Below are 54926 nucleotides of genomic sequence, written 5' to 3'. Positions count from 1 at the left end.
CGCGACGCCGCGCCACAGCACGCGGTCGATTCGGCCTTGATCACCGAACCCGTGGACCAGGCAGCGGATGCCGAATTCCGCATCAGCCCCCGCATCGAAGACTGGATCGGCATCGTCGTGATGATGCTGCTGGTGGTCATCACCTTCGCCAACGTCGTCGTGCGCTATCTGACCGACGAATCGTTCGCCTGGACCGAGGAGTTCTCGGTGTTCCTGATGATCGTGCTGGCGCTGGTCGGCGGCAGCGCCGCGGTCGCGCGGGACCGGCACATCCGCATCGAATTCTTCTTCGAGCGCGGCAGCGTGGCGCGGCAGCATCGGCTGGCCGTGGTGTCGGCACTGGCGGTGGCGATCATGTTCGTCGCGCTGGCGGTGCTCGGCGCGCGTATCACCTGGGATGAATACACGTACGGCGAGACCTCGCCCGGCATCGGCGTGCCCAGCTGGTGGTACTCGGTCTGGCTGCCGCTGCTGTCGGCCTGCATCGCGCTGCGTGCGCTGGCGCTGGCCGGCCGCAACCTGCGCGCATTGAAGGCGCTGCACGCGCAGCGCCGGCAGGACGGCGGGGAGCGCCAGCCATGACGCTGATCGCCATCGTGCTGTTTGCCGTCTTCATCGTGCTGATGCTGCTCGGCGTGCCGATCGGCGTCGCGCTGGGCCTGGGCGGCCTCGCGGCGATCGGGCTGTCCAATCTGGACACGCAGATGTTCGGCCTGCTGGCGGTGCCGCAGAACTTCTACGCGGGCCTGGCCAAGTATCCGCTGCTGGCGATTCCGATGTTCGTGCTGGTCGGCTCGATCTTCGACCGCTCCGGCGTCGCGCAGCGGCTGGTCACGCTGGCGATCGCGGTGGTCGGGCGCGGCCCTGGCATGCTGCCGCTGGTGGCGATCCTGGTGGCGATGTTCCTCGGCGGTATTTCGGGCTCGGGTCCGGCCAACGCCGCGGCGGTGGGCGGCGTGATGATCGCCGCGATGTCGCGTGCCGGCTATCCGGGCTCGTTCAGCGCCGCCGTGGTCGGCGCGGCCGCCGCCACCGACATCCTGATTCCGCCGTCGGTCGCCTTCATCGTCTACAGCGTGCTGGTGCCCGGCGCGTCGGTGCCGGCGCTGTTCGCCGCGGGCATGATTCCCGGCGTGCTGGCCGGCATCGCGCTGATCGTGCCGGCGGTCTGGCTGGCCCGCAAGCACCGGATGGGCGCGGCCGAGGCCTCGCTGCCGCGGCCGCCGTTCTGGCGCAGCCTGCGCGAGGCGGCCTGGGGCCTGTTCGCCCCGGTGCTGATCCTCGGCGGCATGCGCGCGGGCTGGTTCACGCCGACCGAGGCCGCGGTGGTGGCGGTGGTCTACGGCCTGTTCGTCGGCATGGTGGTCTACCGCTCGATCGGCCTGCGCGACCTGTACGTGATCTTCCGCGAGGCCGCCGAGACGTCGTCGGTGATCCTGCTGGTGGTGGCGCTGGCCGGCATCTTCGCCTATGCGCTGTCGACGCTGGGCGTGATCGACCCGCTCGCGCAGGCGATCGCCAATTCGGGCGTTGGTGAATACGGCGTGCTGGCGCTGATCGTGCTGCTGCTGATCACGGTCGGCATGTTCCTCGACGGCATCTCGATCTTCCTGATCTTCGTGCCGCTGCTGCTGCCGATCGCCAATGCGTTCAACTGGGACCCGGTGTGGTTCGGCGTGGTGCTGACGCTGAAGGTGGCGCTGGGCCAGTTCACGCCGCCGCTCGCGGTGAACCTGATGGTATCTTGCCGGATCGCCCGCGTGCGGATGGAGGAGACCGTGCCCTGGGTGGTGTGGATGCTGCTGGCGATGTTCGGCGCGATGCTGCTGGTGCTGGCGTTCCCGCCGCTGGCGACCTGGCTGCCGGCGCGACTCGGCTATTGAGGTCCGGGGTGCGTGTCCCCCGGCCCCGTATTTCTGCTTGATCTACAGTCCAAATAACGATTCCCGAGAGGAGAACTGACTCATGAAACGCCGTGTCCTGATGCTGTCGATGGCCGCCACTATCGCCGCCGCCGCGCTCGCGCCCGCCGGTGCGATGGCGCAGACCTACAAGTCCGAATACAAGATGTCGCTGGTGCTTGGCCCGGCCTTCCCGTGGGGCAAGGGCGGCGAGATCTGGGCCGACCTGGTCCGCCAGCGCACCAACGGCCGCATCAATATCAAGCTGTATCCGGGCACCTCGCTGGTGGCCGGCGACCAGACCCGCGAGTTCTCGGCGATCCGCCAGGGCGTGATCGACATGGCGATCGGCTCGACCATCAACTGGTCGCCGCAGGTGCGCGAGCTGAACCTGTTCTCGCTGCCGTTCCTGATGCCCGACTACAAGGCGCTCGACGCGCTGACGCAGGGCGACGTCGGCAAGCATCTGTTCACCACGCTCGAGAAGGCCGGCGTGGTGCCGCTGGCCTGGGGCGAGAACGGCTTCCGCGAGGTGTCGAACTCCAAGCGCGAAATCCGCAAGCCCGAGGACCTGAAGGGCCTGAAGCTGCGGGTCGTCGGCTCGCCGCTGTATATCGACACGTTCAACGCGCTGGGCGCCAATCCGACCCAGATGAGCTGGGCCGACGCGCAGCCGGCGATGGCCTCGGGCGCGGTCGACGGCCAGGAGAACCCGCAGTCGGTGTTCGCCGCCGCCAAGCTGTACACGGTCGGCCAGAAATTCGTGACGACCTGGGGCTATGTCGCCGACCCGCTGATCTTCGTCGTCAACAAGCAGATCTGGGAAAGCTGGACGCCGGCCGACCGCGAGATCGTCAGGCAGGCCGCGATCGATGCCGGCAAGCAGGAAGTCGCGCTGGCCCGCAAGGGCCTGGCCGAGCCGGGCGCGCCGGCCTGGAAGGAGATGGAGGCGCACGGCGTCAAGGTCACGCACCTGAGCCCCGCCGAGCACGATGCCTTCCGCAAGGCGACCGCCAAGGTCTACGACAAGTGGAAGAAGCAGATCGGCGCCGACCTGGTCGGCAAGGCCGAGGCGGCCATCGCCAAGCGCTGATCTGTGCGAGAGCCGGACGGCAGCCGTTCCCGCGCCTGCGAGCGCGCGAACGTCCGTCCGGCCTGATCCGGAACCACACGGCAATCCCGAACCACACGCGATGAAACACGTCTTCACGCTGCGCATGCCGATCCGCTGGGGCGACATGGACGCGATGGGCCATGTCAACAACACCGTCTATTTCCGCTACCTGGAGCAGGCGCGCATCTCGTGGTTCGAATCGTTGGGCTGCAACGGCCGCGACGAGAACGGCCAGGGCCCGGTGATCATCAACGCCCATATGAATTTCCGGCGCCAGCTGCGCTATCCGGGCGACATCGAATGCCGCGTCTACGCCGGCGAACTGGGCCGCAGCAGCTTCGAGACGCGGGCGGAGATCCGCCGCTGCGACGACGCGGACACGGTGTTCGCCGATGGCGGTGCCAAGGTGGTCTGGTGCGACTACGAGGCCGAGAAATCGGTGCCGCTGCCGGCGGCGATCCGGACGCTGCTGGAGAGCTGAGCGTTTTCTCTCCCTCTCCCGTCTGCGGGAGAAGGGAGCGACCTCAATGATTGACCAGCCGCTGCACCAGGTCCACCGCGGTATGCGCCCCGTATTTCTTCATCAGCCGCGCCCGGTAGATATCGACGGTGCGCGGGCTGATCGATAGCGACTTGCCGATCTGCTTGCTGGTCTTGCCCTCGACCAGCTGGGCCGCGATATCGCGCTCGCGCGCCGTCAGCTGCGCGGTCACAGGACGCTTCTGCGACAGGTCCTCGAAGCTCCAGATGCCGGCCCCCAGCGGCTGCTGCCGGTCCAGCGCGCGGCCGGTGACATGGCACCAGAACAATTCCCCGTTGGCCCGCTTCATGATCCGTTCGTCGGAATAGAGCCCGCGCGCGTTCATGATCGGCACGATGCGGGCGCCGGTGCGCTCGAATTCGTCGGCGGTCGGATACAGTACCTGGAACGACTGGCCGATCAGCGCCTCCCGCGTCGTGCCGAAGATGCGGCAGACCTCGTCGTTGCAGTCCTCGATCCTGCGCTCGCGCGACAGCACGAGGCCGACCGGCGCCAGCTGGAAGGCGGTCTGATAGTCGATGGCAGGCATTGTCCTTATGTATTTCTACGTACTGGCGTCCGCTGCGGGGCTTGCGTATCCTTTGGAGCGCTGTCGACGGCCGGCGCGCGGGTCCCGCCCGGCGCGGCCGTAGCGATTGTAACGTTACCCGCGAGCGGCGTCGCCGCCTCGTCCGGGAACATCATCGAGGAAGGAGAGACGATATGAACAAGGTCTACGCCAGCGCCGCCGAGGCGCTTGCCGGCGTGGTCCGCGATGGACAGACCATCGCGGTCGGCGGCTTCGGCCTGTGCGGCATCCCGGAAGCCCTGATCGCGGCATTGCGCGACAGCGGCGCGAAAGGGCTGACCTGCATCTCGAACAATGCCGGCGTCGACGGCTTCGGCCTGGGCCTGCTGCTGGCCACGCGGCAGATCCGCAAGATGATCTCGTCGTATGTCGGCGAGAACAAGGAATTCGAGCGCCAGTACCTGGCCGGCGAACTCGAGCTCGAATTCACGCCGCAGGGCACGCTGGCCGAGAAGCTGCGCGCCGGCGGCGCCGGCATCCCGGCCTTCTTCACGAAGACCGGTGTCGGCACCATCGTCGCCGAGGGCAAGGAGATCCGCGAATTCGACGGCGAGCAATACGTGATGGAGCGCTCCCTGACTGCCGACGTCGCGCTGGTCAAGGCGTACAAGGCCGACAAGGCCGGCAACCTGATCTACCGCCGCACCGCGCGCAACTTCAATCCGATGTGCGCGATGGCGGGCAAGGTCACCGTCGCCGAGGTCGAGCAGATCGTCGAGATCGGCGAGCTCGATCCGGACGAGGTCCACACCCCGGGCATCTTCGTGCAGCGCATCGTGCTGAACGCCCATCCCGAAAAACGCATCGAGCAGCGCACCGTGCGTGCCGCGGCCTGACGATCAAGGAGACAGATCATGGCATGGACCCGTGACGAAATGGCGGCGCGCGCCGCGCGCGAGCTGCAGGACGGCTTCTATGTGAACCTCGGCATCGGCCTGCCGACGCTGGTGGCCAACCATGTGCCGCCGGGCGTCGAGGTCTGGCTGCAGTCCGAGAACGGCCTGCTGGGCATCGGCCCGTTCCCGACCGAGGAAGAGGTCGACGCCGACATGATCAATGCCGGCAAGCAGACCGTGACCACGCTGCCGGGCTCGTCGATCTTCTCGTCGGCCGACTCGTTCGCGATGATCCGCGGCGGCCATATCAACCTGGCCATCCTGGGCGCGATGCAGGTCAGCCAGAAGGGCGACCTGGCCAACTGGATGATCCCCGGCAAGATGGTCAAGGGCATGGGCGGCGCGATGGACCTGGTGGCCGGCGTCGGCCGCGTGGTGGTGCTGATGGAACATACCGCCAAGAAGAAGGACGGCAGCGAGGACCTGAAGATCCTGGAGGCCTGCACGCTGCCGCTGACCGGCGTGGGCGTGGTCGACCAGATCATCACCGACCTGGGCGTGATGGATGTCACGCCGCAAGGTCTGAAGCTGGTCGAGACCGCACCGGGCGTCAGCCGCGAGGAGATCCAGAGCAAGACCGGCGTGCCGCTGCTGTAAGGCGGGCGCGGTCGCCTGGCGCAACGTAAAACCCCGCCTCGATGGAGGCGGGGTTTTTTATTGGCCAGGGCGCCGGTCAGCGCCGCTCACCGCCGCTCACCGCCGGTCAGCGCGCCACGGCGGAAGCGGGATAGCGCGCGAAAACCGACGCGCCGCCGTCGGCCCGCACCAGCAGCACCGAATACGGATCGACACGCGATCCCTGCTCCATGCCGGGCGAGCCGACCGGCATGCCGGGCACGGCAAGGCCGACCGCCTTCGGTTTGCCTGCCAGCAGCTTGCGAATCTCGGCGGCCGGCACATGGCCCTCGATCGCATAGCCGGCGACGACGCCGGTATGGCAGGAGCCGAAGCGCTCCGGCATGCCCAGGCGCGCGCGGTGCACGCCGGTGTCCTCGACGTCGTGCACCTTGACCTCGAAGCCATGCTCGCGCAGATGCGCGACCCAGCCATCGCAGCAACCGCACAGCGGGCTCTTGTAGACCTCGATCGGGGTGCCGGTGGCCGAGGCCTTCGCCGGCGGGGTTGCGGCCCGGGCCAGCGGCAGCAGGCCGGCCGACAGCGTAGCGCCTGCAAGCAGGCCCTTCAGGACTTCTCTTCGCTTCATCGTCTTTGCTGAGCGCGCCATCACTGCGCGACCCAGCCTCCATCCATGTTCCAGATTGCGCCGCGCACCTGGCGCGCGGCGTCGCTTGCCAGGAAGACCGCCAGCGCGCCGAGCTCGTCGGGCGTGACGAACTGCCCCGAGGGCTGCTTCTCCAGCACCAGCTCGCGCTTGGCCTGCTCGACGGGAATGCCCTCGCGCTCGGCGCGGGCCTCGACCTGCTTCTGCACCAGCGGCGTCAGCACCCAGCCCGGGCAGATCGCATTCGCGGTGACGCCGGTCTGCGCGGTTTCCAGCGCGGTGACCTTGGTCAGGCCGACGATGCCGTGCTTGGCGGCGACATAGGCCGACTTCTGCGCCGAGGCGACCAGCCCGTGCGTCGACGCGACATTGATCACGCGGCCCCAGTCCTTGCGCTTCATGCCGGGCAGCGCCAGCCGCGTGGTGTGGAAGGCCGAGGTCAGGTTGATCGCGATGATCGCGTCCCAGCGCTCGATCGGGAAATCCTCGATATTGGCCACATGCTGGATGCCGGCGTTATTGACCAGGATATCGACGCCGCCGAATTCGCTGTCGGCATAGCGCATCATGTCCTCGATCTCGGCGGCCTTGCTCATGTCCGCGCCGTGATAGCCGACGCGGATGCCGCTGCCCGCCTGCTCGATCTGGCGCTTGGCGCCGTCCACATCGCCGAAACCGTTGACGATCAGATGCGCGCCCTGCGCGGCCAGCGCCTGGGCGATGCCCAGACCGATTCCGCTGGTCGAACCGGTCACCAGCGCCGTCTTGCCCTTCAGCATATGAGCCTCCGTGGAGAAATGGGGTGGCAATGCGCCGTGCCGCCGCGGCACGGCCGTCGTTGCTGTCGCATTGTAGCGCTGGCGTACAATCGGGCTTTGCCCAGCCGGCGCCGCCCCGCGGCGCCATGCGCGACGCTTACGTGTCGCGGTGTTCGACGCGCGCCATTGCCGCGCCTTATTCGCGTTCCTCGCGCAGGGAGTCAAGATGTCAGCCAGTCCGCGCCTCGGCTTCGTGCAGTGCATCAGCCCCGCTGGCCTGCACCGCATGGCGTACCACGAGTGGGGTGACCCAAGCAATCCGCGCGTGCTGATGTGCGTGCACGGCCTGACCCGCACCGGCCGCGATTTCGACGAGACCGCGCGCGCGTTCAGCGGCGAATATCGCGTGGTCTGTCCCGACGTGGTCGGCCGCGGGCGTTCCGACTGGCTCGCCGATCCGCGCCGCTACATCGTGCCGCAGTACGTCTCCGACATGGTGACGCTGATCGCGCGGCTGAACGTCGAGCAGGTGGACTGGTTCGGTACCTCGATGGGCGGGTTGATCGGCATGGGGCTGGCCGCGTTGCCGAAGAGCCCGGTGCGCAAGCTGCTGCTGAACGACGTCGGCCCGCGCATCGCCGCCTCGGCGCTCGAGCGCATCGGCTCGTATCTGGGACTGCCGGTCCGCTTCAAGACCTTCGAGGAGGGCCTCGCGTATCTGCAGACGATCAGCGCGTCGTTCGGCCGCCATACGCCGGAGCAGTGGCGCGAATTGAACGGCGCGATCCTCAAGCCGGTGCAGGGCGCGGAAGGGCTGGAATGGGGTCTGCACTACGATCCGGCGCTCGCGGTACCGTTCCGTGAAACCACGCCCGAGATGGCCGCGGCCGGCGAGGCGACGATGTGGCGCATGTTCGAGGCGATTCCAGTGCCGGTGCTGGTGGTGCGCGGCGCGCAGTCGGACCTGCTGACGCGCGAGACCGTCGCCGAGATGGTCGCGCGCGGCAAGCAGGTGCGTTCGGTCGAGGTGCCGGACGTGGGCCATGCGCCGACCTTCGTCGATCCGGCACAGATCGCGATTGCGCGAGAATTCTTCATCGGCGCGGCAGGGGCCTGAGCCCCTTGCCGCGCCAGTCAACCCAGAGCAGCGCAGGCTGCCTTCATAGAACGATGAGCACGACCGAACTGAAACGCGCCCATGTGGGCAAACGCCTTTCCGAATATGCCGTCTACAACGGCGTGGCCTACGTGGCCGGCCAGGTGCCCGAGGTCGATCCCGACGCCGATATCCGCGGTCAGACCCGCGAGGTGCTCGGCCATATCGACCGTCTGCTGGCCGAGGCCGGCAGCGACAAGACGCGCATCCTGTCGTGCCAGATCTTCCTGACCGACATCGCCGATATCGGCGCGATGAACGAGGTCTGGGACGAATGGGTGCCGCAGGGCAATACGCCGCCGCGCGCGACGGTCGAAGCGAAGCTGGCCAATCCGAAGTATCGGATCGAAGTGGTGGTCACCGCGGCGCTGAATTGAGCCGGAACGCGTATTGGTTCGAATGGCGTTGAAGGTGCGTTGAGGGTGCGTTGAGGGTGCATTGAAGGTAGGTTGAAAGGTGCAGCAGGGGAAGTGGTGACATGGTGACGTCCACCGACGCGGCCGGGCAGATTGCCGGTACGCCGGACGCGGGCCTGGTCGAGCAGGCGCTGGCGTACGCGCGCGAGCATGGCCAGGCGGTAGCGCTGCCCACCGGCGAGAGCGTGCTGTCGCATGCCGAGGGGATGCTGCGCATTCTGGACGGCCTGCGCATCGACGACGCTGCGCGTGCTGCGGCGTGCCTGTTCCCGGTGGCGGCCTTCGTGCCGGAGACCGAAGCGGAGATCCCCGAGCGCTTCGGCGACGAGGTCGCCCGCCTGGTCAAGGACGTGCGTCAGCTGCTGCGCATCGGCGCGATCGCGGTCAATCGCGGCGATACCGTCGAGGCGCCGTCCTCGCGCAACGAGGCGCAGGCGCGTCACGAGCAGGTCGAGGCGCTGCGCAAGATGCTGCTGGCCTTCGCGCAGGACATCCGCGTCGTCCTGGTGCGACTGGCCTCGCGGCTGCAGACGCTGCGTTGGCTGGCGCAGACCAAGAACGCGCCGCTGCCCGGCGTGGCGCGGGAAACGCTGGACATCTACGCGCCGCTGGCCAACCGGCTCGGCATCTGGCAGATGAAGTGGGAGCTGGAAGACCTGGCCTTCCGCTTCGAGCAGCCGGACACCTACAAGCGCATCGCGCGCCTTCTTGATGAAAAGCGCATCGAGCGCGAGGGCTACATCGCGCAGGCGATCGGGCGGCTGCAGCGCGATCTGGCCGCGGCCGGCATCCGCGCCGAGGTCAGCGGCCGGCCCAAGCACATCTACAGCATCTGGAAAAAGATGCGAGGCAAGGATCTCGACTTTGCCGATCTGTACGATGTGCGAGCCTTCCGCGTGATCGTCGACGACATCAAGGACTGCTACGCGGTGCTCGGCATCGTGCACCACGTCTGGCAGCCGATTCCGCGCGAGTTCGACGACTACATCTCGCGTCCCAAGGCCAACGGCTACAAGTCGCTGCATACGGTGGTGATCGGCGACGATGGGCGCGCCTTCGAGGTGCAGATCCGCACCCACGAGATGCACCACTTCGCCGAGTACGGCGTGGCCGCGCACTGGCGCTACAAGGAGGCCGGCGGCAAGGGCTACAGCGGGCAGTTCGCCGCCAACGAGAGCTACGACGAGAAGATCGCCTGGCTGCGGCAGTTGCTGGCGTGGAAGGACGATGCCGACCACACGGTGGCGCACGACGAATCGCCGTGGGAGCAGCTCAAGCACGCGGCGATCGACGACCATATCTACGTGCTGACGCCGCAGGCGCGGGTGGTGGCCCTGCCGCAGGGCGCGACGCCGGTCGACTTCGCCTACTACCTGCATACCGACCTCGGCCATCGCTGCCGCGGCGCGCGCGTGGACGGCGCGATGGTGCCGCTGAACACGCCGCTGAAGAACGGCCAGACGGTCGAGATCGTCGCGGTCAAGCAGGGCGGCCCGTCGCGCGACTGGCTCAATGCGGACCTCGGCTACCTGGCCAGCTCGCGGGCGCGCGCCAAGGTGCGCGCGTGGTTCAACGCGCTCGATTCGCAGGAAACCATCGCGCAGGGCCGCGTGCTGATCGACAAGACGCTGCAGCGCGAGGGCAAGACCGCGGTCAATCTGGACGTGCTGGCGACGCGGCTGGGCTTCAAGACGCCGGATGAGCTGTATGCGGCGGTGGCCAAGGAGGAATTCAGCCTGCGCCACGTCGAGCAGGCGCTGCGCCATCCCGAGGGCGAGGGCGCGCCGCAGGTCAGCGAGGAAGAGGCGGTCACCAAGAAGAGCCGCGCCACCAGCGTGGCGCGCGGCGCCAAGAGCGGCGTGCTGGTGGTCGGCGTCGATTCGCTGATGACGCAGATGTCGCGCTGCTGCAAGCCGGCGCCGCCCGACGATATCGTCGGCTTCGTCACGCGCGGACGCGGCGTGTCGATCCACCGGCGCCAGTGCCATACGTTCCAGCAGCTGGCCGCGCGCGCGCCAGAGCGGATCATCCAGACCGAGTGGGGCAAGAAGAGCGACGCGGTCTATCCGGTCACGATCCACGTCGAGGCGATCGACCGCCAGGGGCTGCTGCGCGACATCTCCGAGGTGCTGTCGCGGGAGAAGATCAACGTCACCGGGGTCAAGACGCTGAGCAGCAAGGGCGTGGCCCGGATGCAGTTCACCGCCGAGGTGGCGGAGGCTACCCAGCTGCAGCGCGCGCTCGGTCTGATCGAAGAGGTGTCCGGGGTGTTGCAGGCTCAAAGAAAGTGATGCTATACTTGCGGCTTCGCTAGGCTCGTAGCTCAGCTGGTTAGAGCACCACCTTGACATGGTGGGGGTCGTTGGTTCGAGTCCAATCGAGCCTACCAACGAATTGCAGTACCGAAGACAGCAGTACCCAGTACATTTCACCGAAGGACATCCAGACGCCATGGTTATGACACCGCGAACTACTACCGCTGACAAGCGACAGTAGGTCGAGGTGCGTCTTCGTCCCAGGTCGCCCGGTACATCGGGCCGATCGATTGGGTGAAATTATGAAAAACGCGGCCTTGGCCGCGTTTTTTTTTTCGCCTGTCGCCTGCCAGCACCCTGATAAGCTGCCGGTCGCCCGGTCCCATGCGGGGCGGCCAGTCGAGAACTATTCATCCGCCCCGAAGCGACGATCGTTGCCGGCGGATTCCCTGTAAGAGGTCAAAGATGATCGCAATCACGCTGCCGGATGGCTCCCGCCGCGAGTTCCCCGAACCGGTCACGGTCGCCCAGGTCGCGCAGAGCATCGGTGCCGGCCTGGCCAAGGCCGCGCTGGCCGGCAAGGTCGACGGCAACCTGGTCGATACCAGCTACCTGATCGATCGCGATGCCTCGCTGGCCATCGTCACGGACAAGGATCCGGAGGGCGTCGAGGTCATTCGCCACTCGACGGCCCACCTGCTGGCCTATGCGGTCAAGTCGCTGTATCCCGACGCGCAGGTCACGATCGGTCCGGTGATCGAGAACGGCTTCTACTACGACTTCGCCTACAAGCGCCCCTTCACGCCGGAGGATCTGGCAGCCATCGAGAAAAAGATGGTGGAGCTGGCGAAGAAGGACGAGAAGGTGTCGCGCGAGGTTTGGAGCCGCGACGAGGCGGTCAAGCTGTTCGAATCGATGGGCGAGAAGTACAAGGCCGAGATCATCGCGTCGATTCCGGCCGGCGAGGAAATTGGCCTGTATCGCGAGGGCGAGTTCGTCGACCTGTGCCGCGGCCCGCACGTGCCGTCCACGGGCAAGCTGAAGGTCTTCAAGCTGATGAAGGTGGCCGGCGCGTACTGGCGCGGCGATGCCAACAACGAGATGCTGCAGCGGATCTACGGAACGGCCTGGGCCCGCAAGGAAGACCAGGACGCCTACCTGCACATGCTCGAGGAAGCCGAGAAGCGGGACCACCGCAAGCTGGGCAAGCTGCTGGACCTGTTCCACCTGCAGGAAGAGGCGCCCGGCATGGTGTTCTGGCACCCGAAGGGCTGGCAGATCTGGCAGGCGGTCGAGCAATACATGCGCGGCCGGCTGACGGAGGCCGGCTACAGCGAAGTACGCACGCCGCAGGTGATGGACCGTTCGCTGTGGGAGAAGTCCGGCCACTGGCAGAACTACAAGGAAAACATGTTCGTCACGGAGTCGGAGAAGCGCGACTACGCGATCAAGCCGATGAACTGCCCGGGTCATGTGCAGATCTTCAACCACGGCCTGCGCTCGTATCGCGACCTGCCGCTGCGGCTGGCCGAGTTCGGTTCCTGCCACCGCAACGAGCCGTCCGGCGCGCTGCACGGCCTGATGCGCGTGCGCGGCTTCGTGCAGGACGATGCCCACATCTTCTGCACGGAAGAGCAGATCGTCGCCGAGGCCAAGGCCTTCAACGACCTGGCGTTCTCGGTCTACGACGACTTCGGCTTCAAGGACGTCGCCGTCAAGCTGTCGCTTCGTCCCGAGCAGCGTGCCGGTTCGGACGCGGTCTGGGATCACGCCGAGGAAGGGCTGCGGATGGCGCTGCGCGCCTGTGGTGTGCAGTGGGAGGAACTGCCGGGCGAGGGCGCCTTCTACGGTCCGAAAGTCGAATACCACATCAAGGACGCGATCGGCCGGTCGTGGCAGTGCGGCACGCTGCAGCTGGATCTGGTGCTGCCGGAGCGGCTGGATGCCGAGTTCGTCTCCGAGGACAACTCGCGCAAGCGGCCGGTGATGCTGCACCGGGCGATCCTGGGCTCGTTCGAGCGCTTCCTGGGCATCCTGCTGGAGAACCACGCCGGCGCGCTGCCGGCCTGGCTGGCCCCGGAGCAGGTCGTGGTGATGAATATTGCGGATTCGCAGGCGGAATATGCGGAAAACGTCGTGCAACTGCTGCAAAAACAAGGGTTTAGGGCCAAGGCGGATTTGCGTAACGAGAAAATTACGTATAAAATCCGCGAGCACTCGCTCCAGAAGGTGCCGTACCTGATCGTGGTCGGCGACAAGGAGCGGGACGCCAATCAAGTGGCCGTGCGTGCCCGTGGCAACGTGGATCTGGGTGTGATGCCCGTCTCCGCGTTCGTGGAGCGTCTGAACAACGACGTCGCCACCAAAGCCTGATGGGAGCACGGCTTGTTTTTTTCTTCTTGAGGTAACGGAACATCGCTACGGACAAAGGTCATCGCATCAACCGCGAGATCAGCGCGCCCGAAGTGCGCCTGGTAGGGGTTGATAACGAGCAGCTGGGCATCGTCAAATTCATGGACGCACTGCGCCAGGCGGAAGACAAGGACTTGGATCTGGTGGAGATCGCGCCCAACGCGTCTCCTCCCGTGGTTCGCATCATGGACTACGGCAAGTTCAAGTACGAGGAAGCCAAGCGCGCCCACGAGGCCAAGCTGAAGCAGAAGATCATCCAGGTCAAGGAAGTCAAATTCCGCCCGGGCACGGATGATGGCGACTACAACGTCAAGCTGCGCAATCTGAAGCGATTCCTGGAAGACGGCGACAAGACCAAGATCACGTTGCGTTTCCGTGGTCGCGAGATGGCCCACCAGGAAATCGGCGCGCGCATGCTCGAGCGGCTCAAGAGCGATCTGGAGGAGTTCGGCCAGGTCGAGCAGATGCCGAAGATGGAAGGCCGCCAGATGGTCATGGTGCTGGCGCCCAAGAAGAAAAAGTAAGCGGGTTTTGCGTGGCGTGCGGGCGCCGGTTGTGCGTCCGGACGACACGCGAACACAGCGCGGGCCGCTCGCGGCGCCGTGCAAAACAAGTGGATGCGGGTCTTGCAAGCGTCGGCGTCAGCCGTCCACCTGCATGCATGTCATAGAGCTGGAGTTTTTCATGCCGAAGATGAAGACCAAGAAAAGCGCTTCCAAGCGCTTTACTGCGCGTCCGAACGGTTCGTTCAAGCGTGGCCAGGCCTTCAAGCGTCACATCCTGACGAAGAAGACCACCAAGAACAAGCGTCAACTGCGTGGCACTCAGGACGTCCATGAGACGAACCTGAAGTCCGTTCGCGCGATGATGCCCTACGCCTAACCCCTGACGAAAACGAAAGGAGAGTTTCATGCCTCGAGTCAAACGTGGGGTCACCGCACGGGCCCGCCACAAGAAAGTCATTGACGCTGCCAAGGGTTACCGCGGCCGTCGCAATAATGTCTATCGCATCGCCAAGCAGGCGGTCATGCGTGCTGGCCAGTACGCATACCGCGATCGTCGCAACAAGAAGCGCGTGTTCCGCGCCCTCTGGATTGCACGTATCAACGCGGCGACGCGTGAGCATGGCATGACCTACAGCGTGTTCATGAACGGTCTGAAGAAGGCCTCGATTGAGCTGGACCGCAAGGTGCTGTCGGACATGGCGATTCACGACAAGCCTGCCTTTGCCGCCATCGTCAACCAGGTGAAAGCCGCCGTTGCCTGATGCCGGTTCCGGTCGCGCAAGCGACCGGGCGCATGCACCGACCGCAAGGTCGAAAGCGGCCTCCGCCAAGGGGCCGCCGAAACGGGGCTCCGAATCGAGTCCCGTTTTTTTTTGCCGGTCCCGCCGCGTGCGGGACCCAGAGCCATACACCATTCATCGCCGACCACCGCCATGTCACTGGATCCGGACCAAATCGTCGCCGACGCGCAGGCCGCCTTCGCCGCCGCCAACGACAACGCCACGCTGGAAAACGAGAAAGCGCGCTTTCTCGGCAAGACCGGCGCGCTGACCGAGCTGCTCAAGGGCCTAGGCAAACTGGACCCGGAGGCCCGCAAGGAGCAGGGCGCCCGCATCAACCAGGCCAAGCAGCAGGTCGAGGCCGCGCTGCAGGCGCGCCGCCAGGCGCTGGCCGACGCCCTGATGAACGCGCGGCTGGCGGCCGAGGCGATCGATGTCACGCTGCCCGGACGCGCCGTCGCGCGCGGCAGCCTGCATCCGGTGATGCGCACCTGGGAGCGCGTCGAGCAGATCTTCGGATCGATCGGCTTCGATGTCGCCGACGGTCCCGAGATCGAGACCGACTGGATGAATTTCACGGCATTGAACAACCCGGACAACCACCCGGCGCGTTCGATGCAGGACACGTTCTACGTCGACGGCCGCGACAGCGAAGACAAGCTGCTGCTGTTGCGCACGCATACCAGCCCGATGCAGGTCCGCTATGCGCGCATGCACGTCGAGAAGTACCGCGGCAAGGCGATGCCGCCGATCAAGGTGATCTGCCCGGGCCGCACCTATCGCGTCGACAGCGACGCGACCCATTCGCCGATGTTCAACCAGGTCGAAGGCCTGTGGATCGGCGAGAACGTCAGCTTCGCCGACCTGAAGGGCGTCTATACCGATTTCCTGCGCAAGTTCTTCGAGCGCGACGATATCCAGGTGCGCTTCCGTCCGTCGTACTTTCCGTTCACCGAGCCGTCGGCCGAGATCGACATGGCCTTCGAGGAGGGCAAGAATGCGGGCCGCTGGCTGGAGATCTCCGGCTCGGGCCAGGTGCACCCGAACGTCATGCGCAACATGGGGCTGGACCCCGAGCGCTATATCGGCTTCGCGTTCGGCTCGGGGCTGGAGCGGCTGACGATGCTGCGCTATGGCATCAATGACCTGCGCCTGTTCTTCGAAGGCGACGTGCGTTTCCTGCGCCAGTTTGCGTGAAGGCCCGGGCGCGTGATTTCACCGCGCCTTGCCTGCCAGCCCGAACGGCCGTAGCGTCATCGTCGAACCCTGGCGGCGCCGTGCCGCCGCCCACAGCATACCCACCGGATCAGTAGCGCCATGCAATTCTCGGAATCCTGGCTTCGTACCTTCGTCAATCCCGACAACCTGACCACCGACGCGCTTTCGCACCGCCTGACCATGGCCGGGCTGGAAGTCGAGGAGGTCGGGCCGGTCGCGCCGCCGTTCGACAAGATCGTGGTCGCCCGCGTGCTCGCCACCGAGCGCCATCCGAACGCCGACCGCCTCAACGTCTGCCAGGTCGACGCCGGCACCGGCGAGACCCTGCAGATCGTTTGCGGCGCGCCGAACGTCAAGCCCGGCATCCTGGCGCCGTGCGCACTGGTGGGCGCCGTGCTGCCGCCGACCGAAGCCGGCGGCAAGCCGTTCGAGATCAAGGTCGGCAAGCTGCGTGGCGTCGAAAGCTACGGCATGCTGTGCTCGGCGCGCGAACTGAAGCTGTCCGAGGACCACGAAGGGCTGCTGATCCTGCCCGACGATGCGCCGGTCGGCGAGAACATCCGCCGCTACCTGGACCTCGACGACCAGGTCTTCGTGATCAAGCTGACGCCGAACAAGGCCGATTGCCTGTCGATCCACGGCGTCGCGCGCGAGGTCGCCGCACTGACCGGCGCGCCGCTGACGCTGCCGGCGATGGAACCGGTCGCGGTCACCATCGATGACCGGCTGCCGGTCAAGATTTCCGCGCCCGACCTGTGCGGCCGCTTCAGCGGCCGCGTGATCCGCGGCGTCAACGCCAGGGCCGCGACGCCGGCATGGATGGTGCAGCGGCTCGAGCGCGCCGGCCAGCGCAGCATCTCGGCGCTGGTCGACATCTCGAACTACGTGATGCTCGAACTTGGCCGTCCGTCGCACGTGTTCGATCTCGACAAGTTCCACGGTGGCCTTGACGTGCGTTGGGGCCGCAAGGGCGAGCAGTTGAAGCTGCTGAACGGCAATACCGTCGAGGTCGACGAGACCGTCGGCGTGATCGCCGACGACAAGGAAATCGAGAGCCTGGCCGGCATCATGGGCGGCGACAGCACCGCCGTGACGCTGGACACGACGAACATCTATCTGGAAGCCGCGTTCTGGTGGCCGCAGGCGATCCAGGGCCGCGCGCGCCGCTACAACTTCTCGACCGATGCCGCGCATCGCTTCGAGCGCGGCGTCGACTATGCGACCACGGTCGAGCATATCGAGCGCATCACCGCACTGATCCTGCAGATCTGCGGCGGCCAGGCCGGCCCGGTCGACGATCAGGCGGTCAATCTGCCGCAGCGACCGCCGGTGCGGCTGCGCGTCGCGCGCGCCGAACGCGTGCTCGGCATCGCGCTGAACCCCGCAGACATCGCCGACGTGTTTCAGCGGCTGGGCCTGCCGTTCGCGCAGAACGAGGGCGCCGAAGGGACCGTGTTCGAGGTCACGCCGCCGAGCTATCGCTTCGATCTGGAAATCGAAGAGGATCTGATCGAGGAAGTCGCTCGCATCTACGGCTTCGAGCGGATTCCGGCCCGGCCGCCGGTCGCCGAGAGCGAGATGCGCCCGACCGGCGAGGCACGCCGCTCGACCCATGCGGTGCGCCATGCCGTCGCCGCCCGCGACTATCACGAGGTGATCAACTTCGCCTTCGTCGAGGAGAAGTGGGAGCGCGATTTCGCCGCCAACGACAACCCGATCCGCCTGCTGAACCCGATCGCCAGCCAGCTCGCCGTGATGCGCTCGACGCTGATCGGCGGCCTGCTCGACAAGGTTCGCTACAACCTGAACCGCAAGGCCGCACGCGTGCGCCTGTTCGAAGTCGGCCGCGTGTTCCTGCGCAACGCCGCTACCACCGATGGCGGCCTGACGGTCGCAGGCTACGATCAGCCGATGCGCGTCGCCGGCATCGCCTACGGCCCGGCCTTCGAAGAACAGTGGGGCGTGCCGACGCGGCCGGTCGATTTCTTTGACATCAAGGGCGATGTCGAAGCGCTGCTGCATCCGCGCCAGGCGCGCTTCGAACCGGTCTCGCATCCCGCGCTGCATCCGGGCCGCGCCGCCACGGTGCTGCTCGACGGCAAACCGGTCGGCGTCATCGGCGAGCTGCATCCGCAGTGGCTGCAGGCATACGAGCTGAGCAACGCGCCGGTGCTGTTCGAACTCGACTTGGACGCGGTGCGCGACATCGGCTTGCCCGGCTATGCCGAGATCTCGAAGTTCCCGGCCGCCGTGCGCGACTTGGCGCTGGTAGTCAAGCAGACGGTGCGTGTGCAGGATCTCACGGATGCGATGCGCGCCGCGCTCGACAAGCAGGGTTTCGGACGCTATCTGCAGAGCCTCGTGCTGTTCGACGAGTTCCGCCCGAAGGCCGCTTCCGCGGCCATCGGCGCGGACGAGAAAAGCCTTGCCTTCCGCTTGACCTTGCAAGATACTGGGGCGACCCTCCAGGACGAGACCGTCGACAGCGCCGTGCGCTGCATGGTCGAAGCCGCCACCGCCGCCTTCGGCGCCCGGCTGCGCGGCTAGCCACAGCCCGAACCCTGAATGGGCCGCCCGGGCACCCGCATCCGGGCGGCAGACTGACGAGATGAACGACCAACACGCGACTCTGATGACCGCAGCAGCATTGGGCGAAGCTGACGACCGGCGCGCGGCTACGCAGCCGGAAGAAGCACCGGAACCGCGCGTCACCGAGGTGCCTACCCTGACCAAGGCCGAACTTGCCGAGATGCTGTTCGACCAGGTCGGTCTCAACAAGCGGGAATCGAAGGACATGGTCGAAGCGTTCTTCGACGTGATCCGCGAAGCGTTGGAGCAGGGCGACAGCGTCAAGCTGTCCGGGTTCGGCAACTTCCAGTTGCGCGACAAGCCGCAACGCCCCGGCCGCAATCCGAAGACCGGCGAAATCATCCCGATCACCGCACGCCGCGTGGTGACCTTCCACGCCAGCCAGAAGCTCAAGAGCCTGGTCGAGGAACGCGCCGGGCTGGCGTCCAGCGACTGACCAACTGACGACAGTCGACGGCCGTAGCGACGCGGTCCATTGCCGCTCCCGCGGCCAGTCTGTATGCTGCTGCTGCGCGCCGAGTCGGCGCGCCATCCCACTCCAACCACCGCCGGCCCGGCCTGAAACCCGTCCGTCCACTGCATGTCGGATAAATCGAGCGAGCGCATCACGTTGCCGCCTATTCCCGCCAAGCGCTATTTCACCATCGGTGAAGTGAGCGAACTGTGCGCCGTCAAGCCGCACGTGCTGCGCTATTGGGAACAGGAATTCACGCAACTCAAGCCCGTCAAGCGACGCGGAAATCGGCGCTACTACCAGCACCACGAAGTGCTGCTGATTCGCCGCATCCGCGAACTGCTGTACGAGCAGGGCTTCACCATCAACGGCGCGCGTAACCGGCTCGACGAAGGGCGGCATCACGCCGAGCCCGCCATGCCCGAAGAGGTCGCGCCGCTGCCTCCGGCGAGCACCGGCATCGCGCCGTCCGCGTCCGTCTTGAACGTCGACGTCCCCGCGCTGCGTGCCGACCTGATCCAGGTGCAGCACGTGCTCGCGCAACTGAAGCAGATCGCCGCCAAGGACTAAAAAATGCGCCCCACCGCCTATTCATTTCGGTGGGGCTTCTGATATACTCTTGTGCTTTCGGGGCGTAGCGCAGCCTGGTAGCGTACCTGCATGGGGTGCAGGTGGTCGGAGGTTCAAATCCTCTCGCCCCGACCAAATTGAAGCCCGCATAATCAATCGGTTATGCGGGCTTTTGCTTTTGGCACGGTAGTGGTCTGTCGACAGGTAGTTAGAAGGTTTCTAATTGGCCTGCTTGGCATAGCGAATCGCCGGATGCAGTCGGACGATCGACACCGGCACCTCTCGCTGCTTGATGTAATCCTCGGTCGTCGATCGATCCGTGTGAACCCCGGCGGCCTGCAATGCATCGAGGTCATAGCCGTCCCGCTTTGCATCGCTCATGGCTTTTGCCCGAAGTATCCTTGATGGTGTAGTCCTTCTCACCTAGGCCCGCACGCGCCATCGCTTCGCGCCACGGGGCGCGGCAAGCTGCCGCTGTCTTCTGCTTCCGTGCATGTCCGTCAGGACATAGTCGTCGCCCAACTTCTGAACCTCACGGGATGTGCGCAAGTCCTGCGCCTGCTTCAGCACCGCGGCGATCTCTGGTGTGAGTGGCCGGTCGACCGGCTCTCCGGTGCTGTCCTCCGCCTTGCTCGGCACGAAGCGAATGACGCCGGCCGCCTCATCTGCTTGCGACCATGGGAAATGACGGATGTCAGCGGAACGTTGGTATGTCAGATTGCAAAGGCCGACAAGGGCTTGCACTCCCTTACCGGTGGCCACTTTGGCCTCGACCTCTTCCACCTTCCCTCGGCGCATGCCCTCGTATGCGAAGACTATGGGCGCTTTGCGGATCGCCAGGAAATCGGCGGCGACAGTCGGCCCCGTAACTGCCCCCTGATATCGCGTCAACGACCCCGCTGAGCGGCGCGTTCTTGGACTTGTCGGGCGTGGCAGTGGTGTGCCAACCCCGACAACTCCGTGCAGCAGTTCTCCCATCGACCCAAGGAGAAATTCCATGCGTATTGCAACCACCGGCAAGCTTGCTGTGTTTGCCACTGCCGTTTCCATGCTGGTATCCGGGGCTGCCTTCGCTCAGGGCGCCACTCCCGCGACCCCGGCGACACCGGCCACACCGGCGACCCCCGCGGCGCCGGCAGCCACCAAAGACAACGCCACCAAGGACACTCACACCAAAGCAAAGGCTGAGCGCAAGCGGACGCATCGCTCCGCCCACAAGGCCAAGGTACATCGCAAGGAAAAGGCAGCGGGTTGACGTAGATCGGCGTCCCTCTCCATCTTGCGCGAGGGGCCCGACTTCCTATCAGGAAGCGGAGACGGCCCCTCGCGACTGTTGGGGCTTCTTCGTTCGCGGCGGGGGCGGCGCTGATTCGGGTGCCATCCTGTCTGCCGGGTACAAGCCCAGGAACGTGCGCACAACCTCCGGTCGCGGCACGCCAGCCAAGTGCTCCACTGAGAGCCGGGCACGATCACGATTGATCCCTTCTCTTTCCCAAGTACGTGCATCCGGTTCAGATGATTGGCGAGAGTTCGGCCAGCGTAGGGGGCGGGCGGCCGAGCGGTGGCCATGGCCTACGCCTCTGGTAGTTGCACGACAGCCAGCGTGACATCGTCGGGGCCGACAACCCAGCTGAGATGTCCCTTGCCCGAGGTGTCCTCAAGCATCAACCCGCTGCCGGTCGGCAGTGGGCGGCTGTCGCCATCGCTGGCCTGGAATTCCATGGCGCCGGACAGCACGAAGATCCACATGCGAATCGGGGATGGATGGCGTTCCCCGGTCCAGCCGGCGGGCAGGAAGAGAATCCCTTGCTGTGTGACTTCGGCCAGGGACGACACCCAGAATGCGGGCGCTGGTGCGGCAAACACCCGTTCCGTCATGGCGACGGAGAGCGGAGCGAAGTGAGATTCGCCGGTTGCGTCCGCGTATAACCGGTCGAACAGAAGCGGGGGGCGCAGCAGCCTGACGGACTCGGTCGTGGCGGTCATGGCTCCTCCCTGCAACGCAGTATCCCCATGGCATCAAGTCTAGTTGGGGTGCGTCGATGGCAGTGCAGGTTCACCGACGCCCCCGGCGCTTCCGCTTGTTGATCCGCGTGCGCCTCACGGTGCATCGCCTCGAACTGCTGCAGCTCTTCGTCTGTACGGATCTCGCCGCGCCATTTCCGCGAGCCAGGTGCGCCCGCTGTAGTCGGCCTCGATGTCCTCGAGCGCGCACGGCTCGGTTGCGAACTTGGCCAGGTAGGTGTGTGCCACAACTTTGCGCCGGGCTGGCCGGCCTCGAACAGCGCTATGAACTAATGTGTCGAGGCGACACGCTGACGCAGGCGCGCGATTTCCCATAGCATGTCACGTCAGGCAGCCGCTTCGCTCCTAGATGTCGCGCGGCTCTTCAGCCGTCGGCGCCGGCAGGTCGGCCGGGCAGTGCCGCTTGGGCATGGGTCATGTCACTGCGGCGCCTCATCGATCGACGAGCTGAAAAGCCGCGCACCGCAAACCTTCGATTTCCGTTCCGGTATCGAAGATTCCCATCATCAACTGCTTCTTTGTTCCGGTTCGGCTTGGCACCATGACAGCTCCTCAACCCCTGAAGGGAGGAAGTATGGACGAAAGCCATTCGCAAGAGCTCGTCAAGCATGTGAGAGAGATCGTCGAACGTCTCGACGACCTGTCCTTCTACGCCGCTTCGTCGACAAGCCAACGACTGCATCTTGCCGCGATGGCGATGCAAGGATTGGTCACCAGTATGTCCGGCGAACTCGAAGTGGAGGCCACCGCGAAGCGGGCCGTTCAGTACGCGGACGCCCTGATCGCAGTGTTGGAAGACGAGTAGAAACGCAGTCGAGTCGAAGAAGAAGCCCGCGTAGTTAGCGCCACGCGGGCTTTTTTGTTGTCTGCGGGGCGGTGCTTCGCCGGGCGATCGGACCATCATGGCTTGGTGCTTGGCCGGGCTTCGTCGGTTGTCTATAGAACCGAGCCCGTTTTCAGTATGAGGAGCGGCATGCTGGAACTAAGGTATCACCGGGCGACGACGAGGTGCGTAGGGCGGTAACAGAGCCGCTGCCCCCATCAGCGGCAATGCGCCGGTCGCCGCGTCTCGTCCGAGCCCATTTTCCTGATCGGTTGTTTTTGCCCGATACCTTTGGTGGTATCGGGCTTTTTTTTTGCCCAGCAGCCGTACCGGGCAAGGCTCCAATGCAAAACGCCCGACGAGCTTCATCGGGCGTTTCGGGTACCGGCCTGACGGGTCAACCCATTGCGGGCATCGGGATTACGGGTGGGTCGTTCTGGCGATCAGCCGCCAGCGAATGTGTCCCTGCAGGGCCCCATGAACATGGTGGTTCGGCGGGGGCAATGGTTGTTCACGAGGCGAGATGGCGCTGGAACCGCAGCCCTCACATCGATAGATGCCCGAGTACGGTGCCTGGGCACCAGGGGCGAGGACGAGCTCGTAAGCGGGATCTTCCTCTTGCGTGAAATAGCGGGTGTCGTTGCAGAACGGCATATCTCCTCCATGGAAAGGGCCGGGCAGCCATTACGCCACCAGTCGGAGAAGCTTCTGTCGGATTCGGGTTTCCTTCTTTCACATTCCATGATCAACGCTCGTGCTTCCGAAAGGGCCGCTCCGGCAAGGCCGTCCCGCATTGGGCGCTCCGTCAGCCAGTCCGGATTGCTGTGTTCGAAGGCGACGCCAGGCCGCGCAGGTCAACAAGGGCGTTTCCCGCCTTGAGGCGATAGAGGATGCCCTTTTCGCGATGATGGCGACCGTCTTCGCTTCGCGTTGGGCCAGCGCCGTCGGTTCTCTACAGAACCGAGCCTGTTTTCAGTATGAGGCGCGGCACGCTGGAACTAAGGTATCAGCGGGCGAGGACGAGATGCGTAGGGCGGTAACAGAGCCGCTGCCCCCATCAGCGGTACTGCGCCGGTCGCCGTGTCTCGTCAGCGCCTATTTCCTAGTCGGTTGTATTTGCCCGATGCCTTCACCGGCATCGGGCTTTTTTATGCCCGCGCCGTTGCGAAGCGGAGCCATCTTGCTTAGAGGTGGCACAGGATGTTCACCAGCCTGCCAAACGGATCGCGGACGAAGAAGCGGCGCACGCCCCAGGGTTCCTCGGCGATGCCGTATTCGATCAACAAGCCCGCCTGTACGGCCTTGGCATGGACCTCGTCGAGGTTGTCGACTTCGATCGACAGGTCGGGCACCGGGGTACCGGAGCCTCCTTCGGTCGCGATGCTGATCTGCGGCGTGGTGTGCTGTCCGGTCGCATAAGTCCGGATCCAGCCGTGATCCATCACGACTTCCATGCCGAGCAAATCGCCATAGAACGCTTGGGCTTGGTCGATGTTCGGGGCTGCGATATTGGCGACGATGCGCTTGACGGTCATGGTGGTTCTCCGGCGATCAGATCTGGCGATTCTACGGTCCATCGCTCGATTCGAGCGGTCGGCGGCGGCCCGATTCGTACATCGGACGGTTACACAGTCTTTCGTTCCGATGCCGTCAAGGAATGCCCGGGCACGCCGTTGATAGCGGGGCGGCGCACATGCCGCGATCGCATGAAAAGACCGGGGAGCTCGAATGTTTCGCAACACCACCATTGGCGCCAGATTGTGGGGCCTGATTGTCGTTACCAATTTGATCCTGCTGATCGTCGGTGCCTTTGGCTGGCTTGGCATGTCCCGCAGCAACGATGCCACGCGGCAGATCTATCAGCATCAGCTGACCGCTGCAATGCACCTGTCCGAGGCGCGCGCGAACCAGTTGCTGGTGCGCGTGCTGCTCGATCAGGCCACGTTCGCCACCGATCCGGCCGATGCGCTGGCGCGCGCCGATACCGCAGCCGGATTCGCGCGCGCGTCGGAGACGGCGTGGAAGGCCTATCTGGCACTGCCGCGCGGGAGGGAGGAGGACCGTGCCGCGGAGCTGGTGTCGGCGCGCCGGGAGGCGCTGCACAAGCAAGGGGTCGAGCCGATGATTGCCGCGCTGAAGGCGGGCGATCGCGAGCGTGTGATGGCGCTGGTGCTCGACACCATTCCGAAGCTCGATATCGCGTTCACATCGGCCAATGCGGAATTGAACAAGCTGCAGACCGCCGCGGCCGAGGCCGTCTATCAGGATTCGCAGCAGCGCTATGCGAAGCTGCGCGCGTGGTCCCTGGCGCTGCTGGTGCTGGGTCTGGCATTCAGCACTGTCTTTGCCTGGCGGCTGCGCGGATCGATCGTCGGTCCGCTCGATATTGCGATCGGGCGATTCGAGCGGATCGCGCGCGGGGACTTGAGCGCGGCCCGGACTCTCGATACGTCGCCACAGCGGCATAGTCCTGCTGGAGCCCGTGACGGCGGCTTGGCCGGGGAGGAGAGCCGCAACGAGACCAGCCGCATGCTGGCCATGTTGGCGCGCATGGAAGCGAGTCTCGCCGGCATGGTGGGAGAGGTGCGCACCGGCGCCGATGCAATCGCCGCGGCGAGCCGGCAGATCGCGATGGGCAACGCGGATCTGTCGCAACGCACCGAGGAGCAGGCGGCCTCGCTGGAACAGACTGCGTCGAGCATGGAGCAGTTGACCGGCACGGTGCGTCAGACGGCCGACAATGCGCGCGAAGCGGATGCGTTGGCCGGCGACGCCAGCGGGCTGGCGGAGCGGGGCCGGGAGGCGGTCACGCGCGTGGTCGACACCATGCAGGCGATCGACGCCAGCGCCAACAAGATCGTCGACATCATCGACGTGATCGAGAAGATCGCGTTCCAGACCAATATCCTGGCGCTGAACGCGGCGGTCGAGGCGGCGCGCGCCGGCGAGCATGGCCGTGACTTCGCCGTGGTGGCGGGCGACGTGCGGGATCTGGCGCAGCGTTGCGCGACCGCGTCCAAGGAAATCCGGGGGTTGATCGACGAGTCGGTGCGCAACGTCCGCGCCGGCAGCGATATCGTCGCCGATGCAGGCCGCGCGATGGACGACATCGTCGGCGCGGTGCGCCGCGTCAGCGCGATCGTCGGCGGCATCAGCGCCGCCTCGATGGAGCAGTCGCAGGGCATCGAGCAGGTGAACCAGGCGGTGACCCAGATGGACGGCATGACGCAGCAGAATGCGGCGCTCGTCGAGCAGGCGGCCGCCGCGGCGACCTCGCTGGAAGACCAGGCGCAGCGGCTGACCGGCCTGATGGGGCGCTTCCGCCTCGCGTAGATTCCGCATCAATCCCGCATCAATCCCGCTTCAATCCCGCCATCCGGCCGCTGGTACGGATAGCGGGCCGGCATGGCTGGTGTACAGTGGCGGCCTGCATTTCGTCACCACAGGAACAGGAGACATGACCGAGTTTGTTGCAACCGAAGTCGTCGGCGGTGTCGGCTATCTGACGCTGACTCGCCCTCAGGCCCTGAACGCCCTGTCTCTCGACATGGTGCGCGCCTTGACGCAAGCGCTGGACCAGTGGGCGGCCGACCCCGGCGTCTTCGCCGTGGTGGTCGCGGGCGCCGGCGGCAAGGCCTTCTGCGCGGGCGGCGACATCCGCTTCTTCCATCAGGCCGCGCTGGCCGGCGACCCGACGCTGGACCGTTTCTTCGTCGAGGAATACGCGCTCAATCACAAGATCCACCGCTATCCGAAGCCCTATATCGCGCTGATGGATGGCGTGGTGATGGGCGGCGGCATGGGCATCTCGCAAGGCGCGCGGCGGCGCCTCGTCACCGAGCGGACCAAGATGGCGATGCCGGAGACGAATATCGGCCTGTTTCCCGACGTGGGCGGCGGCTGGTTCCTGGCGCGCACACCGGGCCGCCTGGGTGAATTTCTGGGGCTGACCGGCAACGTGATTCACGCCGCCGACGCGCTGTACGCCGGCCTGGCAGATGCCTTCGTGCCGAGCAACGCGCTGGCCGAGCTGGTGGCGTCGCTACGTGCCGGTAGCTTTACCAGCGGCGATGAGGTGCTGGCCGCGATCGACGCCAGCAGCGCGGTGCATCGAGCCGCTTGCGATCCGGCGGCGAGCCTGCTGGCGCGCCAGCGCGACGCGATCGACGCGGCCTTCGGCGCGGCCACGGTGCAGGACATCGTCGCCATCGTCAGCGATGCCGGCGACGACTGGTCGGCGCAAACGGCCGCCGCCTTGCGTACGCGCTCCCCGCTGATGCTTTGTGTGACGCTGGAGCAGATCCGCCGCGCGCGGACGATGGCGCTCGAGGACGAACTTCGCATGGAGCTCGACATGATGCACGACGTGTTCCGCTACGGAGACGGCGTCGAAGGCATCCGTGCGCTGGCGATCGACAAGGACCATGCGCCGAAGTGGCGGCCGGCCCGGCTCGACGAGGTCCAGCGCAACAAGGTGCTAGCCTTCTTCGACAGTCCGTGGCGCGCCGACGAGCATCCGCTCGCTGGCTTGCGGTCGTAATCCACCACGCGCTTCGGTGTACGGGGGCTCTCTGCGCACGGCTGAAACGACATCGGGTTAGAGTGTGGTCTGGGCGCGGGCCGGCGATCGCTGCTCCCGCGGCCCTTCGGCAGTCTTTCCTTTCCCCGTCTCTTTCAGAAAAGGAAGCACGATGAGCACTCCACGCGACGTCGCGGTACTGGTGGGCAGTCTCCGCAAGGATTCCTTCAATCGCAAGCTGGCGTTGGCGCTGGCGCAGTTGGCCCCGCCCGAGCTCAAGCTCGAGATCGTCGAGATCGGCCAGCTGTCGCTGTACAACCAGGACCAAGACGAGAACCCGCCGGCGTCCTGGACCGCGTTTCGTGACCGGATTCGCCGCGCCGACGCGGTGCTGTTCGTCACCCCGGAATACAACCGCTCGGTTCCCGCGCCGCTGAAGAATGCCATCGACGTGGGTTCCCGCCCGTACGGGCAGAGTGCGTGGGATCGCAAGCCGGGGGCGGTGATCAGCGCCTCGCCGGGCGCGATCGGCGGGTTTGGCGCCAATCACCATCTGCGCCAGTCGCTGGTGTTTCTCAACGTGCCGGTGCTCCAGATGCCGGAGGCCTATATCGGTGGTGTCGACAAGCTGTTCGATGAGCAGGGCAATATTGGCAACGAATCGACACGTGCCTTTCTAGGCAAATTCCTGACGACCTTTGCGGCCTGGGTGGAGCGCAACGCCGCAAGCTGACCGTGACGGCGCGGCCGCCTGGAGACCCCCCTCTCGTAGGGGGAGTCTAAAGATGGCGAAATCAGCGCCGACAATGCTGATATGGATGCAAGCGACAATTCCTCCGATTTCCCGGAAGGGGCGGCCAACGCCGAACTGGTCGGGTGCTGGGCCACTGCCTCGCCGCAGTTGCTGGCCACCGTGCTGAACAACGCTATCGATGCCGAGGATCTGTCCGGCTTCGCGGCGCTGCTGTCCGATATCGCCCGCGATCGCGGACTCAAGGGCAACCGCGGCGCGCACCAGTCGATCTACGACATGCCGTACGCGAGTCTGCTGCCGCGCCAGCAGCACCTGCTGGCCGACGCCTTCGACCTGTTCGTCAAGCTGGGGCTGGAGCTGCAGCCTCGGCAGCAGCGGCTGAACGACTGAACCGCCGAGCGGGCAGGGTTGCGGACTGGCTGGTAAACTCGCGGGTTTTCCTCGTTTCCGTCGATGGACGGGATAACCGACCGAAGTCATGTCCGAATCGCTTGCCGCTGGCGCGGCCCCGGCCCCGGCCCCAGCCGGTCTCGAGAAGGTCAATCCGAGGCGCATTTCGGTGGCGCCAATGATGGACTGGACTGACCGTCATTGCCGCACCTTTCATCGCCACCTGAGCCGCCACACCTGGTTGTACACCGAGATGGTGACGACCGGTGCGCTGCTGCATGGCGATGTCGCGCGCCATCTGGACTTCGACCCTGCCGAGCAGCCGGTCGCGCTGCAACTGGGCGGCAGCGAGCCGGCCGATTTGGCGGCCTCCGCCAAGCTGGGCGAGCGCTGGGGCTATGCCGAAATCAATCTGAACTGCGGTTGTCCGTCTGAACGTGTCCAGCGCGGTGCGTTCGGCGCCTGCCTGATGGCCGAGCCGCAACTGGTCGCGGACTGCGTGCGCGCGATGCGCGACGCGGTGTCGGTGCCGGTCACCGTCAAGCATCGCATCGGTATCGATACGATCGAGCATTACGACTTTGTTCGCGACTTCGTCGGGACGATCGCCGAAGCTGGCTGCCAGACCTTTATCGTCCATGCGCGCAACGCGATCCTGAAGGGGCTGAGCCCCAAGGAAAACCGCGAGATTCCCCCGTTGCGCTACGAGGTCGCCTACCAGCTGAAGCGGGAATTTCCCCAGCTCGAAATCCTGATCAATGGCGGCATCACGCGCTACGACGAGATCGACGCGCACCTGCGCCATGTCGACGGCGTGATGATTGGCCGCGAAGCCTATCATCAGCCGTTCCTGCTCGCGGAGGTCGACCGTCGCTACTACGGCGATACGGGGCCGTCGCCTTCGCGCCTCGATGCCGAACTGGCGATGCAGCGCTATATCGGCGACCTGGTGGAGCGGGGCGGTTATATGGGCGCGGCGACGCGGCACATGCTCGGCCTGTACCGCGGCGTGGCCGGTGGGCGAGGATGGCGGCGCGTGCTGTCGGACGCGCGTCGGATGCACGCGATCCGCACGCGGGACGGCGTCGATGCACTGTTCGAGGAGGCGCGCAGCCATCTGCATGCCGAGCGCTCGCTTCAGGCGGCCTGACCGAAGGACGGGTCGCCGCGTAGTTCTTGCGAATGGATGGCGCCCGCCGATTGGAGGCCAGACTCTAATTTCGAATCCGGCATGGTGCCCGAAGCTCCGTACCGCCGTGTTCGAGGCACTTTCGGCGCCGGTTGGGGCGATTCCGGGCACCAGGAAAGGGATTCCCCTAGATAGCCAAGCCGATTCCGATTTTCTTAAACTGTCTGTGCCCTCGAATACAGGGCTTTCTTCAACTGATTTTGGAGCCCGCCTTGTGCGGGCTTTTTTTGTGCCGGGCCTCGCCGGTCGCTCGTCCTTTCGTTTACCCGAATAGTGCTTGGCGGCGATGACAGTTACATTGCAATTGCCTTCAGGGCATTGAGATCGCAAGAGTTTAAGAGTCCGCCGTGTGCGGACTTTTTTTTGCCTGGCGCTCCCCGCAGCGGTCCTCCTTCCCGCTCTCTGTCTGCCGCTCCGCTCGGTCCGCGGCTCGCTTTCTCCCCGTTCTGCATGATGCCGCGGAGCAACGTCGCCGCTAACAGTTCTCGTTTACCTCATCCAAAGAGATGACCCCCCAACCGGGTGATGGCAAGATGTAGCCAAAAACGACAAGAAGATCTGGCCTCGGAGGGTGGAATGGAAGAAGAAGACGGCTTGTTTGGTGTCGCGTTCGAAGGCTTCCGCGTCGTCTGGGTGGTCGAGCGGTTGCAGAACGGTACCTGGACCGCCCGCTACTGCTGGCATCGCGGCACCGATGCGGCCGCGGCCGCCTCACTGCAGACCGATGTGCTGAACGGCAGGAGCCGAAGACTGCCGGGCACCTATCAGACCGAGCAGGAGACGCTCGATGCGATCCACGAGGCAATTCGGCTCGAAGCCCGCTGGTCCTGATACGTCATTCGGTTGCATGAAAAATTTTGTGCGTAGTACTAGCCATCGCCAAACGAAGTTTGTATAATCTTGGTTTCCGTCGAGCAGTACTGACGACGGCGCTACGGTGGCTGTAGCTCAGTTGGTAGAGTCCAGGATTGTGATTCCTGTCGTCGTGGGTTCGAGTCCCATCAGCCACCCCAAGATCCCATGCAAACAGCCGCTCATCGAGCGGCTGTTTTGCTTTGTGCCGAGACAAACGGGCTGGCGGGCGAGGGCGCTCGTGGTCTTCAGACCAACCGAGCAGCGGCTTTGGTGATCGTCCATCCGACACCGACACACAGCGCGATCCAACCGGCTGCAATCAGTGCGACGTCGTGCCAGTTCATGGTGCGGCGACCGGGACGAAGCAGCTTGATGGTGTCGTCTGACGAAGGCATGGCCGTCTCCTTCGAAAAGCATGGGAAAAGGCTAGGCCAAGCTTCGACGAATTCACGGTCCGAGTTGTAAAGGTTTGTTGCGATGCGCGAGAAGCGTCGCTTGTCGCCGGACCGCCGTATCTCACGCTTCGCGCAAACGCGCAATCACGCCTTCAACGCAGTCGATCTTGTCGCAGCGGTCGCACGAGTGCGACTTGCTCACGCGTTCAGCTTCACGCCCGGCTGATCGAGTTCGAGCATCCGGCAGATCGCGGCCATGCTGCCGACCATCGTGCGGCGCTGTGCGCCCTGGTAGATGCGGACACCTTTGGACTGGCGGAACGGCGTCGGCTTGACGGGGTAGCGGGTCAGGGAGCGGTCGGCTTGCAGCATGGTGGTCCTCTTCGGTAAGGCGTCAGCGGAAGTCTTGCGGCAACACGGGGCCCTGCGGCTCGTGCGGCTGCATGACTGAGTTGGCGCCAAGGCGGCGGCGCCTGCCGGATTGCGTGGTTGCGCTAGAAACCGGACTGGCGGATCAGTCCGACTGCGATGCCCTCGAGCGAGAATTCCTCGCGTCCGGGCTTCACGATGATGTTGGCGAAGTCGGGGTTCTCGGCGATCAACTCGATCGCATCGCCGCGATGCTTGAGCCGTTTGACGGTCACGTCCTCGCCGATGCGGGCCACCACGATCTTGCCGTTGGCCGCGTCCTGCGCGCGTTTGACCGCCAGCAGGTCACCATCGAAGATGCCGGCATCGCGCATGCTCATGCCGCGCACGCGCAGCAGGTAATCGGGGCGTTCGTCGAAGACCGAAGCGTCGACCTGGTATTGGCGGTCGATATGCTCGGCGGCCAGGATCGGGCTACCGGCGGCGACGCGGCCGACCAGCGGCAGCGTCAGCTGCATCACGCCGGCCATCGGCAGCGAGAACTGGTCCGGCATTTCGGAGTCGCTGCGATTGACCTTGAGCCGGATGCCGCGCGAAGCGCCGGGGGTCAGCTCGATCACGCCCTTTCGAGCCAGCGCGCGCAGATGTTCTTCGGCCGAATTCGGCGACGAGAAGCCAAATTCCGCAGCGATCTCGGCGCGGGTCGGCGGAATGCCGGTCTGCCGGATGGTGTTGCGGATCAGGTCGAAGATCTGCTGCTGCCGGGGTGTCAGAGTCGCCATGGCTTGTCCGTGTTGTTGTATCCGGTGGCGGTCCGGTCGTCGCCGCGAGCCGTGAGGCGCGCGGGGAGGGCGCATCGGGGACCGCCATGTGCAACACTGTACGTTTGAACAGTGTGCTGTGATTTTATACAGTATCGATCGAAGTGCAAGAGGAATTTGCATCGTCGTCCACTTTCGGCTGCGTACGGTCCGACCGCGGGGCAGGGCAAGACCGTAGGGGAGTGCCCTGTCCCGGCGGGTACAATCGCCGCCTGTTTACGAACATCTCGTGCCCATGACCTTGCCTCGCGTAATCGTTCTCGCCACCGGCGGCACCATCGCCGGTTCCTCGTCCAGCGCCGCCAGCAGCGCCCGCTATCAGGCGGCGACAGTGCCGGTATCGGCGCTGCTCGACGCGGTGCCGGCGCTCAAGGATGTCGCGCGGATCGAGGCCGAGCAGGTCGCGCAGGTCGACAGCAAGGACATGTCGTTCGGCCTGTGGGCGCGGCTGGCGGCGCGGGTCCACCATTGGTCCGCGCAGGACGACGTGGCCGGCATTGTCATCACGCACGGCACCGATTCGCTGGAAGAAACGGCGATGCTGCTGCACCTGGCGGGGGTGGCCAGCGTGCCGGTGGTGCTGACCGCCGCGATGCGGCCGGCGACCTCGCTGTCGGCCGATGGGCCGCTGAATCTGCTCGATGCCGTCCGCGTCGCGGCGCATCCGGAGGCGGCGGGCAAAGGCGTGCTGGTGGTAGTCAATCAGGAGATCCACGCCGGGCGCGACGCGGTCAAGGCGCATACCTCGGCCGTCGACGCGTTCGCGTCGCCGGGCGCCGGGCCGATCGGGCTGGTGCAGGATGCGCTGGTGCGCTTCACGCGCGCGCCGCTGCGGCTGCCGCGTCAGGCCTTGCCGCTGCCGCAGCACTGGCCCGCGGTCGAAATCGTCGCCAGCTATGCGGAGCCGAGTCGCGTGGTGGTCGATGCACTGGTCGCCGGCGGCGTGCGCGGCGTGGTAGTCGCGGCCGCCGGCAATGGATCGATCCACGAGACGCTGGTGGCCGCGCTCGCCGATGCGGCGCGGGCCGGTGTCGCGGTGGTCCGCAGCACGCGCACCGGCGCCGGTAATGTGATCGCGCCGGCTCAGCCTAATCCTGCCGCGGGGGCCTTCGTGTCCGCTGGCGACCTGAATCCGTACAAGGCCCGGGTGGCGTTGCTGCTGGCGCTTGGCGCGGAGCCGGTCCTGGGCGGCGATCCGGTTCGGCTGCAACAGTTCTTCGCGCAGATCTGAAGGAGCGTCTGGCCCGCACAATCGCCAATCCAGCCCTGAATCCATGCGGCTTGCCGCCGTGGCCGTTCCGGGCTATACTCGCGGGCTATTTAACCCTTGCTGCACCGGACTTGACGCCCGGGCGGCTTATCCCAAAAGGAGCGTCAATGCGTCATTACGAAATCGTATTCATCGTCCATCCGGACCAGAGCGAGCAAGTGCCGGCCATGATCGAGCGTTACAAGACGCTGGTCACGTCGCAGAACGGCCAGGTGCATCGCGTGGAAGACTGGGGCCGTCGTCAACTGGCCTACATGATCCAGAAGCTGGCCAAGGCTCACTACGTTTGCCTGAACATCGAGTGCGGCAAGGACACGCTGGCTGAACTCGAACACGCGTTCAAGTTCAACGACGCCGTGCTGCGCCACCTGATCGTCCAGACGAAGAAGGCCGAAACGGCCCCGTCGCCGATGATGAAGGAAGTCCAGCGCGAAGAAGCCCGCAAGGCTTCGCAGCAAACCAGCGAAGGCCAGGCCGCCTGAGTGCGGTCTGCTGTGTGCGGTTCGCTCCGGCATGACCGGGGCGGCATGCGAGGGGCGGTGGCGCGATGAACCAGCTGAGGCTGCACGCCACCCTCGTCGAGCGCGACGCGTTGCGCTATACGCCGGCCGGTATCCCAGTCGTCAATTGCCTGTTGCAATACGGTGGCGAGGTGGTCGAAGCGCAGACGCCGCGGCAGGTCGAGTTCGCGATCGCCGCGATGGGCGTCGGTCCGGTCGGCCAGCACCTCGAGCGTACGCCGCTCGGCACGGTGCTCGACTGCGAAGGCTTTCTCGCCCGCAAGCACCGCAACAGCAAGGCTCTCGTCTTTCACATCACTGGATGTAAAGCATTCGTAAAGGATTGAACCATGGCATTCGTCAAACGTGACAACAAGAACAAGAAGCGCTTCCAGCAGCAGAACCCGCTGTTCAAGCGCAAGCGCTTCTGCCGCTTCACCGTGGCCGGCGTCGAACAGATCGACTACAAGGATCTGGACACGCTGAAGGACTTCATCGGCGACAACGGCAAGATCACGCCGGCTCGTCTGACCGGCACCAAGGCGCACTATCAGCGTCAGCTCGACACGGCAATCAAGCGCGCCCGCTTCCTGGCGCTGCTGCCGTACACCGACCTGCACAAGAACTGATCGCCCGGTCGCTAAGGAGAAAACACGATGCAAGTCATTCTGCTGGAAAAAGTCGTCAACCTGGGCAACCTGGGTGACATCGTTCGCGTCAAGGATGGTTACGCCCGTAACTTCCTGATCCCGTCCAAGCGTGCCCGCCGCGCGACGCAGACCGCCATCGAAGAATTCGAGGCCAAGCGCGCCGAGCTGGAAAAGGCCGCCGCCGAGAAGCTGGCCGCTGCGCAAGCCGAAGGCGAGAAGCTGAGCGGCCTGACCGTCCAGATCACGCAGAAGTCGGGCGTGGACGGCCGTCTGTTCGGCTCGGTGACCAACGCCGACATCGCCGAAGCGCTGGCTGGCCAGGGCTTCAAGCTCGAGAAGGCGCAGGTTCGTCTGCCGAACGGTCCGCTGAAGATGGTCGGCGACTATCCGATCAGCGTGTCGCTGCACACGGACGTCGCGGTCGACATCACCGTCTCGGTGCTGGGCGAGCACGTCTAAGCTTGCCGGCCGTGACCGGCGCGCGGTGCGACATCCGCTCGCGCCGCCGGGGCCAGGCCAGTAACAAGGCAGCAGGAAGGCAGAAGCAGGCTGACAGCCGCTTCTGCCTTTTTCTTTTGGCCGCCGGCACGCATGCGCGCGGCGCGCACGGCGCCACCATCATCCGCTCGCTCCGCGCGCCGAGAATCGCTCGGCCCAGCGCGAGCAGGCCGCTATAATTGCCCCCCATGAACGCGCCCGTCGCCGATCCCCAACTCGACAATCTCAAAGTCCCGCCGCATTCCATCGAGGCCGAGCAATCGGTGCTGGGTGGCCTGCTGCTGGATAACGCGGCCTGGGACCGCATCGCCGATTTCCTGTCCGAGGCGGACTTCTATCGCTTCGATCACCGGATGATCTTCCAGAGCATCGCGCGGCTGATCTCCGACACCAAGCCGGCCGACGTGATCACGGTCTACGAGATGCTGCAGGTGGCCGGCAAGGCCGAGGAAGTCGGCGGTCTCGCGTATCTGAACTCGCTGGCGCAGAACACGCCGAGCGCGGCCAATATCCGCCGCTACGCGGAGATCGTGCGCGAGCGTTCGGTGCTGCGCAAGCTGGTCACGGTGGCCGACGACATCGCGACCTCGGCGTTCGCGCCGAAGGGCCGCGAGGTGCGCGAACTGCTGGACGAGGCCGAATCCAAGGTCTTCGCGATCGCCGAGGAAGGCTCGCGCGGGCAGAAGGGCTTCCAGGAGATCCAGCCGCTGCTGACGCAGGTGGTCGAACGGATCGACGAGCTCTATCACCGCGATACCACGACCGATGTCACCGGCGTGCCGACCGGCTTTATCGATCTGGACCGGATGACCAGCGGCATGCAGCCGGGCGACCTGATCATCGTCGCCGGCCGTCCGTCGATGGGCAAGACCGCGTTCTCGCTGAATATCGGCGAGCACGTGGCGGTGGAGCAGGGCCTGCCGGTGGCGGTGTTCTCGATGGAAATGGCCGGCACGCAGCTGGCGATGCGGATGCTGGGCTCGGTCGGCCGGCTCGACCAGCATCGCTTGCGTACGGGGCGGCTGCTCGACGAGGACTGGCCGCGGCTGACGCATGCGATCCAGCGGATGAACGACGCGCAGCTGTTCATCGACGAGACGCCCGCGCTGAACCCGATGGAACTGCGCGCACGCTCGCGCCGGCTGGCGCGCCAATGCGGCCAGCTCGGCCTGATCATCATCGACTATCTGCAGCTGATGTCGGGCTCGGGCGGCGGCGAGAACCGCGCCACCGAGATCTCCGAGATCTCGCGTTCGCTCAAGGGCCTGGCCAAGGAGCTCAACTGCCCGGTGATCGCGCTGTCGCAGCTGAACCGAAGCCTGGAGCAGCGTCCCAACAAGCGGCCGGTGATGTCCGACCTGCGCGAATCGGGCGCCATCGAACAGGATGCCGACGTGATCCTGTTCATCTATCGCGACGAGGTCTACAACCCCGACTCGCAGGACAAGGGCACCGCCGAAATCATCATCGGCAAGCAGCGTAACGGTCCGATCGGCACCGTGCGGCTGACGTTCCTGGGCCAGTTCACCAAGTTCGACAACTTCAGCGGCGGCCCGGCGTTCTTCGACAACGATACCTGACCGAGGTCGCCCCGTCGGCCGGCAGCGCGCTGTGGTGTTGCGGCACACAAAGCGTACGTCACGCGCCGACTACCCTGTAGAATATTGCTTTTCCGTGACAGCCGGCGGCGACGCCGGCTGTTGCGCTATCTCTCCCGCAATCCAGTACTTCCCAACGAGACGGCGCGCTGGCGCGCCGCGACAAGGAACAGCCATGTTCGGCCGATTCATGCCCACCGAGGGCAAGTTCTTCGAATACTTCAACCAGCACGCCGACTGCGCGGTCACCGCGTCGCGCGAACTGGAGACGCTGATCAACGATCTCGGCAACGCCGAAGCCCATGCACGGCGCGTGCAGGCCACCGAGAAGAAGGCGGACCGGATCACGCACGACACCATCGATCTGCTGCACAAGACCTTCATCACGCCGCTCGATCGGGACGAGATCCACAAGCTGATCACGACCATGGACGACATCCTCGACCTGATGGAGGACGTGGCCGAGACCATCACGCTGTACGACGTGACCAGCCTGACCGACGAGGCCCGCAAGCTCGCCTCGATCTGCGTGCAGTGCTGCGAACTGGTCAAGATTGCGGTTGGCCTGCTCGAGGACATGGGCAATGCCAGCACGATCCTGAAGACGGCCCAGCAGATCGACCAGCTCGAATCCGAGGCTGACCGGTTGATGCGCGGGGCGATTTCCAAGCTGTTCCGCGACGAGACCGACGTCAAGCGGCTGATCAAGATGAAGGCCATCTTCGAGCAGCTCGAGACGATCACGGACAAGTGCGAGGACGTGGCCAACATCATCGAAGGCATCGTGCTGGAAAACGCCTGAGCGCGCCAACCGGAACTCGGCATGCAGACTGTACAAATGAGCTTGTGGGTGATCGTCTTGCTGGTGACGCTCGCCTTGCTGTTCGATTTCATGAACGGCTTTCACGACGCCGCGAACTCGATCGCGACCGTGGTGTCGACCGGCGTGCTCAAGCCCCACCACGCGGTGGCGCTGGCCGCCGTCTGCAACGTGGTCGCGATCTTCGTCTTCCATCTGAAGGTGGCGGCCACGGTCGGCACGGGCACCATCGACGTCAATATCGTCGACCACTATGTGGTCTTCGGCGCGCTGGTCGGGGCCATCGCATGGAACCTGATCACCTGGTACTACGGCATCCCGTCGTCGTCCTCGCACGCGCTGATCGGCGGCCTGGTGGGCGCGGCGGTGGCCAAGGCGGGTACCGGTGCGCTGGTCGCCAGCGGCCTGCTGAAGACCGTCGCCTTCATCCTGATCTCGCCGCTGATGGGCATGCTGCTCGGCTCGCTGCTGATGCTCGTGGTCGGCTGGACCTTCTTCCGCACGCCGCCGTCGCGGGTGGACCGCTGGTTCCGCCGCCTGCAGCTGGTCTCGGCCTCGCTCTACAGCCTGGGCCACGGCGGCAACGATGCGCAGAAGACCATCGGCATCATCTGGATGCTGCTGATCGCCAGCGGCCACGTGATGCAGAGCGCCAGCGAGCCGCCGACCTGGGTCATCGTCAGCTGCTATGTCGCGATCGGCATGGGCACGCTGTTCGGCGGCTGGCGGATCGTGCGGACGATGGGCCAGAAGATCACCAAGCTCAAGCCGGTCGGCGGCTTCTGCGCGGAGACGGGCGGCGCCATTTCGCTGTTCCTCGCTTCGACGCTGGGCGTGCCGGTCTCGACCACGCATACCATCACTGGCGCCATCGTCGGCGTCGGCTCGGTGCGCAAGACCTCGGCGGTGCGCTGGGGCGTGGCAGGCAATATCGTCTGGGCGTGGGTGCTGACCATTCCGGCGTCGGCCTTCATGTCGGCGATCGCCTGGTGGATCGGGCGGCATCTGCTGTAAGAAGGGGACGGGGCCCGCAAGGGCCATCGCTACGGCAAAAGGCCAGGCATCTGCCTGGCCTTTTTGTTTGTCCGCCCGCCGGCCCCGCATGGCCGTGCGGGCATCGGTGCGAAACGGCGTGTCATGGCACTTCGTGATGCCCGCCAGCCACCGTAAGCCCGCCAAATTGGCGTGCTTTTCTCATTGGCTGGGAAATCGAATTCACTGCATGGGAATCTGCGTGCAGCATGTTGCCACGGAGGACGCTTGAACTACCACACGCCGACAGACCGCCTGCTGCAGATCCTGATCGCCCTGGGCCACGCCGATGAAGCGGTGTCGGCCAAGGAGTTGTCGTTGCATCTGCAGCAGCCGCTGAGCAGCACCTATCGGCATCTGAAGACGCTGCTGCGCTGGGGACTCGCGGAAGACAACGGTCAGGGCCGCTACCTGCCCGGGCCGGCATGCCTGCAACTGGCCAAGAAGTTCGACCGCGAGGCGGTGCTGATCGCATTGTCGAAGTCCGAGCTGAAGCGGCTGGCCGATCTGAGCCAGGAAAGCGTCGGCTTGATGGTCCCGAGCAACGGGCAGGTGATCTGCGTCGAGCTGATCGACAGCCCGCAGCCGTTGCGTTGCTGTTACCAGAAGGGGCTCGCGCAGCCGCTGCTGGTGGGGGCTTCCGCCCGGGTGCTGCTGGCACACATGGAGGAGTCTCGCAGCCGCGAGATTCTCGAGCGGCACGGCGTCGACGGCGTCGGGCTGGCGGTCTATCTGCAGAGCTTCGAGGCGATCCGCGAACAGGGCTATGCCGTCAGCCTGAGCGAAATCGACGAAGGGATCTGGGGCGTCAGCGCCCCGCTGCTCGATAGCCGGGACCGCCTGCACGGTGCGATCAGCCTGATGGCTCCGGTCTCCCGCGCACAGCAGAACGGCGAGCGGCTGACGCGCTGGACCCGCGATAGCGCGTTGCGCATCAGTGCCCGTTTGGACTGAACCACACTGGAACATGAAATGACGTTCAATACCGCCCTGCCGCTGTGGCAGGGCCGAATCGATGAGGGCGAAGGGCGCTCGGCACTGCGCTGGCATCAATGGGTGCGGCCATACCGCAACGGACAGCCGGCCGGGGTCGCGCTGCTCGGTTTGGCGTCGGACGAGGGTGTCACGCGCAACCAGGGGCGCAGCGGCGCTCGGCACGGCCCTGCGGTCCTGCGCAAAGCGCTGGCGAATCTGGCCTGGCACGGCCAGCGCCCGGTCTACGACGCGGGCGATATCTCCTGTGTCGGCACGGACCTGGAAGGCGCGCAACAGGCGTATGCCAGTCTCGCGACCGCGCTGCTCGACGACGGCCATTTGCCGCTGGGTCTGGGGGGCGGCCACGAAATCGCCTTTGCCAGTTTTCGCGGCCTGGCCGATCACTTGCGCCGCCGCGAGCCGCGGCCCCGGATCGGCATCCTGAACTTCGATGCGCACTTCGACCTTCGTCATGGCGAGCACAGCAGTTCCGGCACGCCGTTTCGGCAAATCGCCGAGTACTGCCGGCAGGCCGACATGGCGTTCCTGTACTGCTGCCTCGGCGTCAGCCGTCTCAACAACACCCAGGCGCTGTTCGAGCAGGCCGACCGGCTCAACGTACGGTACTTGCTGGACCGCCAAATGCCTGCGTGGGACATGGCGACCGCACAGCGATTCGTCGACGACTTCCTGCGCGATATCGACCATCTCTACATGACGCTGTGCCTGGACGTCTTGCCGGCCGCGCAGGCGCCGGGCGTCAGTGCGCCGTCATCACATGGCGTCGACCTCGTCGTGGTCGAGTATCTTGCCCGCCGAGCCGCCGCCAGCGGCAAATTGCGCATGGCCGACGTCGCCGAGCTGAACCCGAGCCTGGACCAGGACAGCCGCACCGCGCGCGTCGGCGCGCGTCTGTTGGCGAGCCTGCTCGACTGAAGACACGCCGCGGCGGCCTCCTTTCCCTTCTCCGATAACAACAACAGTTCCTGCCCATGTCCACCTTGCAATTGGATGCGTTGACCACCGTCGCCCTGGCCTTGCTGTTGCTGGCGATCGGCGCACAACTGAAAAAGCGCAGTCGCTGGCTGCGTCAACTTTGCGTGCCGGCGCCGGTCATCGGCGGCTTCGGCTTTGCGCTGGCGGTCTGGCTGCTGCGCGACCAGCAATGGCTGGACGTCAAGCTGAATACGGCGATGCAGACGCCGCTGATGGTGATGTTCTTCACCACCGTGGGTCTGGGCGGCAGCCTGGGCTTGCTGCGTCAGGGCGGCAAGATTCTGTTCGTCTATCTGGCCGCGTGCTGGGGGCTGGCGCTGTTGCAGAACGTGGTGGGCGTGGCGGCTGCCAAGGCACTCGGCATCGATCCCTTGCTTGGCATCATGGCCGGCGCGGTGTCGTTGGAAGGCGGCTTCGGCGCGGCAGCGGCCTTCGGGCCGATCGCGGAAAGCCTTGGCACGGCCGGGGCGACGACCGCGGCGCTGGCATCGGCGACCTTCGGCATGGTCGCCGGCGGTTTGCTTGGCACTCCGGTGGCGCGTTACCTGATCGACCGCAAGAAGCTGGCGGTGCAGACCGAGCAGGTGGGCGAACTGCAGGCGCTGGCGAAGCGCGATCAGACGCCGGCGGCCGCCGTGGATGGGGGCGTCTGGCTGCGCCTGCTGACCTGCGTGCTGCTGATCATGGTGCTGGGCTTCTGGCTGGGCACTGCGTTGAAGGAGCAGGCCGGCATCGTACTGCCGGTGTACGTCGGCGCGATGTTCGTGGCGATCGTGCTGCGCAACCTGAACGACCGGATCCGAGCGATCGAACTGCCGGACCACGCGGTGGCGACGCTGGGCGATGTCAGCCTGGGCATGTTCCTGACCATGGCCATGATGAGCCTGAAGTTCTGGGAGCTGGAGCAGCTGGGCCTGCCGTTGCTCGTCATCCTGGTGGCGCAGGTGGTCATCATGGTGCTGCTCTGCGTGTTCGTGCTGTTCCGCCTGTTCGGCGGCAACTATGACGCGGCCGTGCTGTGTGCCGGGTACATGGGCCACGGTCTGGGCGCGACGCCGAACGCGGTGGCCAACATGGGCGCCATCTGCGAGCACTACAAGGTGTTCTCGCACAAGGCGTTCATCATCGTGCCGCTGTGCGGGGCGGTGCTGATCGACATCGTGGCGTTGCCGTTGATTACCTGGTTCATCAACGCCTTCAGCTGAGCCGGGGCCTCGACCGGTCCGCCGCGGCTCAGCGGTTGGCGAAGGCCGCGATCGGATCGTCGTCCTCCGGTATCGGCGCGGGCAGCGGCGCAGGCGCGGCGGGGACCGGGGGCGGCGAAGCCGGCACGGCCGGAGCCGCCGGCACCGCCGGAGGAACCGGCGTGCTCGGCGCAACCGGTACCGCGGCATTGGCGACGCGCCGCGCGCCGTTGTAGCGCGATGCCCAATAGGGCTTGGTCATGTCCTCGAGCCGCACGGTGCCGCCGGTCGATGGCGCATGAACGAAGCGGTTCTGGCCCACGTAGATGCCGACATGCGAGTTCGCGCGCCCCGTGGTGTTGAAGAACACCAGATCCCCCGAGGCGACCTGCTCCCGCGCCAGCGGCGTGCCGCGGCCGCCCATGGCGTCGGTGGTGCGCGGCAGGTTGACATTGGCCGCGCGCGCTACGACATAGCGGACCAGGCCGCTACAGTCGAAGCCGGAATCGGGGGTATTGCCGCCGTAGCGGTAGGGCGTGCCGACCAGCGACATCGCCTGGATCGAGATCTCCTCGAGGCCGGCGCTCGGCTCGACGATCGGCGCGCGCGGCGTGCCGCGGGCATGGCCGCCATGGCGCGACGGCGGCGTGCTGGCGCAGGCCGCGAGCAGCAGGGCGAGGGTGCCCAGCAGCAGCGGGCGCGTGCCGACCGCCGCCGAGCGCGGCGATCGCAGCGATGGGATCGATAGAAGCGAAGAAAGAAGGCCGGTGCTGGTCGATCGCATGGACTGGGAAGCCAGCCGGTGCGGGTCCATCGACCGGGGCATCGCTGTCCGCGATGCCCGGATGGCTACCAGCGCAACTGCGCGTCGTAGGTGCCGGTGCCGACGGTCATGGACTTGGGCTGGCCGTTGTAAGTGGCGTGCACATTGTAGCGGCCCTCCGGCGCCTTGATCAGGCAGCGCGGCCCTTCGGTACGAAATCGCGCCACTTCGTGGCCTTCGCGCATCAGTCGGACTTCGACGTCGGCCAGGTATTCGCCGGTCGCGCCCTGCGTAAACAGCACACCCATGTTGAACTGCTTCTGGCGTGCGGCGAGCCGGCGCTGCTCGTCCTCGCCGACGCCGCCGCAGACATAGCTGACCGCGCCGACGGTGCGGATCACCGGTTCGTTGACCGGTGGAGCGGCCACCGGTGCAGGGGCAGGCGTGGGCGTCTGCATCGATGGCTGGACAGCGCCGGGCGGTGGCGCCGCGGCCGGTTCGGAGATGGCCTGCGCGCGCAGCAGGACGGGCGCGGCGGCCGCGCCCGTCGCCACGACGCAGGGAATCAGCGCGCGGCAGGCGCGCCGCCAGCGATCGGCTCGCATCGCTTGCCTCGGTCCGCTCACAGCACGTCCGCCGCGTGGTCGGCCAGGCGCGAACGCTCGCCGCGGGCCAGCGTGATATGGCCGCTGTGGCTCCAGCCCTTGAAGCGGTCGACCACGAAGGTCAGGCCCGACGAGCCCTCGGTCAGGTACGGCGTGTCGATCTGCGCGATGTTGCCGAGGCAGACGATCTTGGTGCCGGGGCCCGCGCGCGTGACCAGCGTCTTCATCTGCTTGGGCGTCAGGTTCTGCGCCTCGTCGATGATGACGAACTTGTTGACGAAGGTGCGGCCGCGCATGAAGTTCATGCTCTTGACCTTGATGCGCGAGCGGATCAGTTCCTGCGTCGCGGCGCGCCCCCATTCGCCGGCGCTGTCGTCGCTCTTCTGCAGCACCTCGAGGTTGTCGTCGAACGCGCCCATCCACGGCTGCATCTTCTCTTCCTCGGTGCCGGGCAGGAAGCCGATGTCCTCGCCGACCGGCACGGTGGCGCGCGTCACGATGATCTCGTTGTACAGCTTCTGGTCCAGCACCTGCTCGAGCCCCGCGGCCAGCGCCAGCAGCGTCTTGCCGGTACCGGCCTGGCCGAGCAGCGTGACGAAGTCGATGTCGGGATTCATCAGCAGGTTCAGCGCGAAGTTCTGCTCGCGGTTGCGCGCGGTCACGCTCCAGACGTTGTTCTTGTGGTGCGTGTAGTCCTTCAGCGTCTGCAGCAGCGCGGTCTTGCCGTTGATCTCCTTGACCTGCGCATACAGCGGCAGGCTGCCGTCCATCGGTTCGAGGTAGACGAACTGGTTGACCAGGAAGGAGGGCACCAGCGGGCCGGTCAGCCGGTAGAACATCGCGCCGGTCTTCGGGTCCTGCCAGCTCTCGACGCCCTTGCCGTGCCTGGTCCAGAAATCGTTGGGCAGCACCATCACGCCCGAGTACAGCAGGTCCTTGTCCTCGAGAACCTGGTCGTTGAAATAGTCCTCGGCCGGCAGGCCCAGCGCCCGGGCCTTGATCCGCATGTTGATGTCCTTGGACACCAGCACGACGTCGCGCTCGGGATGCTGCTGCCGCAGCGCGCTGACCACCGCCAGGATCTGGTTGTCGGCCTTGCCCTCGGGCAGGCCTTCCGGCAGCTTGGTGTCGTTCAGGCGGGTCTGGAAGAACAGCGTTCCCTGCGCGTCGCGGTTGCCCAGCTTGGCCAGCGGCAAGCCTTCGTCGAGCACGCCGTCGGTGCCGGCCACCAGCGCGTCGAGCGTGCGGCTGACCGCGCGCGCGTTGCGGGCGACTTCGCTCATCCCCTTCTTGTGGTTGTCCAGCTCCTCGAGCGTCATCATCGGCAGATAGATGTCGTGCTCTTCGAAGCGGAACAGCGAGGTCGGATCGTGCATCAGCACATTGGTGTCGAGCACGAACAGCTTGGCGGGACCGGTGTCCTTGCGCTGGCGGCGGCCGGTGGTGCCGGTGCTGGTCTTGACCAGCGATACGGGCGAGGCTGGCGTGGTCGCCACCGGTGCGCCGGGCATGTCCTTGGCGCGGGCTCGGGTGCCGGCGGCACGGGCCTGCACCGCGGGCGCGGCGACTTCGCTGGGTCCGCTTTCAAGCAGGGCCACGCGTTCCAGGGCCGGAACGGGCTTTTTTGCCTGCGTCGCGGACTTGGTCAACCTTGCAACCGGAGCGAACTCGCTCGGGTCCAGCAGTTGTGCAGGCTTGGCGGGCATGGTCGGCAGCGGCATGCTGGGCGTTCCTTTCAGGGGGAGGGAAAACGGGGCGGGGCCGCGCACAGACGAAAAAGCCGCCGGGCCCGTTGAGCGGGCGAGGCGGCTTGTCTTGTGCGGGCGGACGGCACGGCAGTTCCGCTACCGGCCCTGGGCATCGTGCGCCTGGGCCGGAGGGGAGAAGCAGCGTGGCAACCAGAATCTGAACTCATTACGGGGCAATGTATCCGAACGATTTCCGTTTGGCAATTGCCCAGGTGAACGTCACATCGCGCGCACCAGTTCGAGCACTTCGTCCACGTGGCTGGGTACCTTGATGCCGCGCAGTTCGTGGCGCAGCTTGCCCTTGCCGTCGATCACGAAGGTGCTGCGCTCGATGCCGCGCACCTCCTTGCCATAGAGCTTTTTCATCTTGATGACATCGAACTGCCGGCACAGCGCCTCGTCGGCATCCGAGATCAGTTCGAACGGCAGCTCCAGCTTGGCCTTGAAGTTCTCGTGCGATTTCATGCTGTCGCGCGAGATGCCGAACACCACGGCGCCAGCGGCCTCGAAGGCCTCGTGCTGATCGCGGAAGTCCATCGCCTCGTTGGTGCAGCCGGGGGTGTTGTCCTTCGGATAGAAGTACAGCACCACCGTCTTGCCGCGGTAGTCGGCGAGGCGGAAGGTGCCGCCGGTGGCCGGTGCGCTGAAATCGGGAACGGCCTGGTTGAGACTCACTGTCATTCTTATGGCTCCTGGAGGAAGCGGCGCTGGGGAAATCGGCTTGCCGGGAACTGGCTCCGCGCCGGCTCGGGCAAAGGCCGGTCGAGGCGGGCGGGGAAGGCGGGCATGGCCATGCTCACGGCAAATGAGGGCGCGTCGGCATAGTTCAAGCGTGGCGTCGGGCAGACATCGGCGGACCGGTGGCGGCGGCGCCCTCAGCCGCCGGCGGGCGCGTCTTCGAGCAGCAGCACCGCCGCCACCTTGCGGCCTTCGGCCATCAGGATGTTGTAGGTGCGGCAGGCTGCCGGCATGTCCATCGCATCGACGCCGATATGGCGGCGGGATAGCGCGGCGGTCAGGCGCGGGTGCGGAAAGCGCAGGCGGTCACCGGTGCCGAGCAGCACCACCTCGGGGGCATGGTCGAGCAGCCCCTCGAACTGGTCCGCGGCCAGGTCCTCGAAGCGCTGGACCGGCCAGGGCCGTACCTCGCCCTCGGGCATCACCAGCACGGAGGTGGTGTAGCGCACCTTGTTGATCTCGATATAGCCCGGGCCATACGCCGTGACGGTGTTCATGGCGTTGGGCTGGTCGGCATGGAGTTTCACGGGGGAACCTTGCGGGGATCGGGAGGGGAATCGGGAAGCGAATCGGGAAGGGAATCGAATAGGGAGCGGGTGAGCAGCGTGTCCGGAGCCTTGTCGGCGCAGCGGCGGCCGGCAGGCCGGAGCGGGGCGCTGGCGGTCGCGCTTGCCCACGCTGCATCGCAAGATCCCTGCCCGAAGTCTGTCATAATCCGCTAAATTATAGCCTTTGCCTTCCTGCCGGCCGCGCTGCCTCCGCATCGCCCCGCAGTGCAGCGAAGCGCGCTCCGGACGATCCCCTGTTTTACGCAGATTCCCTGTTCGCCGCCGCACGAACCGGCGGCCCCTCGCTCCCTTTGTCTCCGCCAGACTCCTGCCCGACCACGCCGTGAAACCGATCCAGAAATCCAACAAGCTGAACAACGTCTGCTACGACATCCGCGGCCCGGTGCTGGAGAAGGCCAAGCAGATGGAGGAAGAAGGGCACAAGATCATCAAGCTCAATATCGGCAACCTGGCCGTGTTCGGCTTCGATGCGCCGGAGGAGATCCAGCAGGACATGATGCGCAACCTGCCGAACTCGGCGGGCTACTCGGATTCGAAGGGCATCTTCGCCGCGCGCAAGGCGATCATGCACTACACCCAGCAGAAGAACATCCATGGCGTCGGTCTGGACGACATCTATGTCGGCAACGGCGCGTCCGAGCTGATCGTGATGTCGATGAACGCGCTGCTGAACAACGGCGACGAGGTGCTGGTGCCCACGCCGGACTACCCGCTGTGGACCGCCGCGGTCAGCCTGTCGGGCGGCACCCCGGTGCACTACCTGTGCGACGAGGCCAACGACTGGATGCCGGACCTGGACGACATCCGCGCGAAGATCACGCCGAACACCAAGGCCATCGTCGTGATCAACCCGAACAACCCGACCGGGGCGCTGTACTCGGACGAGCTGCTGCGCGAGATCGTCGCGATCGCGCGCCAGCACGGGCTGATCATCTTCGCCGACGAAATCTACGACAAGGTGCTGTACGACGGCCATACGCACACGTCGATCGCCGCGCTGTCGACCGACGTGCTGACCGTGACGTTCAACGGCCTGTCGAAGAACTACCGCTCGTGCGGCTACCGCGCCGGCTGGATGGTGGTGTCGGGCGACAAGCGTCCCGCGCACGACTATATCGAGGGCCTGAACATGCTGTCCTCGATGCGGCTATGCGCCAACGTGCCGGGCCAGTGGGCGATCCAGACCGCGCTCGGCGGCTACCAGAGCATCAACGACCTGGTGGCCGAGGGCGGGCGCCTGCGCCGCCAGCGCGACCTGGCCTACGAGCTGATCACGCAGATCCCGGGCGTGACCTGCGTCAAGCCGAAGGCGGCGCTGTACCTGTTTCCGAAGCTCGACCTGTCGATGTATCCGATCCAGGACGATCAGGAATTCATCTACGAGCTGCTGCAGGAATCGAAGGTGCTGCTGGTGCAGGGCACCGGCTTCAACTGGGCCAGGCCGGACCATTTCCGCATCGTCTTCCTGCCGCACGAAGAGGATCTGCGCGAAGCGATCGGCCGCGTCGGCCGCTTCCTCGAGTCCTATCGAAAACGACACGGCGCGACGGCCTGACCGACTCACTGGTTGCGGCTGCGGCTGCGGCCGGCTCCGAACCCACGCTCCGTCGCGCTTCCCCATTTGCAAACTGGAATCTGATTGACCATGAACCCCATCAAAGTAGGCCTGCTCGGCATCGGTACCGTCGGTAGCGGCACGTTCGACGTGCTCAAGCGCAACCAGGAGGAGATCCGCCGCCGCGCGGGCCGCGGTATCGAGATTACGATGGTGGCCGACCTGAACACCGAGCGCGCGCGCGAGCTGACCGGTGGGCAGGTCCAGGTGGTGGCCGATGCGCGCGAGGTGGTCAGCCACCCCGACATCGACATCGTGGTCGAACTGATCGGCGGCTATGGCATCGCGCGCGAGCTGGTGCTGCAGGCGATCGCCAACGGCAAGCATGTGGTGACCGCCAACAAGGCGCTGCTGGCCGTGCACGGCAACGAGATCTTCGAGGCCGCGCGCAGCAAGGGCGTGATGGTCGCGTTCGAGGCGGCGGTGGCCGGCGGCATTCCGATCATCAAGGCGCTGCGCGAAGGCCTGAGCGCCAACCGCATTCAGTGGATCGCCGGCATCATCAACGGCACCACCAACTTCATCCTGTCCGAGATGCGTGACAAGGGCCTGGACTTCGACACCGTGCTGAAGGAAGCCCAGCGGCTGGGCTATGCCGAGGCCGACCCGACCTTCGACATCGAGGGCGTCGACGCCGCGCACAAGATCACGCTGATGAGCGCGATCGCCTTCGGCATGCCGGTGCAGTTCGACAAGACCCACGTCGAGGGCATCACGCGGCTGTCCGCGATCGACATCCAGTACGCCGAGGAACTGGGCTACCGCATCAAGCTGCTGGGCCTGACGCGCCGCCGCGAGGACGGCATCGAGCTGCGCGTGCATCCGACGCTGGTGCCTGCCTCGCGGCTGATCGCCAACGTCGAGGGCGCGATGAACGCGGTGCTGGTGCAGGGCGACGCCGTCGGCGCCACGCTGTACTACGGCAAGGGCGCCGGCGCCGAGCCGACCGCGTCGGCGGTGATCGCCGACCTGGTCGACGTGACCCGCCTGCATACCGCCGATCCGGAGCACCGCGTGCCGCACCTGGCGTTCCAGCCGGACGAGCTGTCCAGCGTGCCGGTGCTGCCGATCGAGGAAGTCACCAGCAGTTACTATCTGCGCATGCGCGTGTCGGACCAGACCGGCGTGCTGGCTGACATCACCCGCATCCTGGCCGATTCGGGCATCTCGATCGACGCGATGCTGCAGAAGGAGTCGCGCGAGGGCGAACCGCAGACCGATATCATCATGCTGTCGCACCTGGCGCGCGAGAAGCAGGTCAACGCGGCCATCGCCAAGATCGAGGCGCTGCCGACGGTGCTGTCGGGCGTCACCCGCCTGCGCATGGAAGAACTGAACTGAAGCCGCGCCGATGGCCGCGCCGCCGCCCGCACCGGGCAAGGCACGGCCCGGCAGGCCACCATCACGATGAACTACAAGTCGACCCGCGGCCATGACGTGCCGCAAACCTTCTCCGAGATCCTGCTGGGCGGCCTGGCGCCGGACGGCGGCCTGTATCTGCCGCAGCAATATCCGCAGGTCAGCGCCGACGAGCTCGAGTCGTGGCGCAAGCTGTCGTACGCGGATCTGGCCTACGAGATCCTGGCCAGGTTCTGCGACGACATTCCGGCCGAGGACCTGCGCGCGCTGACGCGCAAGACCTATACCGCCGACGTCTACTGCAATGCGCGCGCCGGCGACAACACCGCCGACATCACGCCGCTGCGCAAGCTCGGCGACGAGGCTGGCGCACCGCTGTACCTGCTCGGCCTGTCCAACGGACCGACGCTCGCGTTCAAGGACATGGCGATGCAGCTGCTGGGCAACCTGTTCGAGTACGCGCTGGCGCGCGCCGGACAGGAGCTCAATATCCTGGGCGCGACGTCGGGCGATACCGGCAGCGCGGCCGAATACGCGATGCGCGGCAAGCGCGGCATCCGTGTGTTCATGCTGAGCCCGCACAACAAGATGAGCGCGTTCCAGACCGCGCAGATGTTCAGCCTGCAGGATCCGAACATCTTCAACCTGGCGGTGCAGGGCGTGTTCGACGACTGCCAGGACATCGTCAAGGCGGTGTCCAACGATCTCGAATTCAAGTCGCGCCAGAAGATCGGCACCGTCAATTCGATCAACTGGGCGCGCGTGGTCGCGCAGGTGGTCTACTACTTCAAGGGCTGGCTGCTGGCCACGGATGGGGCCAATGCGGGTCCCGGCCAGAAGGTCTCGTTCTGCGTGCCGTCGGGCAACTTCGGCAATGTCTGCGCCGGCCACATCGCGCGCATGATGGGTTTGCCGATCGACAAGCTGGTGGTCGCGACCAACGAGAACGACGTGCTCGACGAGTTCTTCCGCACCGGCATCTATCGCGTGCGCAAGGCGGCCGAGACGTACCACACGTCGAGCCCGAGCATGGACATCTCGAAGGCGTCGAATTTCGAGCGCTTCATCTTCGATCTGCTCGGACAGGATGCCGGCAAGCTGGCGCAGCTGTTCCGCGATGTCGATACCAAGGGCGGCTTCGACCTGTCGGGCACGACGGACTACGAGCGCATCCGCCAGTTCGGTTTCGTCTCGGGCCGCAGCACGCATGACGACCGCGTCGCGACGATCCGCGACCTGTCGGCCCGCTATGGCGTCACCATCGATACCCACACCGCCGACGGCGTCAAGGTCGCGCGCGAGCACCTGTCGGCTGGCACGCCGATGGTGGTGCTGGAAACCGCGCTGCCGGCCAAGTTCGCCGACACGATCCGCGAGGCGCTGGGCCGCGAGCCCGAGCGTCCGGCCGCCTTCGAGGGCATCGAGGCGCTGCCGCAGCGTTTCGAGGTGATGCCGGCCGACGCGGCGCAGGTCAAGGCGTACATCGCCCGGCATACCGGGCTGTAATCCGGCGTTCTCCCGCCGCGCGCGCTGCGCGGCGGCCGCCGAGTCATTACAATCGCCCCAGTACAATCGAATCAGCCGCTTGCCGCCGCCGGCCTCGCGCCGCGGCCGCCAGCGCCGCCTCGCGCAGGCGGGGCCTGTCCGGACATTGCGTTCCCGCCTGCGCGGGCCGCGACGACAACGCACCTCGCATGGAAAATCGTCCCCCGATGCTGACGCTGGCGCAGGCGCTCGACGCGCTGCTGGCCGGCGCGCAGCCGATCACCGAAAGCGAACGCGTCGATACGCTGCAGGCCAATGGCCGCGTGCTGGCCCAGCCGGTCGCCAGCACGCTCGACGTCCCGCCCGCCGACAACACGTCGATGGACGGCTACGCGCTGCGCTGCGCCGACGTGCCGATGCCGGGCACCCGCCTGCGGGTCGCGCAGCGCATTCCGGCCGGCCATGTCGGCGTGCCGCTGGAAGCGGGCACCGCGGCGCGCATCTTCACCGGCGGGCTGATTCCGCCCGGCGCTGACGCGGTGGTGATGCAGGAGCAGTGCCAGGCCGACGGCGACTTTGTCGTGGTCAATCACGCGCCCGGTCCCGGCGAGTGGATCCGCCGCGCCGGCGAGGACATCATGGCAGGCGCGGTGATCCTGCCCACCGGCTCACGGCTGACGCCGCAGGCGCTGGGGCTGGCCGCCTCGGTCGGCCAGGCGCAGGTCGACGTGGTGCGGCGCCCGCGCGTGGCGGTGTTCTTTACCGGCGACGAACTGGCGATGCCGGGCGAGCCGCTCAAGCCGGGCGCGATCTACAACTCGAATCGTTTCACGTTGCGTGGCCTGCTGGAAAACCTCGGCTGCGAAGTCACCGATTTCGGCATCGTGCCCGACACGCTCGACGCCACGCGCGACACGCTGCGGCGCGCGGCGCAAGGCCACGACCTGATCCTGACCTCGGGCGGCGTGTCGGTCGGCGAGGAGGACCATATCAAGCCGGCGGTGCAGGCCGAAGGGCGGCTGGATCTGTGGCAGATCGCGATCAAGCCGGGCAAGCCGCTGGCGTTCGGCCATGTGTCTCGCGGCGGTGCCGGCGGCACGACCGGTACAGGCGATGCAGCCAGCGTCGCCGACAGCGCGGCCTTCCTCGGCCTGCCGGGCAACCCGGTGTCGAGCTTCGTCACCTTCCTGCTGTTCGTGCGTCCGTTCCTGCTGCGCATGCAGGGCGTCACCGACGTGGCGCCGCGGCGCATTCCGATGCGGGCCGACTTCGACCTGACCAAGTTCGATCGCCGCAACGAATTCCTGCGGGTGAAGATCAACGAGGGCGGCGGGCTCGACCTGTTCCCCAACCAGAGTTCGGGCGTGCTGACCTCGACGGTCTGGGGTGACGGCCTGGTCGACAATCCGCCCAACCAGCCGATCCGGCGCGGCGACATGGTGTCGTTCCTGCCGTTTGCCAACCTGGTGGCCTAGCTCCGGCGAGGGCAGCCGAAGCCGTAGAGAGAAGAGGGTAGCGATGCAGATCGAATTGCGGTTCTTCGCCAGCGTACGCGAGCAACTGGGCGTGGCCCAGGAGCGCGTCGAGCTGCCGGACACGGTGGCGACCGTGGGCCAGGTGCGCCAGTGGCTGCGCGATCGCGGCGGCGTCTGGCAGGAGGCGTTGGCCGAGGGCCGCGCGTTGCGCATGGCGGTCGACCATGCCGTTGCGCGTGCCGATACCGCGGTGGCCGACGGCAGCGAAGTGGCCTTCTTCCCGCCGGTGACCGGAGGCTGAGATGAGCGTCAGGGTACAGCGCGAGGATTTCGACCTGGGCGCCGAGGTGGCGGCGCTGCGCGCGGGACGTCCGGGCGTCGGCGCGGTCGCCAGCTTTATCGGCACGGTGCGGGACGTCAACGACGGCAGCCCGGTGCAGGCGATGGAGCTCGAGCACTATCCGGGCATGACAGAGAAGGCGCTGGAGCGGATCGAGGCGGTGGCGCGCGAGCGCTGGGCGCTCGACGGCGTGACCATCATCCACCGCGTCGGCCCGTTGCAACCGCAGGACCAGATCGTGCTGGTCGCCGTGGCGTCGGCCCATCGCGGCAATGCCTTCGCCGCCTGCGAATTCATCATGGACTATCTGAAGTCCGAGGCGCCGTTCTGGAAGAAGGAATCGACGCCCGACGGCGCGCGCTGGGTCGATGCCCGCGTCACCGACGAGGCCGCGCTGGCGCGCTGGGGCGTGCGTTCGCTCAATGCCAGTGGCGATGCCGACGAGGCAGAAGGCCGGTCCGGAGCCCCGGCTTGAGCGGGCTCGGCTTCGTCGCGGTCGGCGTCGGCGCGGCGATCGGCGCCTGGCTGCGCTGGCTGTTCTCGCTGCTGTGGAATGCCGCCAACCCGGCGTTGCCGTACGGCACGCTGGCGGCCAATCTGCTCGGCGGGTTCCTGATCGGCGTGGCGGTCGGCTTCTTCGACACCCATGCCTCACTGCCGCCGGCCTGGCGGCTGCTGGTGATCACCGGCTTTCTCGGCGGACTGACCACCTTCTCGACGTTCTCCAGCGAGCTGACCGCCAACCTGCTGGCGGGCAACTACGGCGCCGCGGCGCTGCACGTGCTGCTGCACCTCGGCGGCTCGCTGCTGCTGACACTGGTCGGGCTGTGGAGCTATCGGGCGCTGGCCTGACGCGCATCATCGCCTAATCGTCCCCGATTCGTCCCCGATTCGTCCCGATTCATCCCCCGTTCATCCCCGATTCATCCCGATTCATCCCCCGTTCATCCCCGATTCATCCCGCCGATCATCCGCAATAACGCGGTGTTGAAGGCCCGCGGCCGCTCCAGATGCGGACTGTGGCCCGCCGCCGGGATCGTCGCGGCCCGCAGCGCCGGCTGCAGCGCGGCCGTGGCGGCCGCCAGCGGCGGCCGATAGAGCCGGCTTCGCTCCCCATACAGGCAGAACAGCGGCACGGTGGCCTCGCGCAGCATCGGCCGGTAGTCCTGCCGCGCCATGTCGAGCCACAGCTCGGCCAGCACGCCGGCGTCGCAGCCCAGCATCCAATCCCGCACGCGTGCCGCGTGGCCCGGTGACGGTTCTTCGCCTTCGGCCCACAGCCCGGCGCCGACCAGCGGCACCATGCCGTGCCAGTGGCGCCGCACCTGCGCCGCCATCTGGCCGGCCTGCGCCGCGGTGTAGCCGCCGTGCAGGCCATGCGGCCAGTCCGGCCCGGTCAGCAGCCGGGGCGTCATGTCGATAGCGCCGACCGCCGCGATGCGCGGTGCCAGCCACGCAGAGGGGCGGCCGCGCGCCAGTTCCCAGGCGACCATCGCCCCCATCGACCAGCCCACCACGACGGCATCGCGCAATGCCAGCGCATCGATCAGCCGCGCCACGCCGCCAGCCAGCCCGGCGATGGTGCCGCCCGCCGCGGGGCGGGACCGCGCCGACAGCCCATGTCCCGCATGGTCGGGCGCGATCACGCGGTATCCGTGTTGCGCCAGTGCCGCCTGGCCTGCGAAGGCCTGGCCGGGCACCGACCAGCCGTGCAGCAGCAGCAAGGGCCGGCCGGTGCCGGCTTCGCGCCAGCCGGGCAGGTCGTGGTCGGCAGGGTGTTCGGTGAAGCGATGGGCAGTGGAGGGCGGCGCGGTCGAGGACGATGCGGCCGAACCTGGCGCCATCGAAGGCGGCGCGGCGGGACCTGGCTGTGCGGTGCGATCGGCGGCGTCCAAACGGTGTCTCCGTGGCGGCGTGGCGCGTCCCGGGAGCGGCGAAGCCGGGCGCCGCCGCCATGCCGGCCGGGGCGCCTTGGGACAGCCATCTATTGACATTCCGATTCGCTGCTTTATACCATGAAACATGAATCACTTATCAGGTTTCATCGCTTGATGCGGTGATCCGATGCGCGATTCCGGAACATGGCCTCCGATGCTGCCCGGCACCATGCTTTCCGTCGCTTCCCACGCTTGCCAACCGTAGTCCCGCTCGAACGAAGGCGCCGATGCCACCGACCGAAGCCTGTGTGATCCCGAAAACCGCGCGCGGCCAGAAGACCCGTGAGGCGCTGCTGCGGGCCGCCGAGAAGGTATTCGGCGAGAAGGGCTACTACGCCGCGTCGATCTCCGAGATCACGCAGGAGGCGCAGGTGGCGATGGGCACCTTCTACCTGTACTTCAAGGACAAGGAGGACGTGTTTCGCGCGCTGGTCCAGCACATGCTGGAGCTGGTGCGCGCGCACCTGCGCAAGCACGTCGCGCCGGCCACCACGCAGATCGAGGCCGAGCGCCTCGGCCTGAAGGCCTTCCTGTCCTTCGTCTCGCGCCACAAGAACCTGTACCGGATCGTGCTCGACTCGTATTCGGTCGACGAGACGATCTACAGCCAGTACTTCCAGGTCTTCGCGGAGCTCTACAGCCGCCGGCTGACGCGCGCGCAGGAGCTCGGCGAGATCGTTCCGGGCGACGCCGAGGTGCGCGCCTGGTGCCTGATCGGCATCAGCAATTTCCTCGGCATGCGCTACGCGCGCTGGAAACGGCCGGCGTCGATGGAGAAGGTCGTCGACACCGCGTTCGATCTGATCACGCACGGGCTGGCGCCGCGATGACGATCCGATGAGCCGTACATAAGCAGGACATCAGCGGTACGCCAGGCCACGACAAAACAAAAAGGACCGAGGAGACAAACGATGGAACCCCACCGCATTGCCCGCCGCACCGCGGCGCTTGCCGTCGCGCTCGCCGCCACGCTGCTGACCGGCGCCGCCGCCGCCAAGGACATCCGCATCGCCCACGTCTACGACAAGACCGGGGCGCTCGAGGCCTATGCCAAGCAGACCCAGATCGGGCTGATGATGGGACTCGAATACGCGACCGGCGGCACCATGACGGTCAACGGCCGCAAGCTGGTGGTGATCGAGAAGGACACGCAGGGCAAGCCCGACGTCGCCAAGGCGCAACTGGCCGCCGCCTACAGCGACGACCGCGCCGACATTGCGGTGGGGCCGACCTCGTCCGGCACGGCGCTGGCGATGCTGCCGGTCGCAGAGGAA

At 66.2% G+C, this 54926-nt stretch carries 61 protein-coding genes and 3 tRNA genes (2 of these 64 cut by a window edge); 48 read left to right on the top strand and 16 right to left on the bottom strand.

From position 1 onward, the window contains the following. The 4 genes from M1D55_RS18795 to M1D55_RS18780 form a co-directional block, all read left to right on the top strand. Nucleotides 1-582, top strand: partial view of a TRAP transporter small permease gene (locus tag M1D55_RS18795; protein WP_456281534.1) — the 3' portion only. It extends 24 nt beyond the left edge of the window; 582 of the gene's 606 nt are visible here — the last part of the coding sequence; the start codon falls outside the window, past its left edge; its stop codon occupies nucleotides 580-582. Next, nucleotides 579-1883 carry a TRAP transporter large permease gene (locus M1D55_RS18790; protein WP_170265977.1) on the top strand — a complete coding sequence of 435 codons (1305 nt, stop codon included), beginning with the start codon at nucleotides 579-581 and terminating at the stop codon, nucleotides 1881-1883. Before M1D55_RS18795 ends, M1D55_RS18790 begins: the two co-directional genes overlap by 4 nt. 82 nt (nucleotides 1884-1965) lie before the next feature. Further along, on the top strand, nucleotides 1966-2994 hold the full coding sequence (locus tag M1D55_RS18785; RefSeq protein ID WP_456281533.1) for a DctP family TRAP transporter solute-binding subunit: 1029 nt from the start codon (nucleotides 1966-1968) through the stop codon (nucleotides 2992-2994). A gap of 100 nt (nucleotides 2995-3094) precedes the next feature. Then, nucleotides 3095-3496, top strand: a complete 402-nt coding sequence (locus M1D55_RS18780; protein WP_456281532.1) for an acyl-CoA thioesterase — start codon at nucleotides 3095-3097, stop codon at nucleotides 3494-3496. Between the two features lie 43 nt (nucleotides 3497-3539). Here M1D55_RS18780 and M1D55_RS18775 read toward each other — a convergent pair whose 3' ends face one another. Next, the gene (locus tag M1D55_RS18775) at nucleotides 3540-4085 is read right to left on the bottom strand and encodes a PAS and helix-turn-helix domain-containing protein (protein ID WP_006575476.1); all 546 of its coding nucleotides are present in this window, start codon (nucleotides 4083-4085) and stop codon (nucleotides 3540-3542) included. Nucleotides 4086-4258: 173 nt separating this feature from the next. Between M1D55_RS18775 and M1D55_RS18770 the strand changes: the two genes are divergently transcribed. Both M1D55_RS18770 and M1D55_RS18765 read left to right on the top strand, forming a co-directional pair. After that, nucleotides 4259-4960 (top strand): CoA transferase subunit A, encoded by a 702-nt coding sequence (locus M1D55_RS18770; RefSeq protein WP_023265007.1) that lies wholly within the window; start codon nucleotides 4259-4261, stop codon nucleotides 4958-4960. Between the two features lie 18 nt (nucleotides 4961-4978). Next, nucleotides 4979-5617 (top strand): CoA transferase subunit B, encoded by a 639-nt coding sequence (locus M1D55_RS18765; protein WP_006575475.1) that lies wholly within the window; start codon nucleotides 4979-4981, stop codon nucleotides 5615-5617. 106 nt (nucleotides 5618-5723) lie between these two features. On the opposite strand, the gene M1D55_RS18760 is transcribed toward M1D55_RS18765, so the two are convergent. Continuing rightward, nucleotides 5724-6224, bottom strand: a complete 501-nt coding sequence (locus M1D55_RS18760) for a DUF411 domain-containing protein (RefSeq protein ID WP_456281531.1) — start codon at nucleotides 6222-6224, stop codon at nucleotides 5724-5726. 20 nt (nucleotides 6225-6244) lie between these two features. Next, on the bottom strand, nucleotides 6245-7021 hold the full coding sequence (locus tag M1D55_RS18755; RefSeq protein WP_006575473.1) for a 3-hydroxybutyrate dehydrogenase: 777 nt from the start codon (nucleotides 7019-7021) through the stop codon (nucleotides 6245-6247). Nucleotides 7022-7226: 205 nt separating this feature from the next. Between M1D55_RS18755 and M1D55_RS18750 the strand changes: the two genes are divergently transcribed. From M1D55_RS18750 to M1D55_RS18690, 13 genes are all read left to right on the top strand, one after another. Next, complete coding sequence (locus tag M1D55_RS18750; RefSeq protein ID WP_006575472.1) at nucleotides 7227-8117, top strand: alpha/beta fold hydrolase; 891 nt, start codon at nucleotides 7227-7229, stop codon at nucleotides 8115-8117. Nucleotides 8118-8170: 53 nt separating this feature from the next. After that, on the top strand, nucleotides 8171-8533 hold the full coding sequence (locus M1D55_RS18745) for a RidA family protein (RefSeq protein ID WP_456281530.1): 363 nt from the start codon (nucleotides 8171-8173) through the stop codon (nucleotides 8531-8533). 101 nt (nucleotides 8534-8634) lie between these two features. Beyond that, the gene (locus M1D55_RS18740) at nucleotides 8635-10863 is read left to right on the top strand and encodes a RelA/SpoT family protein (RefSeq protein ID WP_456281529.1); all 2229 of its coding nucleotides are present in this window, start codon (nucleotides 8635-8637) and stop codon (nucleotides 10861-10863) included. Between the two features lie 21 nt (nucleotides 10864-10884). After that, nucleotides 10885-10961: transfer RNA gene (locus tag M1D55_RS18735), tRNA-Val, on the top strand. Between the two features lie 331 nt (nucleotides 10962-11292). Continuing rightward, a complete protein-coding gene (thrS, locus tag M1D55_RS18730; protein ID WP_232206916.1) occupies nucleotides 11293-13200 on the top strand; it encodes a threonine--tRNA ligase in 1908 nt (635 codons plus the stop codon). Between the two features lie 41 nt (nucleotides 13201-13241). After that, on the top strand, nucleotides 13242-13763 hold the full coding sequence (gene infC / locus M1D55_RS18725) for a translation initiation factor IF-3 (RefSeq protein WP_082371427.1): 522 nt from the start codon (nucleotides 13242-13244) through the stop codon (nucleotides 13761-13763). Nucleotides 13764-13923: 160 nt separating this feature from the next. Continuing rightward, nucleotides 13924-14121 (top strand): 50S ribosomal protein L35, encoded by a 198-nt coding sequence (rpmI, locus tag M1D55_RS18720; RefSeq protein WP_006575466.1) that lies wholly within the window; start codon nucleotides 13924-13926, stop codon nucleotides 14119-14121. A 28-nt stretch (nucleotides 14122-14149) separates the two neighbouring features. Continuing rightward, nucleotides 14150-14506: a 50S ribosomal protein L20 gene (gene rplT / locus M1D55_RS18715; RefSeq protein ID WP_006575465.1), complete on the top strand. Its 357-nt coding sequence runs from the start codon at nucleotides 14150-14152 to the stop codon at nucleotides 14504-14506. A gap of 177 nt (nucleotides 14507-14683) precedes the next feature. Continuing rightward, nucleotides 14684-15721 (top strand): phenylalanine--tRNA ligase subunit alpha, encoded by a 1038-nt coding sequence (gene pheS / locus M1D55_RS18710; protein ID WP_172682488.1) that lies wholly within the window; start codon nucleotides 14684-14686, stop codon nucleotides 15719-15721. 120 nt (nucleotides 15722-15841) lie between these two features. Continuing rightward, nucleotides 15842-18289, top strand: coding sequence for a phenylalanine--tRNA ligase subunit beta (pheT, locus tag M1D55_RS18705; protein ID WP_456281528.1), 2448 nt, complete (start codon nucleotides 15842-15844; stop codon nucleotides 18287-18289). A gap of 85 nt (nucleotides 18290-18374) precedes the next feature. Continuing rightward, nucleotides 18375-18767: an integration host factor subunit alpha gene (locus tag M1D55_RS18700; RefSeq protein ID WP_370646864.1), complete on the top strand. Its 393-nt coding sequence runs from the start codon at nucleotides 18375-18377 to the stop codon at nucleotides 18765-18767. Nucleotides 18768-18911: 144 nt separating this feature from the next. After that, entirely contained in the window at nucleotides 18912-19355 is a 444-nt protein-coding gene (locus tag M1D55_RS18695; RefSeq protein WP_456281527.1) for a MerR family transcriptional regulator, read from the top strand. A 58-nt stretch (nucleotides 19356-19413) separates the two neighbouring features. Continuing rightward, nucleotides 19414-19490: transfer RNA gene (locus M1D55_RS18690), tRNA-Pro, on the top strand. Nucleotides 19491-19574: 84 nt separating this feature from the next. Here the strand turns inward: M1D55_RS18690 and M1D55_RS18685 are convergent. Continuing rightward, nucleotides 19575-19736, bottom strand: a complete 162-nt coding sequence (locus tag M1D55_RS18685) for a hypothetical protein (protein WP_156526372.1) — start codon at nucleotides 19734-19736, stop codon at nucleotides 19575-19577. A 42-nt stretch (nucleotides 19737-19778) separates the two neighbouring features. Then, the gene (locus tag M1D55_RS18680; RefSeq protein WP_456281526.1) at nucleotides 19779-20138 is read right to left on the bottom strand and encodes a hypothetical protein; all 360 of its coding nucleotides are present in this window, start codon (nucleotides 20136-20138) and stop codon (nucleotides 19779-19781) included. Between the two features lie 214 nt (nucleotides 20139-20352). Between M1D55_RS18680 and M1D55_RS18675 the strand changes: the two genes are divergently transcribed. Next, entirely contained in the window at nucleotides 20353-20610 is a 258-nt protein-coding gene (locus M1D55_RS18675; RefSeq protein ID WP_456281525.1) for a hypothetical protein, read from the top strand. Nucleotides 20611-20927: 317 nt separating this feature from the next. Here M1D55_RS18675 and M1D55_RS18670 read toward each other — a convergent pair whose 3' ends face one another. Beyond that, complete coding sequence (locus M1D55_RS18670; RefSeq protein WP_456281524.1) at nucleotides 20928-21341, bottom strand: cupin domain-containing protein; 414 nt, start codon at nucleotides 21339-21341, stop codon at nucleotides 20928-20930. Between the two features lie 613 nt (nucleotides 21342-21954). Here M1D55_RS18670 and M1D55_RS18665 point away from each other — a divergent pair. Next, nucleotides 21955-22185: a hypothetical protein gene (locus M1D55_RS18665; RefSeq protein ID WP_023265015.1), complete on the top strand. Its 231-nt coding sequence runs from the start codon at nucleotides 21955-21957 to the stop codon at nucleotides 22183-22185. Between the two features lie 1202 nt (nucleotides 22186-23387). On the opposite strand, the gene M1D55_RS18660 is transcribed toward M1D55_RS18665, so the two are convergent. Continuing rightward, nucleotides 23388-23738: a VOC family protein gene (locus tag M1D55_RS18660; protein WP_456281523.1), complete on the bottom strand. Its 351-nt coding sequence runs from the start codon at nucleotides 23736-23738 to the stop codon at nucleotides 23388-23390. 193 nt (nucleotides 23739-23931) lie between these two features. On the opposite strand from M1D55_RS18660, the gene M1D55_RS18655 reads away from it, so the two are divergent. From M1D55_RS18655 to M1D55_RS18625, 7 genes are all read left to right on the top strand, one after another. Next, entirely contained in the window at nucleotides 23932-25536 is a 1605-nt protein-coding gene (locus tag M1D55_RS18655; RefSeq protein ID WP_456281522.1) for a methyl-accepting chemotaxis protein, read from the top strand. Nucleotides 25537-25660: 124 nt separating this feature from the next. Further along, the gene (locus M1D55_RS18650) at nucleotides 25661-26743 is read left to right on the top strand and encodes an enoyl-CoA hydratase/isomerase family protein (protein ID WP_456281521.1); all 1083 of its coding nucleotides are present in this window, start codon (nucleotides 25661-25663) and stop codon (nucleotides 26741-26743) included. A gap of 151 nt (nucleotides 26744-26894) precedes the next feature. Further along, nucleotides 26895-27455, top strand: a complete 561-nt coding sequence (locus M1D55_RS18645) for an NADPH-dependent FMN reductase (protein WP_006575456.1) — start codon at nucleotides 26895-26897, stop codon at nucleotides 27453-27455. 81 nt (nucleotides 27456-27536) lie between these two features. Further along, complete coding sequence (locus M1D55_RS18640) at nucleotides 27537-27866, top strand: hypothetical protein (protein ID WP_006575455.1); 330 nt, start codon at nucleotides 27537-27539, stop codon at nucleotides 27864-27866. An 88-nt stretch (nucleotides 27867-27954) separates the two neighbouring features. Then, on the top strand, nucleotides 27955-29016 hold the full coding sequence (gene dusA, locus M1D55_RS18635; RefSeq protein ID WP_456281520.1) for a tRNA dihydrouridine(20/20a) synthase DusA: 1062 nt from the start codon (nucleotides 27955-27957) through the stop codon (nucleotides 29014-29016). A 615-nt stretch (nucleotides 29017-29631) separates the two neighbouring features. Then, complete coding sequence (locus M1D55_RS18630; protein WP_006575453.1) at nucleotides 29632-29886, top strand: hypothetical protein; 255 nt, start codon at nucleotides 29632-29634, stop codon at nucleotides 29884-29886. Between the two features lie 106 nt (nucleotides 29887-29992). Continuing rightward, nucleotides 29993-30068, top strand: a tRNA-His gene (locus M1D55_RS18625). Nucleotides 30069-30155: 87 nt separating this feature from the next. On the opposite strand, the gene M1D55_RS18620 is transcribed toward M1D55_RS18625, so the two are convergent. From M1D55_RS18620 to lexA, 3 genes are all read right to left on the bottom strand, one after another. Further along, on the bottom strand, nucleotides 30156-30305 hold the full coding sequence (locus M1D55_RS18620; RefSeq protein ID WP_156526608.1) for a hypothetical protein: 150 nt from the start codon (nucleotides 30303-30305) through the stop codon (nucleotides 30156-30158). A 198-nt stretch (nucleotides 30306-30503) separates the two neighbouring features. Next, the gene (locus M1D55_RS18615; protein ID WP_023265037.1) at nucleotides 30504-30677 is read right to left on the bottom strand and encodes a hypothetical protein; all 174 of its coding nucleotides are present in this window, start codon (nucleotides 30675-30677) and stop codon (nucleotides 30504-30506) included. Between the two features lie 122 nt (nucleotides 30678-30799). Then, the gene (gene lexA, locus M1D55_RS18610) at nucleotides 30800-31456 is read right to left on the bottom strand and encodes a transcriptional repressor LexA (RefSeq protein WP_006575391.1); all 657 of its coding nucleotides are present in this window, start codon (nucleotides 31454-31456) and stop codon (nucleotides 30800-30802) included. A gap of 274 nt (nucleotides 31457-31730) precedes the next feature. Between lexA and M1D55_RS18605 the strand changes: the two genes are divergently transcribed. The 11 genes from M1D55_RS18605 to gltS all read left to right on the top strand — a co-directional run bounded on the left by M1D55_RS18605 (nucleotide 31731) and on the right by gltS (nucleotide 41039). After that, nucleotides 31731-32726, top strand: a complete 996-nt coding sequence (locus M1D55_RS18605; protein ID WP_456281519.1) for an asparaginase — start codon at nucleotides 31731-31733, stop codon at nucleotides 32724-32726. A gap of 146 nt (nucleotides 32727-32872) precedes the next feature. Further along, nucleotides 32873-33247: a 30S ribosomal protein S6 gene (gene rpsF, locus M1D55_RS18600; protein ID WP_006575389.1), complete on the top strand. Its 375-nt coding sequence runs from the start codon at nucleotides 32873-32875 to the stop codon at nucleotides 33245-33247. Nucleotides 33248-33312: 65 nt separating this feature from the next. Next, the gene (gene priB / locus M1D55_RS18595) at nucleotides 33313-33612 is read left to right on the top strand and encodes a primosomal replication protein N (RefSeq protein WP_006575388.1); all 300 of its coding nucleotides are present in this window, start codon (nucleotides 33313-33315) and stop codon (nucleotides 33610-33612) included. Nucleotides 33613-33615: 3 nt separating this feature from the next. Then, entirely contained in the window at nucleotides 33616-33894 is a 279-nt protein-coding gene (gene rpsR / locus M1D55_RS18590; protein ID WP_006575387.1) for a 30S ribosomal protein S18, read from the top strand. Between the two features lie 27 nt (nucleotides 33895-33921). Continuing rightward, entirely contained in the window at nucleotides 33922-34374 is a 453-nt protein-coding gene (gene rplI, locus M1D55_RS18585; protein ID WP_053821610.1) for a 50S ribosomal protein L9, read from the top strand. A 227-nt stretch (nucleotides 34375-34601) separates the two neighbouring features. Next, nucleotides 34602-35993, top strand: a complete 1392-nt coding sequence (locus M1D55_RS18580; protein ID WP_006575385.1) for a replicative DNA helicase — start codon at nucleotides 34602-34604, stop codon at nucleotides 35991-35993. Nucleotides 35994-36186: 193 nt separating this feature from the next. Beyond that, a complete protein-coding gene (locus M1D55_RS18575; protein WP_006575384.1) occupies nucleotides 36187-36813 on the top strand; it encodes a DUF47 domain-containing protein in 627 nt (208 codons plus the stop codon). Between the two features lie 21 nt (nucleotides 36814-36834). Further along, nucleotides 36835-37845: an inorganic phosphate transporter gene (locus M1D55_RS18570; protein WP_006575383.1), complete on the top strand. Its 1011-nt coding sequence runs from the start codon at nucleotides 36835-36837 to the stop codon at nucleotides 37843-37845. A 246-nt stretch (nucleotides 37846-38091) separates the two neighbouring features. Continuing rightward, nucleotides 38092-38817 (top strand): IclR family transcriptional regulator, encoded by a 726-nt coding sequence (locus M1D55_RS18565; protein ID WP_456281518.1) that lies wholly within the window; start codon nucleotides 38092-38094, stop codon nucleotides 38815-38817. Between the two features lie 18 nt (nucleotides 38818-38835). Continuing rightward, a complete protein-coding gene (hutG, locus tag M1D55_RS18560; RefSeq protein ID WP_456281517.1) occupies nucleotides 38836-39774 on the top strand; it encodes a formimidoylglutamase in 939 nt (312 codons plus the stop codon). 56 nt (nucleotides 39775-39830) lie between these two features. Beyond that, the gene (gltS, locus tag M1D55_RS18555; protein WP_456281516.1) at nucleotides 39831-41039 is read left to right on the top strand and encodes a sodium/glutamate symporter; all 1209 of its coding nucleotides are present in this window, start codon (nucleotides 39831-39833) and stop codon (nucleotides 41037-41039) included. 28 nt (nucleotides 41040-41067) lie between these two features. Here gltS and M1D55_RS18550 read toward each other — a convergent pair whose 3' ends face one another. The 5 genes from M1D55_RS18550 to M1D55_RS18530 form a co-directional block, all read right to left on the bottom strand. Beyond that, a complete protein-coding gene (locus tag M1D55_RS18550) occupies nucleotides 41068-41802 on the bottom strand; it encodes a C40 family peptidase (RefSeq protein ID WP_456281515.1) in 735 nt (244 codons plus the stop codon). 65 nt (nucleotides 41803-41867) lie between these two features. Further along, on the bottom strand, nucleotides 41868-42239 hold the full coding sequence (locus M1D55_RS18545) for a hypothetical protein (protein ID WP_231906609.1): 372 nt from the start codon (nucleotides 42237-42239) through the stop codon (nucleotides 41868-41870). A gap of 164 nt (nucleotides 42240-42403) precedes the next feature. Further along, entirely contained in the window at nucleotides 42404-44107 is a 1704-nt protein-coding gene (locus M1D55_RS18540) for a PhoH family protein (RefSeq protein WP_064577161.1), read from the bottom strand. Nucleotides 44108-44353: 246 nt separating this feature from the next. After that, nucleotides 44354-44815, bottom strand: coding sequence for a peroxiredoxin (locus tag M1D55_RS18535; protein ID WP_064577160.1), 462 nt, complete (start codon nucleotides 44813-44815; stop codon nucleotides 44354-44356). Nucleotides 44816-45009: 194 nt separating this feature from the next. Continuing rightward, nucleotides 45010-45399, bottom strand: a complete 390-nt coding sequence (locus M1D55_RS18530) for an Mth938-like domain-containing protein (protein ID WP_006577919.1) — start codon at nucleotides 45397-45399, stop codon at nucleotides 45010-45012. Nucleotides 45400-45763: 364 nt separating this feature from the next. Here M1D55_RS18530 and M1D55_RS18525 point away from each other — a divergent pair, with 364 nt between their 5' ends. The 7 genes from M1D55_RS18525 to crcB all read left to right on the top strand — a co-directional run bounded on the left by M1D55_RS18525 (nucleotide 45764) and on the right by crcB (nucleotide 52567). After that, entirely contained in the window at nucleotides 45764-46996 is a 1233-nt protein-coding gene (locus M1D55_RS18525; protein ID WP_006577918.1) for a pyridoxal phosphate-dependent aminotransferase, read from the top strand. A 90-nt stretch (nucleotides 46997-47086) separates the two neighbouring features. Beyond that, a complete protein-coding gene (locus M1D55_RS18520) occupies nucleotides 47087-48397 on the top strand; it encodes a homoserine dehydrogenase (RefSeq protein ID WP_023263971.1) in 1311 nt (436 codons plus the stop codon). A 66-nt stretch (nucleotides 48398-48463) separates the two neighbouring features. Beyond that, a complete protein-coding gene (gene thrC / locus M1D55_RS18515) occupies nucleotides 48464-49921 on the top strand; it encodes a threonine synthase (protein ID WP_456281514.1) in 1458 nt (485 codons plus the stop codon). Nucleotides 49922-50127: 206 nt separating this feature from the next. Further along, entirely contained in the window at nucleotides 50128-51375 is a 1248-nt protein-coding gene (locus M1D55_RS18510; RefSeq protein ID WP_023264208.1) for a molybdopterin molybdotransferase MoeA, read from the top strand. Nucleotides 51376-51418: 43 nt separating this feature from the next. Then, nucleotides 51419-51676 carry a molybdopterin converting factor subunit 1 gene (gene moaD / locus M1D55_RS18505; RefSeq protein ID WP_006579784.1) on the top strand — a complete coding sequence of 86 codons (258 nt, stop codon included), beginning with the start codon at nucleotides 51419-51421 and terminating at the stop codon, nucleotides 51674-51676. Nucleotide 51677: 1 nt separating this feature from the next. Next, entirely contained in the window at nucleotides 51678-52190 is a 513-nt protein-coding gene (gene moaE, locus M1D55_RS18500) for a molybdopterin synthase catalytic subunit MoaE (RefSeq protein WP_456281513.1), read from the top strand. After that, nucleotides 52187-52567, top strand: coding sequence for a fluoride efflux transporter CrcB (crcB, locus tag M1D55_RS18495; protein ID WP_456281512.1), 381 nt, complete (start codon nucleotides 52187-52189; stop codon nucleotides 52565-52567). Before moaE ends, crcB begins: the two co-directional genes overlap by 4 nt. A gap of 92 nt (nucleotides 52568-52659) precedes the next feature. Here crcB and M1D55_RS18490 read toward each other — a convergent pair whose 3' ends face one another. Continuing rightward, a complete protein-coding gene (locus M1D55_RS18490) occupies nucleotides 52660-53610 on the bottom strand; it encodes an alpha/beta fold hydrolase (protein WP_456281511.1) in 951 nt (316 codons plus the stop codon). A 269-nt stretch (nucleotides 53611-53879) separates the two neighbouring features. On the opposite strand from M1D55_RS18490, the gene M1D55_RS18485 reads away from it, so the two are divergent. Continuing rightward, the gene (locus tag M1D55_RS18485; RefSeq protein WP_006577456.1) at nucleotides 53880-54482 is read left to right on the top strand and encodes a TetR/AcrR family transcriptional regulator; all 603 of its coding nucleotides are present in this window, start codon (nucleotides 53880-53882) and stop codon (nucleotides 54480-54482) included. 81 nt (nucleotides 54483-54563) lie between these two features. After that, nucleotides 54564-54926, top strand: partial view of a substrate-binding domain-containing protein gene (locus tag M1D55_RS18480; protein WP_456281510.1) — the 5' end (the start) only. It continues 837 nt past the right edge of the window; 363 of the gene's 1200 nt are visible here — the first part of the coding sequence; it begins with the start codon at nucleotides 54564-54566; its stop codon lies off the right edge, out of view.

This window comes from Cupriavidus sp. JZ107 (genome assembly GCF_053903255.1).
This window is presented reverse-complemented; position numbering and strand designations above follow the sequence as displayed.

Excerpts from the sequence above, each read along its gene's own strand:
- M1D55_RS18790 (WP_170265977.1), top strand. The coding sequence starts at position 579 with ATGACGCTGATCGCCATCGTGCTGTTTGCCGTCTTCATCGTGCTGATG.
- M1D55_RS18785 (WP_456281533.1), top strand. The coding sequence starts at position 1,966 with ATGAAACGCCGTGTCCTGATGCTGTCGATGGCCGCCACTATCGCCGCC.
- M1D55_RS18780 (WP_456281532.1), top strand. The coding sequence starts at position 3,095 with ATGAAACACGTCTTCACGCTGCGCATGCCGATCCGCTGGGGCGACATG.
- M1D55_RS18775 (WP_006575476.1), bottom strand. The coding sequence starts at position 4,085 with ATGCCTGCCATCGACTATCAGACCGCCTTCCAGCTGGCGCCGGTCGGC.
- M1D55_RS18770 (WP_023265007.1), top strand. The coding sequence starts at position 4,259 with ATGAACAAGGTCTACGCCAGCGCCGCCGAGGCGCTTGCCGGCGTGGTC.
- M1D55_RS18765 (WP_006575475.1), top strand. The coding sequence starts at position 4,979 with ATGGCATGGACCCGTGACGAAATGGCGGCGCGCGCCGCGCGCGAGCTG.
- M1D55_RS18760 (WP_456281531.1), bottom strand. The coding sequence starts at position 6,224 with ATGAAGCGAAGAGAAGTCCTGAAGGGCCTGCTTGCAGGCGCTACGCTG.
- M1D55_RS18755 (WP_006575473.1), bottom strand. The coding sequence starts at position 7,021 with ATGCTGAAGGGCAAGACGGCGCTGGTGACCGGTTCGACCAGCGGAATC.
- M1D55_RS18750 (WP_006575472.1), top strand. The coding sequence starts at position 7,227 with ATGTCAGCCAGTCCGCGCCTCGGCTTCGTGCAGTGCATCAGCCCCGCT.
- M1D55_RS18745 (WP_456281530.1), top strand. The coding sequence starts at position 8,171 with ATGAGCACGACCGAACTGAAACGCGCCCATGTGGGCAAACGCCTTTCC.
- M1D55_RS18740 (WP_456281529.1), top strand. The coding sequence starts at position 8,635 with ATGGTGACGTCCACCGACGCGGCCGGGCAGATTGCCGGTACGCCGGAC.
- thrS (WP_232206916.1), top strand. The coding sequence starts at position 11,293 with ATGATCGCAATCACGCTGCCGGATGGCTCCCGCCGCGAGTTCCCCGAA.
- rpmI (WP_006575466.1), top strand. The coding sequence starts at position 13,924 with ATGCCGAAGATGAAGACCAAGAAAAGCGCTTCCAAGCGCTTTACTGCG.
- rplT (WP_006575465.1), top strand. The coding sequence starts at position 14,150 with ATGCCTCGAGTCAAACGTGGGGTCACCGCACGGGCCCGCCACAAGAAA.
- pheT (WP_456281528.1), top strand. The coding sequence starts at position 15,842 with ATGCAATTCTCGGAATCCTGGCTTCGTACCTTCGTCAATCCCGACAAC.
- M1D55_RS18700 (WP_370646864.1), top strand. The coding sequence starts at position 18,375 with ATGACCGCAGCAGCATTGGGCGAAGCTGACGACCGGCGCGCGGCTACG.
- M1D55_RS18695 (WP_456281527.1), top strand. The coding sequence starts at position 18,912 with ATGTCGGATAAATCGAGCGAGCGCATCACGTTGCCGCCTATTCCCGCC.
- M1D55_RS18685 (WP_156526372.1), bottom strand. The coding sequence starts at position 19,736 with ATGAGCGATGCAAAGCGGGACGGCTATGACCTCGATGCATTGCAGGCC.
- M1D55_RS18675 (WP_456281525.1), top strand. The coding sequence starts at position 20,353 with ATGCGTATTGCAACCACCGGCAAGCTTGCTGTGTTTGCCACTGCCGTT.
- M1D55_RS18670 (WP_456281524.1), bottom strand. The coding sequence starts at position 21,341 with ATGACCGCCACGACCGAGTCCGTCAGGCTGCTGCGCCCCCCGCTTCTG.
- M1D55_RS18665 (WP_023265015.1), top strand. The coding sequence starts at position 21,955 with ATGGACGAAAGCCATTCGCAAGAGCTCGTCAAGCATGTGAGAGAGATC.
- M1D55_RS18660 (WP_456281523.1), bottom strand. The coding sequence starts at position 23,738 with ATGACCGTCAAGCGCATCGTCGCCAATATCGCAGCCCCGAACATCGAC.
- M1D55_RS18655 (WP_456281522.1), top strand. The coding sequence starts at position 23,932 with ATGTTTCGCAACACCACCATTGGCGCCAGATTGTGGGGCCTGATTGTC.
- M1D55_RS18650 (WP_456281521.1), top strand. The coding sequence starts at position 25,661 with ATGACCGAGTTTGTTGCAACCGAAGTCGTCGGCGGTGTCGGCTATCTG.
- M1D55_RS18645 (WP_006575456.1), top strand. The coding sequence starts at position 26,895 with ATGAGCACTCCACGCGACGTCGCGGTACTGGTGGGCAGTCTCCGCAAG.
- M1D55_RS18640 (WP_006575455.1), top strand. The coding sequence starts at position 27,537 with ATGGATGCAAGCGACAATTCCTCCGATTTCCCGGAAGGGGCGGCCAAC.
- dusA (WP_456281520.1), top strand. The coding sequence starts at position 27,955 with ATGTCCGAATCGCTTGCCGCTGGCGCGGCCCCGGCCCCGGCCCCAGCC.
- M1D55_RS18630 (WP_006575453.1), top strand. The coding sequence starts at position 29,632 with ATGGAAGAAGAAGACGGCTTGTTTGGTGTCGCGTTCGAAGGCTTCCGC.
- M1D55_RS18620 (WP_156526608.1), bottom strand. The coding sequence starts at position 30,305 with ATGCCTTCGTCAGACGACACCATCAAGCTGCTTCGTCCCGGTCGCCGC.
- M1D55_RS18615 (WP_023265037.1), bottom strand. The coding sequence starts at position 30,677 with ATGCTGCAAGCCGACCGCTCCCTGACCCGCTACCCCGTCAAGCCGACG.
- lexA (WP_006575391.1), bottom strand. The coding sequence starts at position 31,456 with ATGGCGACTCTGACACCCCGGCAGCAGCAGATCTTCGACCTGATCCGC.
- M1D55_RS18605 (WP_456281519.1), top strand. The coding sequence starts at position 31,731 with ATGACCTTGCCTCGCGTAATCGTTCTCGCCACCGGCGGCACCATCGCC.
- rpsF (WP_006575389.1), top strand. The coding sequence starts at position 32,873 with ATGCGTCATTACGAAATCGTATTCATCGTCCATCCGGACCAGAGCGAG.
- priB (WP_006575388.1), top strand. The coding sequence starts at position 33,313 with ATGAACCAGCTGAGGCTGCACGCCACCCTCGTCGAGCGCGACGCGTTG.
- rpsR (WP_006575387.1), top strand. The coding sequence starts at position 33,616 with ATGGCATTCGTCAAACGTGACAACAAGAACAAGAAGCGCTTCCAGCAG.
- rplI (WP_053821610.1), top strand. The coding sequence starts at position 33,922 with ATGCAAGTCATTCTGCTGGAAAAAGTCGTCAACCTGGGCAACCTGGGT.
- M1D55_RS18580 (WP_006575385.1), top strand. The coding sequence starts at position 34,602 with ATGAACGCGCCCGTCGCCGATCCCCAACTCGACAATCTCAAAGTCCCG.
- M1D55_RS18575 (WP_006575384.1), top strand. The coding sequence starts at position 36,187 with ATGTTCGGCCGATTCATGCCCACCGAGGGCAAGTTCTTCGAATACTTC.
- M1D55_RS18570 (WP_006575383.1), top strand. The coding sequence starts at position 36,835 with ATGCAGACTGTACAAATGAGCTTGTGGGTGATCGTCTTGCTGGTGACG.
- hutG (WP_456281517.1), top strand. The coding sequence starts at position 38,836 with ATGACGTTCAATACCGCCCTGCCGCTGTGGCAGGGCCGAATCGATGAG.
- gltS (WP_456281516.1), top strand. The coding sequence starts at position 39,831 with ATGTCCACCTTGCAATTGGATGCGTTGACCACCGTCGCCCTGGCCTTG.
- M1D55_RS18550 (WP_456281515.1), bottom strand. The coding sequence starts at position 41,802 with ATGCGATCGACCAGCACCGGCCTTCTTTCTTCGCTTCTATCGATCCCA.
- M1D55_RS18545 (WP_231906609.1), bottom strand. The coding sequence starts at position 42,239 with ATGCAGACGCCCACGCCTGCCCCTGCACCGGTGGCCGCTCCACCGGTC.
- M1D55_RS18540 (WP_064577161.1), bottom strand. The coding sequence starts at position 44,107 with ATGCCGCTGCCGACCATGCCCGCCAAGCCTGCACAACTGCTGGACCCG.
- M1D55_RS18535 (WP_064577160.1), bottom strand. The coding sequence starts at position 44,815 with ATGACAGTGAGTCTCAACCAGGCCGTTCCCGATTTCAGCGCACCGGCC.
- M1D55_RS18520 (WP_023263971.1), top strand. The coding sequence starts at position 47,087 with ATGAACCCCATCAAAGTAGGCCTGCTCGGCATCGGTACCGTCGGTAGC.
- thrC (WP_456281514.1), top strand. The coding sequence starts at position 48,464 with ATGAACTACAAGTCGACCCGCGGCCATGACGTGCCGCAAACCTTCTCC.
- M1D55_RS18510 (WP_023264208.1), top strand. The coding sequence starts at position 50,128 with ATGCTGACGCTGGCGCAGGCGCTCGACGCGCTGCTGGCCGGCGCGCAG.
- moaD (WP_006579784.1), top strand. The coding sequence starts at position 51,419 with ATGCAGATCGAATTGCGGTTCTTCGCCAGCGTACGCGAGCAACTGGGC.
- moaE (WP_456281513.1), top strand. The coding sequence starts at position 51,678 with ATGAGCGTCAGGGTACAGCGCGAGGATTTCGACCTGGGCGCCGAGGTG.
- M1D55_RS18485 (WP_006577456.1), top strand. The coding sequence starts at position 53,880 with ATGCCACCGACCGAAGCCTGTGTGATCCCGAAAACCGCGCGCGGCCAG.